A 57,671-nucleotide genomic window follows, 5' to 3' on the forward strand; every position below is an offset into this window, starting at 1 on the left:
GTCTGACCGTTCGGGTGTTCCGAGTTCGCTGGAAAAGGTCCGGGCGTATCTGTCGGCGAAAGCGTATCAGGACCTTGCTGATACCCACTGAGCGATGTCAGATCTGAACATCGTTTCCGGCGTCATCAGGGATCGGCAGGCTGGTTTCGGGTGATGTGTGTTCAGGGCTCTGCCCTGAAACCAGCAAAGGGACGCGGCTCCTTTGATCCTGTTTTGTTTAAATAAACAGGTTTTCAAAGGTCTGCGACCTTTGCCGGGTCCGGGCAGAGCCCGGAGACTGATCCGGGTTGCCGGATTGTTGGTGGTGGTCTGGTCGTATCGGTGTGCTGCGACTGGCACTGATTTATGCCGGGAATGGTGGCTTCTGAGAGGCGTGTTTTCTCAGGGCTCTGCCCTGAAACCCGCAAAGAGACGCGGTCCCTTTGATCCCGGTTTATTTAAATAAATGGTTTGCAAAGGTCTGTGACCTTTGCCGGGTCCGGGCAGAGCCCGGAATCTGAGCCGGGCGATCAGGTATCGGCGATGGTCATGTCGGCGCGTCGCCACCAGCACTGTTCCGGTGGTCTGGGGGCGGGGAGGAAGTCGAGCGGGTTGCCGCTGAATTCGACGGTGTTGGTGGGTGTTTCCTGCAGGGTGATGGTTTTGCAGCGGAGGAGGTCGCCGTCGGCAAGAAGCATGGCGTCGAGTTTGGCCTTCATCAGACAGGCCATCAGCTCGGTTGTGGGATCTCCGGGGGTGACGATGATCCGTGCGGCGCGGGCGGGTTCGTGCGTGCGGAACCAGGCGAGCAGGGGGTCGTCTTCGGCGAGTTGCAGGGCGTGGTCGAGGCGTTCGTCGACGAAGCGGTGCCAGCCGCTTTTGGCGCGCTGGAACGAGACCGGCATGTTGCTGTGGCCGTCGAGCCGGGCTGAGGCCGTGGGTTCGAGGCGGATTGTGACGAATTCGTTGTGGCCGTGGGGGAGGGCGCAGCTTTCGCTGGCGCCGTGGATCAGGCGGTGGCCCATGGAGAAGCGGCGGGTGAAGATCAGGTCAGGCATGGGTCTGATCCGGAGAGTGACCTGTCAGCGCCGCTTCGTACTGTTCCCAGCCGCTGCGGCGCAGATTGCAGGCCGGGCAGGTGCCGCAGCCATGGCCCCAGGGGTGAAGCGTGCCGCGTGTGCCGAGATAGCAGCTGTGGCTTTCGTGGTTGATGAGCGTGACCAGCTTTGTGCCGCCGAGGCTTTCGGCGAGGGCCCAGGTCTGCGCCTTGTCGATCCACATCAGCGGCGTGTGCAGGACGAAGCGCGTGTCCATGCCGAGATTGAGGGCGACCTGCATGGCTTTGATCGTGTCGTCGCGGCAGTCGGGGTAACCTGAGTAGTCGGTTTCGCAGACGCCGGTGACGATGTGGCGGAGGCCGCGCCGGTAGGCGAGGGCGGCGGCGAAGGTCAGGAAGATGAGGTTGCGGCCGGGGACGAAGGTGCTGGGCAGGCCGCTTTCGCTCATGGTGATTTCGGTTTCGCGGGTGAGGGCGGTTTCCGAAACCTTGCCGAGCGCGTCGAGGGCGATGGTGTGATCGGGGCCGAGGGCGGCTTTCCATGACGGGTCGATTTTCGTCATGCCGGTGCGCAGCGTGTCGCGGCAGGCGAGTTCGACGGCGTGGCGCTGGCCGTAATCGAAGCCGAGGGTTTCCACGCGGTCGAAGCGGTCGAGCGCCCAGGCGAGGCAGGTGGCGGAATCCTGGCCGCCGGAGAAGACGACGAGGGCGCTGTTCTGTCCGGAAGCGGGGGCGGGGCTGGGGATGGGGCTTGCGGTCATGATCAGGGGATTCCGATCAGTTTGTGGGTTTGCAGTGAGAGACGCCAGCGCGGGTGTTCGAGACAGTATTGTGTCGCGGCATCTGTATTGGCTTTCTGATCGGGGCCATCCATGGGCTGGAGCCAGAACTGCTCGAAATCGAGTGCCAGGAAATCCTGCGGGTCGAAGGCGGTCTGGGGGAAGACGAGTTTCAGTTCCTGGCCGCTTTTCTGGACGAGTGTGCTGCCGGCTTTCGGGCTGATGCAGAGCCAGTCGATGCCGGGCGGGGCGGCGATGGTGCCGTTGCTTTCGACGGCGATGGTGAAGCCCTGTTCATGGACGGCGTCGATGAGGGCGGCATCGAGCTGGAGCAGGGGTTCGCCGCCGGTGAAGACGACGAAACGTCGGTCTCTTCCGGGCGCGGGCCATGTGGCGGCGATGGCTGTGGCGAGGCTGATGGCGCTGTCGAAGCGGCCGCCGCCGGGGCCGTCGGTGCCGATGAAGTCCGTGTCGCAGAACTGGCAGGTGGCCTTGTCGCGGTCGGCTTCGCGGCCGGTCCAGAGATTGCAGCCGGCGAAGCGGCAGAACACGGCGGCGCGGCCGGTCTGGCCGCCCTCGCCCTGCAGGGTGTGGAAGAGTTCCTTCACGGAGTAGGTCATGCGCGGTGATGTCGGCCAGAGAGGCGGGGAAGGCAAGGGGGGATTAGGCGAAATCGCGGGTGGGCCGGGGTTTCTGTTCTGAAAGTTGTCCTGGGATGCGGGTCGCGGAGGGCGGGTTTTCGGGGTTTGTCCGGGTGCGCCGAAGGGATGGGGGCTTTTTGATTCGGTCTGCTGGAGACTGCTTCGAAAGTCTGATTGTGAAATTTTCTGTCAGTTATAAAGGCGGTTCTGGGGAGGGTTTTTGGGAAAGCTTTGGGGAATGCCGCCTTTTTGAAAAAAGGCGGCGCCCAAAAACTTTTGTTTTTTTTATAGGGGATTTGCGTGGGGTGTTTTTCGGGTTGAGGCGGGCAGGCGAGGGGGATGTAAAAATATAATATTATCAGTGTGTTGTGAATTTTTTCTGCGTTTTCTGAGAGAGCTTTTCTGAGGGTGTTATGCACGGTGTATTTTCGCGTGATGAAGCCTGTTTTGTTTCCTGTCCGTAAATATATGAACGTCCTGTTCTGACTGGCATGGTCGTGCTGGCGGGTGTTCAGGGTGGATTTCGGCGTGTGGAAGCGGGGCATTGCGGGGAGGAGATGATGCGTTTCCGACTGGGGCGGAGCGGTTTACCGGGGGAATGTGTTTTCTGAGCGGGTGTTTTCTGTAAATCAATGACTTATTTTAAGTATAAAGTTCAGATTTATGATATATTTATTATAATTTATGGTATATTTATATAAATAAATTTCCTGTTCCGGGTTCATGCTCTGGTTCTGTCTTGGGATAATATAAGTATTAACGTTTTATTATCTTGGGATATTTCGCGGCGGACTGTTACATCGTTTTTATCAGATGACCCTGAAACATGTTTCAGGAAATGGAGTGAAATACGATGTCCACCATGCGCGAACTGTCTGTCTCTGAACTCGATGCCGTATCCGGCGGCTGCCAGGTTTTTTCTGGCGGCTGTGCGCCTCATCCGTCATGTGCGCCGTCCACTTCGGTGTCCGGGATGATCGGGGCGTATGCGGGCTTCCTCGCGGGCATGTATAATGTTGAGGCGGATTACTTCAATCATGCGAGCTGCTCCACGATCGCCAGCGCCTGGCAGGATGTGGGAACGGATATGAAGCTCGGCTATTCCGCGACGCAGAACATGTCGGTTTCGGCGGCCACCAGTTTTCTGAAGCAGACGATTTCTGCCATTCAGGGTGCTGAGACGTTCGGCAAGTGCGGTTCTGTGGTTGCCGCCTCGACGATTGCTTTCCCGACGATCACGCCGGGTGGCTTCGGCAGCTGATCCGCGGCCTTTTTGTTTCCGGTATTCTGACATGGTTCCCCTGTTTCGGGGTTTTATGTCGGGATACCGGCTTTTTTTGTCTGGTGTTTGTATAGTTTGCTGATACCGGCGTGGTGTTTTTCGGGGCTTTACTTCGAACCCCGCAAAGGGACGCGGCCCCTTTGATCCCGGTTTGTTGAAATTAAGAAGTGAAAAGCAGGGTTCCTGCTCTGTCTCCTGTTCGTAAAATATATAAACGTCTTTATTTCAGAGGCTGCTGCAAAAGCCTTCTCGTGAAATCCCTTGTAAATTATAAAGAAGTTTTTGGTGAAGCTTTTTCCAAAAAGCTTCAGAAGACACCGCCTTTTTGAAAAAAGGCGGCACCCAAAAACTTTTATTATTTTTATCAGGAATTTATCGTGGGGTGCCTTTTGATTCTGTCTGGGACGAAAAATATAATATTATCAGTTTTTATGAAATCTTTTGAAGCATATCCTTAACAAATCGGGATCAAAGGGACCGCGTCCCTTTGCGGGTTTCAGGGCAGAGTCCTGAGAAGCAACCTCGCCTGGATGCGCAACATACATAAACGCTCTTTGTTTCGTATTATGTCATGTCGCGGTTTTTTCTGAATCAGATTGTTGATTCAGGTTTTCTCCGGATGGCCTCATGACGGTTCTGGCGCCGGAATCCTGAATTTCGGGAAACCGGCGGGTCTGCTGTGCGTCTGATGTCCATATCGTCAGGAGACGCATATGGCTGGCGCCTGGGATTACGACATCGTTGTGATTGGCAGTGGTCCTGCGGGGCGTCGTGCGGCGGTGCAGGCTGCCAAGCTGGGGCATTCCGCTCTCGTTGTGGAAAAAAGCAGCGCGGTCGGGGGCGCCTGTGTTCATACCGGCACGATTCCGTCGAAAGCATTGCGGGAAACGGTGCTCAGTCTTACCGGCTGGCGGGAGCGCGGGATTTACGGGGCTGGCTGGCGGATCAAGAAAGACATCACGGCGGCTGATCTGCGGATGCGTCTCGATCAGACGATCCGGCGCGAGGTTGACGTTCTCGATCATCAGTTCGCACGCAACGGCGTGTCGGTCGCGCACGGGGCGGCGTGGTTTGTCGATTCTCATCATATCGGGATTGTTTCAGATCCGGAGCAGCCTTTGCGTGTCGTGTCTGCCGGCTGTGTTGTCATTGCTGTAGGGACGAGGCCTTTGCGGCCGGGTGACGTGCCTTTCGATGATCGCATTATTGTTGACAGCGACAGCATTCTGACACCTGAGACGCTGCCGCGTTCTCTCACTGTGATCGGCGCGGGGGTGATTGGCATTGAATATGCCACGATCTTCGCGGCTCTGGATGTGCGCGTGACGCTGGTCGATGCGCGGGACACGATTCTCGAGTTCATCGATCGTGAGATCGTCGACGATTTTATGCATCATCTGCGTGACTGCGGGATGGATCTGCGAACGGGTGTGCGGGTCGCTTCCGTTCGCGTGGACAAGGGTCAGGCGGTGGCGGATCTGGAGGACGGACGTCATGTCTGCTCGGATATGCTGCTCTATACGGGAGGGCGGGTCGGGGCGACGGACGGGCTCGGTCTGGAGGCGTGCGGATTGCAGGCCGATGCGCGGGGGCGGCTGAAGGTCGATCCCGTGACATTGCAGACATCGGTGCCAGGGATTTACGCGGCGGGGGATGTGATCGGGTTTCCGTCTCTGGCGGCGACGTCTCTGGAGCAGGGGCGGATTGCGGCGTGTCATGCGTTTGGCTGTGCGCTGCCGGCGCCGGAGGAGGTGTTTCCGTATGGCATTTATTCCGTGCCTGAGATCTCGACGATCGGGATGAGCGAGGATCAGGTGCGCGAAAAGGAGATTCCGTATGAATGCGGGATTGCGCGGTTCCGGGAGACGTCGCGCGGGCATGTGATGGGGCTGGGCAGCGGGATGCTGAAGCTGGTTGTTTCACGGGAAACGAGGAAGCTGCTCGGGGTTCATATTGTTGGCGAGAGCGCCACGGAACTGATCCATATCGGGCAGGCTGTTCTCAATCTTGGCGGAACATTCGATTATTTTCTTAACGCCACCTTTAATTATCCGACGCTGGCGGAAGCGTATAAAATCGCGGCGCTGGATGCGTGGAACCGGCTGATGCCGCGTCAGGAGCGGGGACGGGCGCCATTGTGAGGTCGGGAGCGGGTTTGCGGGCGGGGCTCTGCCCCGCGCCCCGCAAAGGGACGCGGTCCCTTTGATCCCGGTTTGTTAAAATAAACGGGTTTGCAAAGGTCTGCGACCTTTGCCGGGTCCGGGGTGGAGCCCGGGATCTGATCCGGGTTGCCAGATATTGGTAATGGCCGTTTCGGTGTGTTGTCACCGGCATTGTTTATGTCGGGAATGCAGGTTTCAGGCTGGTCTGTTTTGTCAGGGCTCTGCCCTGAAACCCGCAAAGGGGCGCGGCCCCTTTGATCCCGGTTTGTTTAAATAAATGGGTTTGCAAAGGTCTGTGGCCTTTGCCGGGTCCGGGCAGAGCCCGGAATCTGATCCCGGTTTGGCTGACGGGACGTCAGCTTTCCTTTTTCACTGCGTCGAAGGCGTCGAGGATGCGGGTGGAATAGACCAGGGCGGCGCCGGCGTTCAGGGCGATGGCGACGCTGAGGGCTTCACCGATTTCGTCGCGGGTTGCGCCGGCTTTGGCGGCTTCGGCGGCGTGGATGGTGATGCAGCCGTCGCAGCGTGTGGTGGCGGCGACGGCGAGGGCGATCAGTTCGCGGGTTTTTGCGTCCAGGTGGTTCGTTTTTTCGCCGGCGCCGTTCAGGGCGAGGACGGAGGAGACGGTATCCGGTGAAACTTTTGCGTAGTCGCCAATGGCTTTGCCAAGATGTTCGCGGCGGGCGTTCCAGTCAGTCCAGTCGGTCACGATGCGGCACCTTTGTATTCGGATGGGTACGAACTCCCGGTTACGCGCTCCGGCAGGGACGGAACGCGTTCCGTGGAGAGGGATGGCTCTGACGTCCTGCGAATGGACGCCAGAGCTTCTTTTTTCAGAGGTAACGCCTTGCGGGTGGAAATGGACAGCGCCGGTTTATTCACCAGCGCGTGAGCTGGTTTTCACGACACGGTGTGGGTGGCCGTGCGAATCTTGCTGACGGGCGCTGGTCTCGCTATCGGCTGAGTATGAACGCCATCAATGACAACACCTCCGACCGTGTTTCCGACAAAGTCCTGGCTTCCGCGATCGTGGGGCAGGACGTTGGCCCGCTTGCGCTCTATGAGGACCGTGTATCGGAAGGGTTGCTGAGACCCGATCCCGATCAGGAGCGTGTTGCGAGGCGGCTGGACCGGCTGTGGACGGAGCTGAAGACGTATCATCCGCCGGCTGTGCCGCCGCCGGAGCCGGCGAGGAAAAAGGGGTTCCTGTCTTCTGTGGTCAGCCGGATTCCGGGGCTGCTGCACCGGGAGCAGGAGGACGCGCCGCCGCCGCGCGGGGTCTATATTGTGGGCCGTGTGGGGCGTGGCAAGACCATGCTGATGGATCTGTTCTTTTCCTGCGCGCCGCTGAAGAAGAAGCAGCGGATTCATTTTCTGTCGTTCATGCAGGAGGTGCATCAGCGGCTGCGGCAGCTGAAGATCGACAATCCGGGAATGTCGGACCCGATTCCGCCTCTGGCGCGGACGATTGCGCAGGATGCGACGCTGCTGTGTTTCGATGAGTTTCAGATCAACGACATTGCGGATGCGATGATTCTGGGGCGGCTGTTCGAGGCGCTGTTCCGGGAGCATGTGATCATTGTGGCGACGTCGAACACGGTACCGGGCGATCTGTTCCAGAACCGGCCGGGGGCGGATGCGTTCAAGCCGTTTATTGCGATCATTCACCGCAATCTCGACACGGAGACGCTGGACTCGGAGACGGATTACCGGCGCGGGCGGGAGCAGGACGACACGACCTGGATCGTGCCGGCGGACGAGACGGCGCGGCACCGGCTGGACAAGGTGGTGGCGCGTTATGGCGAGGGGCATAAGCCGGAGAAGGTGACGCTGGAATTCAGCGGGCGGAGTCTGCCTGTCGATCATGCGCAGGGTCCGGTTGCACGGTTCGACTTCACTTCTCTGTGTAGCCGGCCGCTTGGGCCTGGCGATTTTCTGGCTGTGGCGAAGCGGTTTCCGGTGATTGTGATCGATGACATTCCGTCGCTGGGTCCGGATGACGCCAATGTGGCGCGGCGGTTCATCACGCTGATCGACGCGCTGTATGACAACGGCAATCTGCTGTTTGTCTCGGCTGATGCGACGCCGGACCAGCTCTTTCCTGAAGGTGAGGGGGCGGATGCGTTCGCGCGGACGGCCTCCCGTCTGGTGGAGATGAGCAGCGAGAGCTGGCTGGCCCGCGCCCATGCTCCGGGGGGCTGCCTCTCCAGACCGTGACAGCCGGCGGTCTTGTTCCGGCTGTGCGCGGGGTCTAGCAAATTCGCCAGTGGCCCGGCGTATTCCGGGTCTGAGTCGGGTGACCGCCCGGACAACTGACGGAGGCGAGGCGGAGATGCGTTCATGTTCAGACCGGCTGTCTCTGCTGAAGGGGTCCTCCAGCGGTCCGGTCACCGGATTTTCAGTTTTGCGGACAACAGTCATGCGGGAACGGCCTGTGGACAGGCTTTCGGCGGCGCCGGAACCCATTCCCGCGGACTTGCGACAAGACATGGGAGTGTTCTGATATGGCGGGCACCGATCTCCTTACGGCGGCGCTGAGCGGCAGCAATATCGCTTACGTCGCGGATCTCTATGCACGGTGGGCGGAGGATCCCAAAAGCGTCGATCCGTCGTTCGCGACCCTGTTCGGCTCGCTGGATGACGAGGCGGCGTCGATTCTTCAGGATGCGTCCGGCGCGTCTTGGGCGCCGCGCAAATCGATCATCACGGGCGATGAGCCGGCTCCGGCCCCGGCTGGCAAGGCCGCCGGGAAGGATTCGGGTCTTGCTGCTTCCGACAGTCTGGCTGTTGCGCAGCTGATCCGGGCGTTCCGTGAATTCGGGCATCTGGAGGCGAAGACCGATCCTCTCGGGCTGAAGGTTCCGAAGCCGGCGCCGGAGCTTGATCCGGCGACCTATGGTTTCGGGTCGGCCGATCTCGATCGTCCGGTTTATATCGGCACGGTGCTGTCTCCGCTCCTTTCCGGCCGTGATACGGCGACGGTGAAGGAAATCGCGGCGGCGCTGCGGGATGTTTACTGTGGCGCGATCGGCGCGGAATATATGTATGCGCGTTCGGAAGAACAGCGCGACTGGTTCCGGTCCCGTATCGAGGGCGACAACTGGCAGGCCGGCGTTCCTGTCGAGGAAAAAAAGACGATCCTGAAGCATCTGACGGAAGCGGAAGGTTTCGAGAGCTTCTGCCAGAAGCGCTATGTCGGTGCGAAGCGCTTCGGCCTTGAGGGTGGCGAGATTTCGATTCCGGCGCTTCATGCCGTGATCGATCAGGTTGCGCAGCAGGGTGTGAAATCGGTGGCGATCGGGATGGCGCATCGTGGCCGTCTGAACACGCTGGTCAACATCGTGCGCAAGCCTTACGTCGCGATGTTCAGTGAATTCGCCGGGCAGTCGTTCAAGCCTGACGATGTCGCCGGTTCGGGCGATGTGAAATATCACCTTGGATCATCGACGGATGTCGAGATCGGCGGTCATGCCGTTCATATCTCGCTGCAGCCGAATCCCTCGCATCTTGAGGCGGTCGATCCGGTTATCTGCGGCAAGGTGCGGGCGGCGCAGGACGATGACGGCGACACGGAAACGCGCCTGTCGCACATGGCGATTCAGATCCATGGCGATGCGGCCTTTGCCGGTCAGGGCGTGGTTTACGAAACGCTGTCGATGTCGCAGCTGAGAGGCTATCGCACGGGCGGTTCGATCCATATCATCGTCAACAATCAGATCGGTTTCACGACCAATCCTGTTGACGGGCATTCCGGCATCTATGGGTCCGACATGGCGAAAGCCATCGAGGCGCCGGTGCTGCATGTGAATGGCGACGATGCCGACGCCGTGGTTTATGCGTCCCGTCTTGCGGCCGATTACCGGCAGAAATTCGCCAGCGACATCATTCTCGACATCATCTGCTATCGTCGGCATGGCCATAATGAGCTGGATGAGCCGGTGTTCACGCAGCCGATCATGTACCATGCCATTGCGAACCATGCGACGCCGCATACGGTCTACGCCGATCGTCTTGTGAAAGAGGGTGTGGTTTCCGAAGACGATGTGAAATCGCAATGGGATGCCTTCGAGGCGAAGCTGGACGAGGATTTCAAGGCGGCTCAGGCCTACAAGGTGAACAAGGCTGACTGGCTTGAGGGGAACTGGTCGGGGCTGGAGGCGCCGAAGGCCGGGGATCAGCCGCAGCCGAAGACCGGTCTGTCTGCCGATGTGCTGAAGAAGATCGGCAAGGCAATCACGACCGTTCCGGAAGGGTTCGATCTCAACACGAAGATCGTCCGTCAGCTCAAGGCCAAGACGAAGGCGATGGAGACGGGCGAAGGCATCGACTGGGCGACCGGCGAGGCGCTGGGTCTGGGTTCGCTGCTGCTTGAGAAGCATCGGGTCCGGTTCTCGGGTGAGGATGTGCAGCGCGGCACATTCAGTCAGCGTCATGCGGTCGTTTTCGATCAGGCGACGCAGGCGCCTTATACGCTGCTGAATCACATCGAGGCGGATCAGGCGAAAGCCGAGTTCTGGAATTCGCATCTTTCCGAGTTTGGTGTGCTGGGCTTTGAGTATGGCTACACCATGCACAATCCGAACACTCTGGTTGTGTGGGAAGCGCAGTTCGGTGACTTTGCGAACGGCGCGCAGGTGATCATCGATCAGTTCGTTTCGTCCGGTGAGACGAAATGGCTGCGGATGTCCGGTCTGGTGATGCTGCTGCCGCATGGTTACGAGGGCCAGGGACCGGAGCATTCCTCGGCGCGTCTGGAGCGGTATCTGCAGCTCTGTGCTGAAGACAACATGTTTGTCTGCAACATCACGACGCCGGCGAACTACTTCCATGCGCTGCGTCGTCAGCTGAAACTGTCCTATCGCAAGCCGCTGATCCTGATGGAGCCGAAATCGCTGCTGCGTCACAAGCTGGCGGTGTCCGAGCTGAAGGATTTCGAGGGCAGAACGACGTTCCTGCCGGTGATCGGTGAGATCGATCCGATTGATGCGGGCAAGGTGGATCGGGTCGTGATCTGCTCTGGCAAGGTCTATTACGATCTGCTGCAGGAGCGTCGCGATCAGAAGTCTGACACGACGGCGATCATCCGTCTGGAGCAGTTCTATCCGTTCCCTGATGCGGAGCTTGCGGCTGAGCTGAAGAAGTATCCGGCGGCGAAAAACATTATCTGGTGTCAGGAAGAGACACGGAATGGTGGTGGCTGGAACTTTGTCGATCGTCTGATCGAGGGATCGCTGGAGAAGGCGGGTCACAAGGTCGGGCGTCCGGTTTATGTCGGCCGTGCGGCGGCGGCCAGTCCGGCGACGGGTCTGGCGAAGACTCATGCGGCCGAGCAGGTCGCTCTTGTGAAGGAAGCGCTGGGCCTGAGCTGAGGCTCTTCTGAAAAAACCGGGTGGCCGCAGGGTTACCCGGTTTTTCTTTGTGCGCTGTTTATGCCTGCCCTGTGCGGAGCGGGATACGTCTCGCAGACGTGATGGCAGGTCTCTGGCGAGTGAATTCCGAACGCCGCAGACTGGCGGCATAACGCGATGACGGTACGTCGCAGGTCTGGTGGATCTGTTAAGGCGTGGATTCGAAAAGGGAAGTGGGAAGCGAGATGTCAGTCGAGATCAAGGTGCCGACGCTGGGCGAGAGTGTCACCACGGCGACAGTTGCGAAGTGGCTGAAGAAAGCAGGCGAGGCGGTGACGGCTGACGAGCCCGTGGCCGAGCTGGAGACCGACAAGGTGACGGTTGAGGTTCCTGCTCCGCAGGCCGGTGTTCTGGAAAACCTTGTCGCCAAGGAAGGTGATGAGGTTGAGGTTGGCGCGCTGCTGGCCACGCTGGACCCGAACGGCAAGGCTTCGGCGAAGCCTGCGGCTGCTCCTGCGAAAGAGGCGCCTAAGGCTGAGGCGCCGAAGGCGGCTCCGGCTCCTGTGGCGAAGGCCGCGCCGGCTCCGGTGAAATCCGCTCCGGTGGATGCTTCGGCGGCGCTTCCGGCGGCACGGAAGATGATGGCGGAAAAGGGTGTTTCCGCGGATCAGGTCGGGACGGGCACGGGCAAGGACGGCCGGATCACGAAGGGCGATGTGCTGGCGTTCCTGTCGCAGCCTTCTGTTGCGGCGCCGGCTTCGACGAAGCCGCCGCGTCAGGACGATCCGCGTGAAGAGCGTGTGAAGATGACGCGTCTGCGTCGCACGATCGCGCGTCGTCTGAAGGATGCGCAGAACACGGCGGCGATGCTGACGACGTTCAATGAAATCGACATGACGGCCGCCAAGCAGATGCGCGTCGAGTTTCAGGATCTGTTCGTCAAGAAATACGGTGTGAAGCTGGGCTTCATGTCGATCTTCTCGAAGGCGGTGATCGCGGCTCTGGCTGAGTTCCCGGCGATCAACGCGGAGATCGACGGCGAGGACGTGATCTATCGTCACTTCGTCAATCTGGGCATCGCGGTCGGTGGTCCGAACGGGCTGGTCGTGCCGGTTCTGCGTGACGCCGAAAACATGAGCCATGCCGAGATCGAGAAGAAGATCGCGGGCTTCGGCAAGGCGGCGCGCGAGGGTACGCTGAAGATCGACGATCTGGCCGGCGGCACGTTCTCGATCACCAATGGCGGCATCTATGGCTCGATGCTTTCCACGCCGATCCTGAATGCGCCGCAGTCCGGTATTCTCGGCATGCACAACATTGTCGATCGTCCGGTCGCGGTGAACGGCAAGGTTGAGATCCGGCCGATCATGTATGTCGCGCTGTCCTACGATCACCGGATTGTGGACGGGAAGGAGGCGGTCAGCTTCCTGGTCAGCGTGAAGAAATATGTTGAGGATCCGCGCAGCCTGCTGCTCGGCCTCTGAGAGTGCGGAGCCTCCCCGCGGGTTTTCCGCGGGGAGGTTTTCTGATTTTTGCAGTGACCGCATAAGGTGCTGCGGCTCCGGGATGCCGGGGCACGAACCGGGCGGGCGGCGCGGGGATGCGCGGCATCACAGACGCCGGCCGGCTTCAATCGGGACGGGGAAATATGGCTATCGAAATCAAGGTTCCGACACTGGGCGAAAGTGTGACATCGGCCACCGTGGGCAAGTGGCTGAAGCAGCCGGGCGATGCGGTTGCTGTGGACGATCCCATTGTGGAGCTTGAAACCGATAAGGTGAGCGTCGAGGTTCCGGCTCCGGCGGCCGGGGTTCTGGAAAGCCATGTCGTGAAGGAAGGCGACGAGGTTGAGGTCGGCGCTGTTCTGGCGATGCTGGATGCGGGTGCGAAGGGCGGCAAGTCTGCTGCGAAGCCGGCTCCGGCGGCTGAGAAGAAGGCTGAGGCTCCGGCGAAGGCGGCCGCGCCTGCTGCCGCGGCGAAACCTGCGGCTGAAGCGCCGCCGTCCGAGACCGATTATGACATCGTGGTCATTGGCGCCGGTCCGGGCGGTTATATCTGTGCGATCCGTGCGGCGCAGCTTGGTTTCAAGGTGGCCTGTGTCGAGAAGCGCGCGACGCTGGGCGGCACCTGCCTGAATGTCGGCTGTATTCCGTCCAAGGCGCTGCTGCATTCTTCCGAGAATTTCCATGCGGCTGAGCATGAGTTTGCGGTGCATGGCGTTGATATTGCCAGCGTGAAGCTGAATCTGGCGCAGATGCAGAAGCGCAAGGCCGGGATTGTCGAGGCCAACGTCAAGGGCGTTGAGTATCTGTTCAAGAAGAACGGCATCACCTGGCTGAAGGGTGAGGGCAAGGTTCAGGGCACGGGTCGTCTGACGGTTGCCGGCAAGCCTGTGACGGCCAAGCACATCGTGATTGCTTCGGGCAGTGACAGTGCGGGCCTGAAGGGTGTCGATGTCGATGAGAAGGTGATTGTCACCTCGACGGGCGCGCTGGAGCTTTCGGCTGTGCCGAAGCGCATGGTCGTGATCGGCGGCGGTGTGATCGGGCTTGAGCTGGGCAGTGTCTGGCATCGTCTGGGCGCGGAAGTGACGGTGATCGAGTTCCTCGACCGTCTGGTGCCGGGTACCGATAACGAGGTTGAGGCGGCGTTCCGTAAGATCCTGATCAAGCAGGGTCTGCAGATGAAGCTGGGTCACAAGGTCACGAAGGCCGAGAAGACCGGCAAGGGCGTGGTGCTGACAGTTGAGCCATCCAAAGGCGGCGCGGCCGAGACGGTTGAGGCTGATGTTGTGCTGCTGGCGATCGGTCGCACGGCTGCCAGCGAGGGGCTTGGACTGGCTGAAGCCGGGATTGCGCTTGATAACCGTGGCCGGATTGAGGTGGACGAGCATTACGCCACCAATGTTCCGGGCATTTATGCGATCGGTGATGTCATCAAGGGGCCGATGCTGGCGCATAAGGCCGAGGAAGAGGGCGTTGCGGTTGCGGAACTGCTGGCCGGTCAGGCCGGGCATGTGAACTACGACGCGATTCCGGGTGTGGTTTACACCTGGCCGGAACTGGCGACGGTTGGCTTCACGGAAGAGCAGCTCAAGGAGAAGGGTGTTTCCTACAAGGTCGGGAAGTTCCCGTTCATGGCCAACGGGCGTGCCCGTGCGATGGGCATGACGGACGGCTTTGTGAAGGTGATCGCCGATGCGGCGACCGACCGGGTACTGGGTGTTCACATTCTTGGTCCAGGCGCTGGCGAGCTGATTGCCGAGTGCACCATGGCGATCGAGTTCGGTGCGTCGTCCGAGGATATCGGTCGTGTCTGCCATGCGCATCCGACGCTGAGCGAAGCGGTGAAGGAAGCGGCGCTGGGCGTGAACGGGATGTCGCTGAATATCTGAGTGAGTGGTGCGGGCGTCTCCGGGCGCCCGCCGGTTCTGGAGAGCGCGCTGCCGGGGTGTCCTGGTGGCGCGTTTTTTTTGGGGAGGTTTGAGCAGGGCTCTGCCCTGCACCCGGAAGGGGTCGCGGACCCCTTCACCCTTTTTGATTTAATAAATCGGGATCAAAGGGACTGCGTCCCTTTGCGGGGTCCGGGGCAGAGCCCTGGAGGAAACTGTTGCCCTGCTTTTCCGATGGGATGCCTGCATCCGCCGGCTTCGGACCGCGTTCGGAATAACACGCAGCAGGATTCCTTAACGGGTTGTAGGGTAAGGGTGAGACCGTGCGGGCATGTCCATTTTGCGGAAAACCCTGTAACCCGTGGAACAGGTGACCATGCCGGAGAGGAACGGGGCAGAGTATGAAAGTGCTGTGGGCGGGCGTTGCGGCAACTGTACTGGCGTCTGCGGTCTGTATTCAGCCGGCATTCTGTCAGAAAGGAGCGCCTGTTCCGTCTGCACCGCCTCTGCCGGATAATCCGGCGACGAATTCTGAGGCGATGACTGAGCAACCAGCGCAGCCCGAGGCTCCGCCGGTTGTCATTCCGCCTCTGCCTTCGCTTGACGATGCCGCCGCGCGGGCCGAGGCGGATCGTCTCGGGCTGGCTTTGCAGCGGGAGGTGCCGCATCTGATTCCGCTGACACAGGCGCAGCGTCTGCACTGGGTGCGGATGGCGCGTGAGATGATCGCGGCGTCGGATTTTCAGATTACGCGGGCGCAGGTTCTTGTGGTGGTGGACCGGAATCCGGCGGTGCAGAAACTGGCGCTGATTCTGGCGCTGCCGGATTCTGCGGACTGGCATGTGATCGGCAGCGTGAAGGTTTCGACCGGCACGCGCGGGCGGAAATATTACTATGTGACGCCGACGGGTGTGTTTCCGAACACGACGGACCGGCTGGGGTATCGGGCGGAAGGCACGAAGAACGAGCATGGGATTCGCGGGATTGGCGCGAAGGGGATGCGGGTCTGGGATTTTGGCTGGCACAATGCGGTCAAGGGCTGGCTGACCGGTGGTGAGACCGGGGACATTCGTCTGGAGATGCATGCGACGGACCCGGATTTTCTGGAGAGCCGTCTGGGGCGTCCGGCGTCTGAGGGCTGTGTGAGGATTCCGGCGGCGTTCAATGTCTTTCTGGATCATCACGGGCTGCTCGATGTCGAGTATGAGCAGGCGGCGAGCTACGATGAGCGGTTTAAGGCGCTGTTGCCGAAGGGGAGGGTGCCGTCGCCCATTGCGGGGGAAGCGCTGATCGTTGTCGATTCCGGGCAGAACATGGTGCCGGTGCGTGAATCGGCGAAGGCAAACGGGCCGTTGTGGCAGGCGCGGCGATCGGATCTGTGAAACCTGACGCACCTCCGTATACTGAGTTCTGGTACCGGGGTCTTGACCTGTAACCCGGTCGGCCCAACTCTTCAGGCACACCAGTTAGGAACACCATTATGAGCGAAAATACGGTTGCGGTCAGCGACACCACATTCGAGACCGACGTGCTGAAGGCTTCTGGCCCGGTTCTCGTGGATTTCTGGGCGGAATGGTGCGGCCCGTGCAAGATGATCGCTCCGGCGCTTGATGAGATCGGCGCGGAGTTCAAAGGCAAGCTTACTGTTGCCAAGGTCAATATTGACGAGAACCCCCAGACTCCGACGAATTTCGGTGTTCGTGGGATTCCGACGCTGATTCTCTTTAAGGACGGCAAGCCGGTGGAGACCAAGGTCGGCGCGATGCCGAAAAGTCAGCTCAAGGCATGGGTTCAGGGGCTGGTCTGAACGGGACCGGCCGGCGCACAGCCGGTAACGGGGTGAAGGAGATGTTCTCCGCTTCTCTGTTCCGGTTGTGTTTTTGCTCCGGTCAGCGTAATACGCGTCTATGATTTCTGCCCGCGTCCTTTCTGATTCGATGTCGCGTTTCCGCGCATCGGTGACGCGTGCCCGTCATCTGCCTCTTCTTTCTCAGCTTCCCCTTCGACTTATCCGCCCCTGAGCGAGCAGACCGATGTGATGTCGGCACGTTCAGGGGATCAGTGACAGAGCGTATTTCGTGCCGGTTGCGGCCGGAATCAGGGAGCGGACTGTCGATGTCCGCGCAGACAGAGATTTTGAGGCTTTTATGACGACCTTCGATCATCCTTCCTTTGGCCGCGTCACCGATGACCGGGTGTTCATCTTTGACACAACCCTGCGTGACGGCGAGCAGTCCCCTGGCTTTTCGATGAATCTCGAAGAGAAACTGCGTATGGCGGAAGCGCTCGCGGATCTCGGGGTGGATGTGATCGAGGCGGGATTTCCGGTTGCCTCGAAAGGGGATTTCGAATCGGTTGCGGAGATCGCGCGGGTCGTTCGGGGCGCTGTTGTCTGTGCGCTGGCCCGTTCGGGCGGGAAGAACGATATCACGGCTGCCGGCCAGGCTATCGCTCACGCCGAGCGGGGCCGGATTCATAATTTTATCTCCACCTCTCCGCTGCATATGAAATACAAGCTGCGGATGGAGCCGGAGACTGTTCTCGAGATCGTCACGACCGGCAACAAGGCCGCCCGTAATCTGACGGATGATGTGGAGTGGTCTGCTGAGGACGGTTCCCGCACGGAGCCGGATTTTCTGTGTCGCTGCGTTGAGGCCGCGATCAGGGCGGGTGCGACGACGATCAATATCCCTGACACTGTCGGCTATGCCACGCCTGAGGATATGGAACGGATCTTCGCCATGCTGAAGAGCCGGGTGCCTGGCGCCGACAGCGTGATCTTCTCGGCTCATAATCATAACGATCTGGGGCTTGGTGTGGCGAACACGCTGGCTTCGTTGCGTGGCGGCGCCCGTCAGATTGAGTGTACCATCAACGGCATTGGCGAGCGCGCCGGGAATGCCGCTCTGGAAGAGATCGTTATGGCGCTGCGTACCCGCCATGACCAATATCCGTTCACGAACCGGATCCAGACGGAAAAGCTGCTGAAGCTGTCACGGATGCTGTCCACGACCACGGGTTTTGACGTGCAGCCGAACAAGGCCATTGTGGGACGCAATGCCTTTGCTCATGAGAGCGGCATTCATCAGGACGGTGTTCTGAAAAACGCGGCGACTTATGAAATCATGACGCCGGAGAGCGTGGGCTGGTCGAAATCTTCGCTGGTTCTGGGCAAGCATTCCGGGCGTGCGGCGTTCCGGGACAAGCTGATGGCGCTGGGCTACACGCTGGGCGATAACCAGCTGAACGATGCCTTCGCGCGGTTCAAGGATCTCGCCGATCGGAAAAAGGTGGTTTACGACGACGATATCGTCGCTCTGGTTGACGATGAGGTTCGTGATCATCAGCGAATCCGGTTCCTGTCGCTGGATGTCAGCGCCGGTTCCCGTCGTCCGGCCGAAGCCACGCTCGAACTGGAAATCGACGGCGAACTGGTTGAGGCGACCGCGACGGGCAATGGTCCGGTTGATGCGGCTTTCAATGCGGTTCGCAGTGCTTATCCGCATACGGCCCGTCTGGCGCTGTATTCCGTCGGTGCGGTGACGGAGGGGACTGATGCGCAGGCGCGGACGACTGTCCGGCTTGAAGAAGAGGGCAAGATGGTTGACGGTCAGGGCGCGGATGCCGATACGGTTGTCTCGGCGGTCCGTGCCTATGTTCATGCGCTGAACAAGCTGCTGGTCAAGCGTGCCCGGACGGAGCCGGAAGCGCTGCCGGCCTAAACGGTGTGCCGACGGCTCCCGGAGTATCGATGAAGCCGGTGTCCGGGGCCGTCAGAGGGATACGCCGTCTTCGTCTGTATCGTTCCTGTCAGTGTCAGCGGGTTTTGACGGAACTGAGACCGAGCCGACACCTGAAATATGTTTGTCGAGTGTGAGGGGGGATCGGGTCAGCTTCACTGATCCGACGCCATCGATCGAAATTCTGGCGTGATCTGTCGGGCCTGCTTTCACAGATCCTGCGCCGGAAATGCTGATGTCGGCATCTTTCATGGCCATGTCGGAAAGATTTACGCTGCTGGCGCCGTCGGAGGACAGAATGACCCGGTCGGCCTTTCCGTTGCCGATGATGCTTGCGGCGCCGTCGACTGAAAGTTTCAGTTCAGGTAATGCGATATTGTTCAGTCGGACCGAGGCGGCGGAGGTGATGGCCAGATCGCTGACCGCCGGGGCTGTGATTCTCAGTGTGATGCCGTCATGATGATGGAAGCCCCGGTACCAGTGGTGTTCCGGACCCCGGATGACATTATCCGACAGTGTGACGTCGCTGATCAGATCCTGAGGACCTTCCAGTCTGATCGTGGCTTCCGGTGCCTGTGTGTAAATGACCTGTGCATTGCAGGCAACTTCGAGTCTCTTCGATCCGGTCCAGGGGATGTCCCGTTGTGTCCGGGGGCCATGGTGATTGTCTGATGCGACAAAGTCGATCATGGAAACCGGGCCGAGCGCGTGCAGGACGGAGAAGCATCCCATTGAGAGAACAGCGCTGCCTGCGGCGACGATAACAAGTCTGCGAATCATCATGGGTCAGACTCCTGTCGATATGGCTGCGGCCGGAGAAATCAGTCGGAAATGCGCGCGGGTATAACGTGAAAGAAGATCGGTCAGTCCGATGACGAACAGAATGCAGAAGGCGCCCGCCGATATGCCGGCGCTGAAAAGCCCTGTGGCGAACAGGACATTCTGCAGCCATGTCCCGTCTGATACCGGAATCATATTCAGGATGGCGAATGGCAGCAGGATCAGCCCGGCAAGGCTGACACAGACGGCTGCCACGGTCAGGCCCAGCAGGACAGCAAAGATGGCGATCAGGAGCGGGAGAACGATAAACAGATCGAGTGCGGCGAGCCCCAGGAGACCGACGATGGCGCCGAGCGCCGCTGCCATGCTGCGTTCGTCTTCCCAGCGCCGGATGCCGGCTTCCGCCCGCAGTTCACGGGCGAGCCGCGTCGGGTCGCCGAGGTTTCGTGCGATGTCGCCATCGCTGCGGCCCGCCCGTCTTCCTTCTTCAAAATGGCCTTCATAGTCGGAAAGAATATCCTGCGCGGCATCCTGGGGCATGCCGCGCAGGCCTCTGGCGAGCCGGCGCATGAAATCGTCTTTTTCGTTCATGATTTTCCATCCTGACCGGCTTCCAGCACGGTGTTCACAGCACGGGTAAATTCTGTCCAGGCGGTTTTCTGCCGCAGGAGATTCTGCCGTCCCTGTTCGGTCAGGCGGTAGTACTTTCTGGGGGGGCCAGACGGGGATTCCACGAGGTATGTGGAAACCAGCTGTTCTTTCTGCATACGTCGCATCAGCGGGTAGATCGTGCCCTCTCCCATATCGATCGCTTCTGCCAGACGGCTTGCGATTTCATATCCATAAGCGTCGGCACGTTCGAGAAGTGCGAGAACGCACAGCTCCAGAACGCCCTTTCTGAACTGAACGAGATTTGGCTCCACGGAACGGGGATCTCCCTGCATATGGTTCATGACAGGAACCTTGCAGTGACAGGTAGCATGTTGTGCATGGTTCATGGCAAGGATTTTTTTGGGACCACCGGAAAATTATACGGGCAGTGTTTCCTGGCGATGAGATGTCGGGAGTATTTCCCTGAGCCGATGTGGCCGGGGCGATGTCATCGTGTTTATGAGGATATCTGACGGAGATCTGTGATCTTTCCTGAGAAAGACTATGGATTTCTTTTTACGTTGACCTGCGGTTGCGGGCGGTGTCGGGACGGTTCAGCACGCTGTTCCGGCCCCTGAAGCCGGCGGAGGCTGGCGGTCTTCGGAAGCCCGTTGCAATGAGCAGATCGGAGTGCCGGGTTCGGGCGAAGTCCGCCCGTGTTTCTGTGTTTTGCAGACAGGGACAGGTCGGGGCGTTGTTCTGCACCGGAAGGGGGTGCCACGCGATGGCGCATGACGGCCCCCTTTTTTTAGCAGACCAGGATCAAAGGGACTGCGTCCCTTTGTGTGGTTCGGGGCAAAGCCCTGAAAGGAATGGTTCAGGCGAGGCAGGCGGTGCGGAATGCTTCAAAAGCACGCGCCCGATGACTGATTCTGTTTTTTTCCTCATCGCTCATTTCGGCAAAGGTTCGTGTTTCGCCGGATGGAATGAAAATCGGGTCATAGCCGTGGCCTTCCCTGCCGCGTGGTTCCGGTGAGATACTGCCGTCAATCCGTCCCTCGAAGCAGCGCGAGGTTCCGTCCGGGAAGGCGAGACAGAGCACGCAGATAAACCATGCATCCCGTTCGTCTTCGCCGATTCCTTCTTCGATTCTTTGCATGGCAGCGGGGAAATTCTTGTCCGGTCCGGCCCAGCGGGCGGAATAGATCCCGGGGGCGCCCCCCAGTGCTGAAACGCACAGGCCGGAATCATCCGAAAGAGCAGGGAGATTTGCCGCCTTTGCTGCCGCCAGAGCCTTCAGTTCCGCATTTCCGGCAAATGTCGTTGCTGTTTCGTCGGGTTCCGGCAGTCCCAGTTCTCCGGCGGAAACCACGGTGATGCCGTAGCCGTCCAGCAGGCGGGAAAATTCAGCGAGTTTGCCTTTGTTGTGGCTGGCGAGGACGAGGCGGCTGCCACGGGGGAGTGGGAAACGGGTGTTCATCGTGATTCTTGCCTCGCTGATAGGTGCGTTCTGTGGTGCGGAGAACTGTTCTGTTTTCTGTTTCGCCGGATCGGATAACGGGTCGTGTAAAGAATTCAGTAACTGAAAATGGTTTTCCTTTGGTGCCGTAAGGTCCGTCGCTGGCGGTCAGCAGGGAATTTGTATCGGTAATGGCTGAACTGTCTACACCACGGGCGGGAATCAGGAGCGGGTCTGCTGCTGGATTTCCTGTGTGCGGATGAAGGCGTTACTGATGCTGATGAGGCATATGGCGCGGATGCGTGCGGCCTGATGTAAGCCGTTCGGAGGTGCCCGCCACCTGGCTTTACCCCTTGTCAGGCCCGGTGGTCGTCCCCAAAGTCATACAGTCAGAAACTGAGTCTGCGGGAGGATACGACGATATCCGGTAGTCATGACAAGCCGTTCAGGGAGTCTGGCCTTCTGCCGGGTCCGGGAGCGCTGGCGGGGAATCTGAATTCGCGTTCGGCGACGATTCTGCGGGAGCTTGTAGAGCATTACCTGGAGACCGGGGGGCCTGTGGGCAGCCGTACTCTGGCGCATCGTCTGCCGATGGGGCTGTCCCCGGCGACTGTCCGGAACATTATGGCTGATCTGACCGAGGCCGGCTTTCTGTTTTCGCCTCATACCTCGGCCGGACGTCTGCCGACGGAAAAGGGTCTGCGCCTGTTCGTTGATGGTATGCTCCAGTTCGGCAGCCTCACGGAGAGCGAGCGCGAGTCCATAGCGACGTCGCTTGAGGCGCGCGGGCGATCGCTGGAAGATACGCTGGCGGAAGCCTCGACCATGCTGTCCGGTCTTTCACAGGCTGCGAGTCTCGTTTTTGCGCCGAAGGCTGACGGGACGGTCAGGCATATTGAATTTGTGGCGCTTGGCGGCAACCGGGCGCTTGTCATTCTGGTCGGTTCGGACGGGCAGGTGGAAAACCGGGTGATTGAAACGCCTGCCGGTATGCCGCCCTCGACGCTCAGTGAGGCCGCGAATTATCTGAACGCCCGGCTGGCCGGTCGTACGCTTGCGGAACTCCGGACGCAGGTGGATCAGGAGATGGCGGCGGATCAGACGGCGCTGGATCAGCTTGCCACCGCTGTTGTCGCCAGCGGACTGGCGACCTGGAGTGACGAGGGGCGCGGTGGGGGCACGCTGATTATTCGCGGGCAGGGCCATCTCCTGACCGACGTCACTGAGATTGAACGGCTCTCGACAATTCAGATGCTGTTCGAGCGCCTGGAAAAACAGGACGCGATGCTGCGTCTGCTCGAACTTGCCGAAGATTCCGATGGTGTGCGGATTTTCATCGGCGCGGAGAGCGGGTTGTTCGGTGTTTCGGGCATGTCCATGGTGGTTGCGCCGGCGCGGAATGAGTCCAACCGTATTGTTGGTGCGATCGGCGTTATTGGACCGACGCGGATCAATTATGGACGTATTATTCCGGTTATCGACTATACGGCGCGCATTATTGGACAGATTCTTGGATAAAAGGATCTGTGTGGCGTCTCTGTGGGTATTCGCAGACGTGACTGCATGACGGTGTTCCTGGTGTTCGGTTCCGTGGAATGAGATGATCGTGAAAAACAGCCTGTCATCAGAACGGTGCGATCGCGTTAAGTAATTGCTGGCCGTAACGCGGTGTCTGCAGAATTGTCAGCTGGCCACGACCACCGTAGGAAATACGCGCTTCGGCCATCCTGTCATGGGTGACGGTGTTATCGGCTGTGATGTCCTGAGGACGGACCACGCCGGTTACCAGCAGCTCACGCAGTTCACTGTTTACCCGGACTTCCTGTCTTGCGACGAGAACGAAGTTTCCGTTTGGAAGGACCTGTGTGATGGTTCCGGCAACCCGGATGGTTACGGTTTCACTGCGGCCGATCCGGCCTGCGGCCGTGTTGGAGCTGTCACTGGATGTCGACAGCGCGCTTGAACTCGTCAGACGCGAAATTGTCTTTCCGTGAAAGCCAAAAATATTTGGTATTCCCATCGCTTCGCTGCCGGAACCGCTGGCGCTTGTGTTATCAACCATCGTGGCGTTATCGGTGATGTCCACGATTACCGTGACCAGGTCGCCGACCTGTGACGCCCGCTGATCCTTGAAGAATGCCCGGCTGCCGGGGCGCCACAGACTGGCGGCCTCGGCCGGCGGCGGCTGGAGCGGCGGCATCGGCATTGTTACCGGTCGATAGCTGGTGTCGCGTGTCGGGTCCTGTGTGCGTGTCAGAGTGGGAGGATGGCCGATTTCAGTCAGACTTCCAAAGCCGTTGCAGCCTGATAAAAAAAGAGCACTCACAATAATAAAAGATTTTTTCATCAGTTGTTTAATGCCTGGGGACGGAAATTTCAGATATTTTTCTGGGTTCTTACTCCCGCGACACGCAGAACGTGCTGGTCCGCAGGCATCGGCGTGCTGCCGGGCAGAACCTCCACACGGGTCCGGTCGACGATCTGGCCAACCACGATCATGTGTGATGCCGGATTGAGAACGTGAATTCTTTCGCCGAGAGCGCCAGAATCAACGGCGATGCCGGTTGCGGTCAGGTGAAGTCCTGTCGATGAGACATCGAGAATGACGGGTGCGCCTTTTTCGACCAGATCGATGTGAATGATCTGTTCGGAGGTCAGGGGGTTGCCCGCGGAGACGGCGTGGCGCGCGGCCTGGCCGATGACAGCGTCCGGGTCGGTCAGCACATGGGCTGGCAGGGTGCGGGAATCCTTGCTCTCCACGTCAATGTCGGCGCGGTTTATGACCTGTCCGGGCGAGAGGTCATGCAGCGCCGTCACGGCGTCGACATGGGTGCTGACCGTGCCGTCCGCGCGAAAGGAGGTCGATGTCCCTCCGTCAGCCGGGATGGTGAAATATGCGGAGAAGCGGCCGTGCGATGCGTCATACACGAGACTGGCCAGTTCCGGCGTTATGCCCTGTTCCTCGGCTATGGCAGGGCCGGAGAAATTCGGGACGTCGATTGTAACGTTATCGGCGGCGCCACGTTTTTTCAGTTCGGTGGTGATGAGCGGCATGATTTCGTCGCGGGTAATGGTCCGCGTTGCCCGTGTGAGCGTCATGCGCGCGGTTTCGGACGCGTCGGGCCAGTCCACCCCGAACTGGGTGGCAATGGCTTCCAGCTGCGGACCTTCGATGATCTGACTCTGGCCCACAGCCGGAGCCGGGCCGATATCGCAGTCCTGGCCCGGGGCCAGATCGGCGAAAAGATCGGAAAGGCGCACCTGAGCGCGATGAACGATGGCGGCCCGGCGCAGTGTCGCGGCGGCTGAGGGCAGAGATGCGACAGAAAGGCCGAGGGCCACAGCCGCCAGAATCAGGCGCGCCTTCAGGATCATTTCAGTCCTGTCAGAGTCTGCAACATCTCGTCGGACGCGGTGATGACCTTACTGTTCATCTCATAGGCCCGCTGGGCGGTAATGAGATTGGTGATTTCCGTGACGACGTTGACGTTGGACTCCTCGACATATCCCTGACGGACGCTGCCGAAGCCGACGCTCTGACCGGTACCGGTGATGGCGTTGCCGGAGGACTGGGTTTCGGTGAACAGGTTCTGACCCATGGCGGCCAGACCGTTCTCGTTCTGGAAGGTGGCCATCTGAAGCTGGCCGACGACGGTGGAGGTGGTCTGGCCGGAAATGGTGACCTGGACCTGGCCGGTCTGATCGATGGTGATCGTCTGGGCGTTGTTCGGGACGGTGATGCCGGGGCTGACCGGGTAGCCGTCCGCGGTGACGATCTGGCCGGTGTCGGAGAGGGAGAATGTGCCGTCCCGCGTGTAGGCGTATTCGCCGGACGGGAGGGTGACCTGGAAGTAGCCTGAGCCTTCGATGGCGAGATCGAGGCTGTTGCTGGTCTGCTCCAGCGTGCCCTGTTCGTTGATCCGGTAGATGCCGGCGGTGCGCACGCCGAGACCGACCTGGGCGCCGGCGGGGACGAGGGTACCGCTGTCGGAACTCATGGTGCCGGCGCGGCGGATGTCCTGATACATCAGGTCCTGAAATTCCGGCACGCGGCGTTTGAAGCCCGTCGTGGTCATATTCGCGATGTTGTTCGAAATGACCTCAACATTCGTCTGCTGGGCCTGCATGCCGGTGCCGGCGATGTCGAGAGAACGCATCATAGGAGTGAATTTCCGTCTGTGTCGGTTCAGGACTGAGTCTGGATGATCTTGTCGATGGCATTCTGGCGACGGGTCGCCTCGCTTTCGACGAGATTGGAGACGACTTCGAAATCGCGCTGGAGCTGGATCAGATTTGTCGTCTCCGTCATGGAGTTGACGTTGCTGCCTTCGAGCATGCCCTGCCGCAGTTCCTTGTTGTCGAGCTGACGTGTCTGGGTGGTGGGCCGGAAGATCTGATTGCCCTCGCCGACGAGGGTGTAGGGATTATCGACGGTGACGAGGCCGATCTCGGCGGCCACGCCGTTCTCGGTCGAGAGCGTGCCGTCGGAGGCGAGGCTGATGGTCCGGTCCTGCGGGCGGAGCTGGACCGGCTGGCCGGTGCGGTCGAGCAGGACGTTGCCGGCGTCGTCCGTGATCCGGCCGTCCGCGAGGCGCTGGAAGCGGCCGTTGCGCGTGAGGCGCACGCCCTGGGCGGTCATCACGGAGAAGAAGCCTTCGCCGGTGATGGCGATGTCGAGCGGGTTGCCGGTCTGCTGGAGGGTGCCCTGGCCGAAATCCCGGTAGGTGGCGCGGTCCTGGTTGAAGGCCTCATCGGCTTCGCCGGTGGCCTGGCTGCCTTTCTGTTTGACGAGATAGTCCGAAAACAGGACGTGGCTGGCCTTGTAGCCGGGGGTGTCTGCGTTAGAGAGGTTGTTGGCCAGAACGCTCATCGCACGCATCTGGGTATCCATGCGTGACAGCGCGATATAGGTCGTATTGTCCATTCGGCGGGCGCTCCCTTCAGGGCGAGACTGCCGTTCAAAGATTGATAAAGGGTTGCTTTGTGCTGTCCGGGCCGGGGAACTCAGGAAAGGTTTCGGCTTCTTGCGTATTCTTCACTGCATTCTGACCCATGAATTCGCCGGTACGGAGCGTCATCTGAGCGAACTGGCCCGGATACAGGCCGGGGCGCATGAGGTGACGGTGCTGGTGGCGCGGGATACGCGCGACTCGCTGACCGGGGGGGATCTGGTGCCGCATCTCGATCCGGCGGTGCGGGTGGTTCGCGCGGGGCGGGCGGGGTATCTGGCGGCGCTGGCCGGGCTCGTGTGGCGCTGGCGGCCGGATGTGATTCACTCGCATGTCGGGGCGGCGAGTTTCCGGGCGGGGCTGCTCAACCGGGTGCGGCGGGTGCTGCCGGGCGGGGGCGGGCCGCCGGTGGTGGCGACGCTGCATCGGGGGTTTTCGCAGCGGGCTTATGGCGGGCATGACGGGCTGATCTGCATTGCGAACTGGCAGCTTAAGGGGATTCCGGCGGGGTTTCGCGGGCCGGTGGAGGTGATTGCCAACTGGACGCAGAAGGCGGCGCCGGCTGAGGGAGCCGGGGCGCGGCTGCGGGCGGAGCTGGGGCTCGGGGCCGGGACGTTCCTGATCGGGGCGGCGGGGCGGATGATTCCGGAAAAGGGGTTCGACGTGCTGCTGGAAGCGTTCAGTCGGGCAGGGCTGGCGGATACGGCGCTGGTGCTGTTCGGGGACGGGCCGGAGCGCGGGGCATTGCAGGCGCGGGCGGGAGAGGGCGTGTTCTTTCCGGGGTTCCGGACATCCCTGCCGGTGGATCTGGCGGGGCTGGATGCGTTTGTTCTGCCCTCACGCAGGGAGCCGTTCGGGCTGGTGCTGCTGGAGGCGATGGCGGCGGGGCTGCCGGTTCTGGCGACGGAGGCCGGGGGCGTGCCGGATATTCTCGGGGCTTATCCTGACTGCATGGTGCCGCCGGACGATGCGGAGGCGATGGCGGCGGGGCTGCGTCGTCTGCGCGGGGTCTCGCGCCGGGGGTGGGATCTGTCGGCGTTTGATCCGGCGGGGCAGGCTGAGCGGATCGAGGCGTTTTACCGGCGGTGTGCGGTGTGGAAGGCGGAGCGGCGGTGACGGGAGTTTCCGGTCTGTCGGGTGGTTGCTGGGGGCTGAGTTTTCCAGAAGGGTGGGGGGTGTTTTGCGGGTCTATCACGGATTGTTTCGGATTGGTGATCCGGTGTGGTCTGGCGGGGGCCGGGGTATGGGGTGATCGGGGCTGAGGTAAGGCTGGCTGCGGGGTGGCATGGGACGGGCTCCTGGGGTGATGGTCGGTTAGTGAGCCTGTCTCTGTCGGAGGTGGTGGAGGTTTATTTTTTCCGGGGTGGGTTGACCGGGGCTGGGACAGAGGGCGGATTCCAGAAGGTTCTGGACAGTTTTGGTTCGGGTGTGGAATGGGTTTTGAGCGGGGAATATCGGATTGGTTTTGTATCTAACAGATCAGTTATTCGTCTTTTTGCAAACAAGTAGGCTAGGTTCCATCAGGCTGGCGACAAAATGGTCAATGCGGAACTCTCCCGACTCTTTGCGTTTGTGGAGTAATGGGAGCATAATAAATACAGAGATTGTTCTTGTAAGATAGCATAGACATTTTGCCGAGTGTCGGGACTTCGTTATTTGTATTGAGGCCACGTGTGAAGCACAAATCGATTGATCTCGAATCTGAAGTGAAGCGGGCAACATTACCAGAGGGCTTACAAGGCTTTCTTTTTCCTCTTTTCGAGGCTGTATCCAATTCTTTTCATTCCATGGAGGAGCGATGGGGCGAGGAAGTTGAGGAAAAGGGACGCATTGAGATCGAATTCGCTGTCGACGGACAGGAAATATTGATCGCCGATAATGGTGTTGGCTTCGACGAGAAAAACTTGGGGGCATTTCTCACTCCCCTCACCGGTAATAAATACGAGCGCGGAGGTAAGGGCTTCGGAAGATTTATAGCGTTCAAAATCTTTAGGGAAGTCTTCTACTCTTCTCAGCAGATCGGTTTGGACGGCGGCTTATCCGGTGGCTCTTTCAGGTATGATCCGTTCGCGATTGACGACAACCTTATCGCAATATCCCCGAACATAGGGCCTGGCGCCCATCGTTTCGATACAGGTTTGACTGTGCTCCTAAGGTCGCCGCAGTTAGAATCCACCAGTTTCTTTAATTTAGAGAAAAATTTCTCTTCCAAAGAAGATATACAGGAAGAATTATCTTCCGAACTATTAAGCCATTTTCTAATTGAATTCATACAAAGAAAAGTACCAAAAAATTTTTTTTTTGGTAATTCAGGGAGTGTCACATAATCTCTACAACTATTTCAGAAAGTCGCTGTCAATCGCAGGCTCTAAATTCGAGAATCTTGAAATTGGGCATGTTGATAGACAGTTTGATTTTAGCTACTTTAAGATCAGTGAAGCGCAAGCGAAGAAACATAGGCTTTATTTTTACGCAAACAATCGAGCCGCCAGTGATCTTGAAAATATATCTTCCGGGGTAAACAACAAGCCATTTTCCGAAATGGGAGAAGATGGTACTCGTCGGTATTTCTATCTCGTCGCAGTTTCAAGTGACTTCTTTATATCCTCCCAATCTCGGGATAGAATTACAAATCTGAATACGAAAATAGAATATGCTGGCAAGAGAAAACCCATTAAAGATCATTTGATTTCTTTAGCAAAGCAGCACATTTTAGAAATAGAGAGCGTCTATACAACCGAACAAAGAACCAGGATGGTCGCGGAAGTCGAGCATCTTATAGCAATCGATCCTCTCTTGCGGCGCGGTTTAGGCAATATGTCTGCAGTGGATTTTGTGCAGAAGCGCTCGATCACAGAAACGAGGGAGCAGCTCGCGCAAGACCTGTTTGTCGAGAGATTCCGCCAGAAATTTGACTTCACAAAATTGGATCACAATGCGACCGTCAACGAACTTGTTGAACTTGTCAAAACGAAAATCCCTGAAGACGCGAAAGAGGCTTTGGCGGTTTACGTGGCTTATAGAAACCATGTAATTCGGATTTTTCGTGAGTTACTGAACAAGCAAGAAGACGGCTTGGCAACGGAAGACAAGGTACATCAGCTAATCTATCCGCGCTACAAAGACAGTGAGGAAATTGATTACAGCTCACATAATCTTTGGTTATTGGATGATGATCTTGCTTACGCCCGCTATATTTCCAGCGATCGTACCCCGGATGGAAGCCACAGAGCCAAAGGGCAGTATGCTCACGATCTTCTTATAAACAATGAAGATGAACTGATGGTCGTAGAGATGAAGCGACCTCAGAAGACCGGATATTCTGCTGACAGTGATAGTGTCACAAATGATCCTGTAGACCAATTGAAAAAACAGATTTCTGATATTCGTAAGAAGGGTAAAATCAAAACCTCAAGTGGGCGAGAGATCACTATCCCTCCTGACACGATGGTACGAGGATATGTTCTGGCCGATTGGAATGATAGCCTGCAAAGTTATCTTGAGATGGAAGATTTCATGATTACCAACTACGGTGGTCAGATGGCGTATCGGTATTACAAAACATTGAACCTCATTGAAGTTGTTGCGTTCGACCGGTTGGTTGATAGGGCTAGCAATCGAAATGAAGCTTTTGTTCAGATGCTTGAGGGGCGTTCAACTTTCGATCGAAAGCCAAAAGGTACACTTTTCAACATAAGTGAAGCAACGAACAAAAGGCAGCGTTAAACTTTGAGTAATAAGCTATTCAAGAGTTCAATCGTATCATAGCAGCATACTACTCATCCCTAGTAAATGGAAATTGTTGTGATTAGTATTACTAAAAAACCAACATCTATCTTTAAGCAGCGTATTAAAAGAATTAAAATTATATCAAATATTGGAGATGAGATTGACCGTAATAAAAATCCTCAATTATATGATGAGAAAATCTTGCTTCTAAATGGACTTTATTTGGTAAATATTGTTGCTTTTTGGCAGGTTTTCATAGAGAATATGGTTACATACGGATGTAATTTAATAAAAAAAAGCATAACCACAAAACCAGAAGAACTATTATATGAAATTGTTTGTAATAAAGCGAATTATGTTTTGAAAAAATTTAATACTCCTGATAGGGATAGAATAAACAAAGTATTTTATGATTGTTTTGGAATAGAAAAAATTACGGAATGCTGGAGAAATGGTAATGGGAATTTTATGAAGGAGTATAATGTCTTAAATGAAATAATTAATGAACGACATTATTACGTTCATACTGGTAAATTTAAAAAAATAAATCTATCTTTTGAAGATAGATTTAAAGATTCTGATGATATATTTGTTTTGGCGGTATTATTGGAATCAGCTATCATTGACAATTTACGTGAATACAAAATCAATTAATTTTATCATAAAACTCGTGGTGCAGGAGGCTGCGCCTCCTGCCGGGGCCGGGCAGAGCCCGGATGATGCCTGTCTGAAACGGGAAGATTCACGCCGGATGGTCGATGGAGTCTGGTGGTTCGCTGAACCAGACGGGGCCTGTGTCTGTCATGTGGAAGCAGTCTTCCAGGCGGACGCCGAATTCGCCGGGGATGTAAAGACCGGGTTCATCTGAAAAACACATGCCGGGCTCAAGCTTTGTCATCTCACCGTGAACGAGGTTGACGGGTTCGTGGCCGTCCAGGCCGATGCCGTGGCCGGTGCGGTGGGACAGGCCGGGGAGTCTGTATCCGGGTCCGTAGCCGAGGCTTTCGTAATATTGTCTGACTGCGTCATCCACGCTTCCGGCGGGGGCTCCGTTTTTTGCTGCGGCGAAGGCGACGCGCTGACCCTGGCGGACTTGATTCCAGACCTGTCTCTGGCGGTCGGTTGCTTTACCGGGAACGAATGTTCGCGAAACGTCGGACTGGTATCCTTCCACGGTGCAGCCGCAGTCCATCAGGACGATGTCATTTTCCCGCACCACCTGCGGGGCGCGTGAGCCGTGCGGGTAGGCGGCGGCTTCTCCTGTCAGGATCAGGGTAAATTCCGGAGTGCCGCCGAGAGCGATGGTGGCGGCGTCCATCATTTCGCCGACCTGTTTGGGAGTCATTCCTGGTTTTACGCGCGGGATGACGTAACGATACGAGGCGATGGTGATGTCGGTGGCGCGTTTCATCAGCGCGATCTCGGCGGCGGATTTATGCATCCGGCAGCCCCGGACGACGGGCGCTCCGGACAGGACCGATACTGACGGGAGGGCTTTTTTCAGTCCGTCCACGATGAAATAACGGACTGTTTCCTCGATGGCCACCGGTCCGGAGGCGGCGCCGCGATCCCGGAGCGCGCCGGCTATGAGCGCCATCGGGTTTTCGTCTTCGTTCCATGTCCGGATTTCTGCCGGAATGCTCAGCGTCTGACGGATTGACGGGGCTTCGAAAAACGGTGTGACGATGACGACATCGCCTTCGAGCGGAATGACGGCTGCCGTCACGCGTTCGCTGCGCCACCACTGGATGCCGGTAAAGTAAATCAGTGAAGATCCGGGTTCCACGATCAGAGCCCGGATGCTGTGCGCGCGCATCAGGCGTCTGGCCTGTTCGATCCGTGCTTCCCGCTCGGCGGCTGTGATGGGGGCTGCTTTTCCTGGCACGGGGGCGGGGAGCGTGTCCGCGGACGCGATGGCGGGCAGGGTGAGCACTGTGGCGCCGGCCACCATGCCGTTCAGCAGTGTCCGGCGTTGCACGGATGTCATTGGTTCTGTCCTGTCCTGGTCGGTGTTCGGGCAGGAGTCTGCGGCATCTGGCGGATGAGGACAATATGTTCCGGGATGGGAATGAGGCCGGGTTTTGGCGACTGTTTCAAAAGCCTGGAATGGACAAAACATTTTATAATAAACTGATAATATTATGTTTTTTCGTCTCGCTTATCTGCTCGCCTCAGCCAGCTTCAGAAGGCATTCCGCGATAGCTCTTTAAAAAAAATAAAAGTTTTTGGGTGCCGCCTTTTTTCAAAAAGGCGGCGTCTTCCGAAGCTTTTTGAAAAAAGCTTCACCAAAAATTTCTTTGTTATTCAGAGACTGTTTCACAGGAAGGCTTTTGACGCAGTCTTTAGGAAGAGATGCTTCCGGCGTTCCGGTCCATGAGCATGGAGGTGACGGCGGATTTGAAGGGGGGGAGGGCGTCGGCGAGGCGGAGGCCGAGGGAGCGGAGGGCGCGGAAGGGGGCGGCGTCGCGGGTGTAGAGGGTTGCGATGCTGTTGGTGGCGGCGAACATGGGGGCGGTTGCGGCGCGGTGCTGGTGTTCGTAGCGGCGGAGAACGGCGGGGGCTGCGAAATCCTGGCCCTGGGAGAAGGCTTTTCCGACTTCGGTGGCGAGGGTTTCGGCGCCGCGGAGGCCGAGGTTGAAGCCGTGGGCGGTGATGGGGTGCATGCCGACAGCAGCGTCGCCGATGAGGGCGAGGCGGCGGGCGGTGAAGTGGTGGGCGTAGACGGCTTTGAGCGGGTAGGCGTGACGGGTGCTGACGAGGCGCATGGCGCCCATGCGGTTGCCGGTGCGCTGCATGATTTCGGCGTTGAAGGCGTCCTGGGGGGCGTGCATCAGGCGATTGATGTCTTCGGCCGGGAGGGTGAGGACGAGGGAGGATGCGCCGCCGTTGACGGGGAGGAGGGCGATGGTCTGGCCTTCGTCGAACCATTGCAGGGCGACGTTGTGGTGCGGGGCTTCGTGGGCCATGCGGCAGACCATCATCATCCGTCTGAAATCGTGGATGACGGCGCCGATGCCGGCGCGGCGGCGGGTGGGGGAGAAGCGGCCGTCGGCGCCGATGGCGAGGCGGGCGCGGGTTTTGCCGGCTGAGTGGTGAATAACGGTGGTGTCGCCGTCCTGGCGCATGGTGCTGACGGCGATGCTCGGGGCCAGCGTGATGCCGGGGCGGGTTGTGGCTTCGGCGTGGAGGGCGCGGCGGATCATGTTGTTGGCGACGAGCCAGCCGAGGGGGCCGTCGGTCGGGCTGCTTGCGTTTTCGGCGTCGAAGATGAGGGGGTGGCTGGCGCGGCCGGTTTCGATGCGGGCTTCGCGGAGGGGGCAGATGATGCTTTCGGGGATGTGTTTCCAGGCGCCGATGCGTTCGAGCAGGGTGCGGGCGTGCCAGGTGAGGGCGATTTCGCGGCCGTCGAAGGCGGGTTCGGCCCACTGCTGTTCGTTCGCGCGTTCGAGGACGGTGACGGAGAGCCCGGCGTCAGCGAGGCAGAGGGCGGCGGCGAGGCCGACGGGGCCTCCGCCGATGATGGCGACGTCGTGTTCGGGCATGTTCGTCATGGTGGCGGGGTTATAGCAGAGGCGGGCGGCTTTGGCCTGGGGAAAAGCGCGGGGGGCTTATGTTGTGGGTGTGGGGATTTCCGGGCGCTGTCCGGACCCGGGAGGGAGCGCGGCTCCCTGCGCCCTGATTTGTTTTTAAATAAATACGGTGTCGGGGAGTTTGCGACTTCTGGTGGATTTCAGGGTGGAGGCCTGAGGTTCTGCCTGTGCGGTGTGGGGTTTCCGGGCTCTGCCCGGACCCGGCAGGGAGCGCGGCTCTCTGCGCCCCGGTTTGTTTTTAATAAAATGGTGTCCGGAGGTCTGCGACCTCTGGCGGGTTTCAGGGCAGAGCCCTGAGGTCAGTCTTTGTCAGCTTCGAAGGTCACAGGTTCGCCGTTCCATTCGGCGATGTAGGGGGTGACGGGGCGGCGTTTGGCTTCGTGGTCTTCGTGTTTCGGGGTTCCGACGAAGAAGAAGCCGGCGAGGGCGTGAGGGGCGGGGAAGCCGAGTTCGGCGGCGAAGACGGGGTCGTAGGTGATTTCGCCGGAGACCCAGACGGCGCCGTAGCCTGCGGCGTGGATGGCGTTGAGCAGGTTCATGCCGGCGGCGCCGACGGCGAGTTCCTGTTCGATGAGGGGGATTTTGTTGTCCGGACGGAGGTGCATGCCGAGGACGATGGTGAGCGGCATGGTGGACATGCGGTGGTGGCGTTTTTCGATTTTCTTTTCGGGAACTTCGGGGTCGATGCGTTTCATGCTGGCGACGACGCGGTCGGCGAGTTTGGCGCGGGCATCGCCGTGGATGAGGGCGAGGCGCCAGGGGCGGAGTTTGCCGTGGTCTGGGGCGCGCATGACGGCGGAGAGGATGGTTTCCAGTTCCTCGCCTTTGGGCGCGGGGCCGGTGAGGTCGTCGGTGGAGGAACGGGAGAGGAGGCTGTCGAGAGCGATTCGTTCGTGCTTTTTCATTGGACGGGGCTCCTTTGGCGTCATGGGGGGCGGAGCATGGCCCGATTGTGGAGGAAAGGCCAGGGGGCGTGAGGAATGGCTGGGGAGAGTGTTCAGGGCGCTGCCCTGAGACCCGGAAGGGGTCGCGGACCCCTTCACCCCTTTATGTTTAACAGATCGGGATCAAAGGGACTGCGTCCCTTTGTAGTGCTCGGGGCAAAGCCCTGAAAGAAACTGTTCCACGTGTATTTCTGAGTGGGAGAGTGTTCAGGGCGCTGCCCTGCACCCGGAAGGGGTCGCGGACCCCTTCACCCCTTTATGTTTAACAAACCGGGATCAAAGGGACTGCGTCCCTTTGTGGGGCTCGGGGCAAAGCCCCGAAAGAAACTGCTCCACGTGTATTTGCGAGTGGAAGAATGTTCAGGGCTCTGCCCTGCACCCGAAAGGGGTCACGGACCCCTTCACCCCTTTATGTTTAACAGATCGGGATCAAAGGGACTGCGTCCCTTTGTGGGGTTCGGGGCAAAGCCCTGAAAGAAACTGTTCCGCGTGTATTTGCGAGTATACAAACGCTTTTCCGGTGTCTCAGGGAAAGCCGGGCATTCGCAGAACGGCCTTGATGGTTTGGCCGGCTTCCATATCCGCGACGGCCTGGTTGATCTGATCGAAGTTGTAAAATGTAATGAGTCTGTCGAACGGGAAACGGTTCTGTTTCCAGAGTTCGATCAGGCGGGGCAGGAAAATGTCGGGAACGCAGGCGCCCTGGCTGACGCCCTGGATGGATTTGTTGCGGGCCATCAGGTCGTTGGCGTCGAGTTCGAGCTGCGCTTCTGGCGGAGAGACTGCCACGACGGCGCTTTTTCCGCCCGGACGCAGCGCGTCGACCATCTGACGGATGATCTCCACCCGTCCGGTGGTGTCCATTGCGGTATCCACGCCGCTGCCAGTGATTTTGCGCACTGTGGTGACGACATCCTCGTCCGTCATGCTGACGGTGTGCGTGGCGCCGAGTTCGCGGGCCAGTGCGAGATGGGCGGGTTTGCGGTCGATTGCGATGATGGTCGTGGCGCCGGCGAGGCTGGCGCCCATGATTCCGCTGAGCCCTACGGAGCCGCAGCCGAAACTGGCAAAACTGCCGCCTGGACCGGGACTGATCGCGTTCAGAACTGTTCCGCTTCCTGTCGAGATCCCGCAGCCGAGCGGACCGGCGAGTTCCAGCGGGATGTCTGCCGGGATTTTCACGATATTGCGTTCCGTGGCGATCGCGTGGGTGGCGTAGGAGGACTGGGCGAAAAAGCGGTCGGAGAGGGTTGTTTCCTGGCTTCCGCTCAGGGCGTGCGTGCCGTCCGGGCGATGGCCGCTGAAATTGAGTGCGCGAAAATGCACGCATTCGGCGGGGCGGCCGCTCTGACAGGAGCCGCAGCGGCCGCAGGACGCGAAGGTCAGAATGACGTGGTCGCCGGGGGCGACCTTGCGGACGTTGCTGCCTGTTTCTTCAACGATCCCGGCGCCTTCATGACCGAGCACGACCGGAAGCGGGGTTTTCAGCATGCGGCTGCGGACGGCCAGATCGGTGTGGCACATGCCGACGGCGGCGATCCGCACCCGCACCTCGTCATCGCGGGGCGGGGCGAGCGTCAGATCTTCCATCAGGAACGGGCCGTCGGCTTTCCGGATGACAGCGGCGCAGACAGGGCATGACGGGAGGGTGCTGTTCTGGCCGGGCTGCATGACGGTGCTTCTCCTTCATGATCCTGTGGCGGGATTTTCCGAGAGGCTGTTTCGGGAGAAATTTTTGTGAAGCTGCTTTTGAATTATAGAGAAGTTTTTGGTGCCGTCTTTTTTAGAAAGCTTCAGAGGACGCCGCCTTTTTGAAAAAAGGCGGCACCCAAAAACTTTTATCTGGTTTTGTCAGAGGTTTATCGTGAAATGCTCTCTGACTGTCCGCGTGGCTTTGTTTTAACCGGACAAAACACTTTCTGGATATTGGTATAGTGTCACGTGACACTTTTCTTCTCCGCTGCGTTCCGGATCAGTCTGTGGGCCAGCCTGGAACTGTTCGCAGAAACGCTTTCAGTCCGGCTTCCCAGACTTCCGTGTGCATCATGGTCATGTGCCCGTAAAGCTGCGCCGGATCGCGGATCATCAGTTCATGAACGTTTGTCTGAGGCGGGAGATGCAGGAGTTCGGGCGGGTTCAGCATATCGTCGGCGAAATTGACCGAGAGAAAGGGGGCGGTGATCCGGTCCGATCCGGGGCGGGGGTCGTAATCGTCGGAGCTCTGAAACTGGCGCAGGATATCGCAGGCGTTCAGCGCGCGCGCCTGTTTCTCGATTGCTGTGTTCTCGAACGGGGCGGCGTCTTTCCGGTCCGGGATGGCGGACTGGAGGCGCTGTGCGTCGCTGGTCATCAGCGCGAACAGCGGCGAGGCTGTGTACAGCCACAGGCGGGGCGGGTGCGCCGGGTCCGGATGGCCGTCGTGCCAGTCCGGATCATGCGTGATCGCTTCCATGATCATCTGTCGCCAGAGCATGTTGCGTCCGCTGACGGCGGCGGGGGAAGAGGAGACGGCGACCAGGGCGTCGCTGTCCGTGGGGTAACGTTCGGCCCATTGCCAGACCTGCATCCCGCCCATGGATGTGCCGAGAACGAGTTTTTCGTGCACGATTCCGATCCGGGCCAGCATGTCCCGGTCCAGGGCGAGCCGGTCGAGATAGCCGTAATGCGGGAAGGCGTCGCACTGGCCGTCCGAGGGTCTGGAGGACTCGCCGGCGCCCAGGCCGTCCGGGGCTACGATATAGAAATATCGGGTGTCGAGCGGTTTGCCTGGCGCGAAAAGACCGGCCAGGCCGGTGGGCGACAGCGGTTCGTGCGCGGTGCCGACTGTTCCGTGCAGGATCAGCACGGCGTTGGTGATCTGTCCGGTTCTGTCCCGCTGCGGTGTGCCGGTTGTCAGATAATGCAGTCTGACGGGCGCGAGGGTTTCTCCGTCTTCCAGCCGGTAATGATCGAGCGTTACGGTGCCGTCCTTTACCGGCGGCATGTCCAGGGCCAGGGCGGGAGCGGACAGGATGCCGCTTATCAGGACGGCCAGATGTTTCAGTTTCATTGCTTTCTCCCGTTGCTGGAGATTCCCTGTTTCTGACGATGCAGTGCGTTTCGACAAAGGGCATTTCGGCGCAGGGCATTTCGACACAGGGCCGGGACAGGCGGTATAGTGAGTCTACCTGTCGCGGATGAACCGGAGGTCTGAAACCATGGTGTCAAATACAGGAACGAATGTCGACAACACTCTCGGAAATCGTGTTGCAGTCGTAACGGGAGGGTCGCGCGGGATTGGCCGGGCTGTGGCGCTGGCCCTGGCGCGCGAGGGCGTGCATGTGGCGGTGAATTATCATGCTAACGAGGCGGCGGCGCGGGAGGTGTGCGAGGCGATTGAGGTCCTCGGGTCACGGGCTGTTGCGTTTCGTGCCGATGTCGGGGAGGCGGAGCAGGTTTCCGCTCTGGTGAGCAAAGCGGCTGATGCGCTCGGAGAGGTTGCGATTCTGGTCAACAATGCCGGGATTTCCCGTCAGGTGCCGCTGGATCGGATTACGGTTCAGGACTGGGAAGATCTGCTGCGGACCAATCTGACATCGGCGTTTCTGATGACACAGGCGGTTCTTCCGGCGATGCGCCGGGCGCAGTGGGGGCGGATCATCAACATGTCATCCATTGCCGCGCAGACCGGCGGCGTGATCGGTCCGCATTATGCCGCTTCCAAGGCGGGGATGCTGGGGCTGACGCATTCCTATGCGAAGCTGCTGTCGCATGAAGGCATTACGGTGAATGCGATCGCGCCGGCTCTGATCGAAAGCGATATGATCGCGCATAATCCGTCCATCCGGCCTGACATGATCCCGATCGGGAGGTTTGGCACGGTGGAGGAGGTTGCGGATCTGACGGTTGCGACGATCCGGAACGGGTATGTCACAGGACAGACGATAAACCTCAATGGCGGATGGTATATGAGCTGAGCGGGACGGAGGGTCTGTGTGGTTCAGGGTGGCTGTGTGTGAGGTCGGGGGGCGTGAAAAGACTTGACATCGATCCGGAAAAGTAACCTATAGGTTACACGTTGAGGGCGGAGATATCCCATGGAGATGTCGGGTCGTAAGTCCGGTCGCGCTGAAGGTTTTTTCCGGAGATTTTCCGGAACCGCGATCAGGATCGGGGTGATGGTGGCTGCCGGATATTACAGGCCTTTCGCGTTTCTGTTCGGGTTTCGTGACTATGAAAGAAATCATGGCGGCTGGCCTGAATATGCGATCTGTGCCGGTGTTTTTCTTGTGACATCAGTTGTCTGGTCTCTGACGTTCGGGAAATCGGGTTTCCGGGCGGAGATGCGGGAAACGCGGAAAAATCTTCTCGATGGACAGATCAGGCCGGTTTCTTTTTCCGCCAGAATGACATTTTTACTCGGCTCGTTACTGATTCCGATCATTGCGCTGATTGATAGTGGCCGTGCGGGCGCACATCATGACGGTTTTCTTCCTTTAGCCACAGGTCTTTTTTCTCTGTTCGTTCTTGTGGAAATGAGCCGTCTCATGTTTCCGGGCGAGAACATGCTTTATAATCCGGATGACGAACTGCAGTCTTTTCTGCAGTTTCGTTCGATGAAAACGGCTTATGTGACGTCTGTGATTGTGCTTTTTGTCCTGTTCGTCATTGCGGTTCTGATGCCCTCTTTACTCCTGTTTGCCTGTCCGGTCGGGCTGACGGTGACGCTGATTGTGCCGGCTGTTACGTATTACCGGCTGGATCTTCAGGCCGATCTTCCCCGGTGAAAGTCCGGAACCGCCTCAGGGAGATCCGACAGTCCCGGAGCCTGACTCAGGCTGAGCTCGCCAGTCGGATCGGCGTGTCCCGCAAGACGATCAACACGGTGGAGAACGGGGTGTTTACCCCTTCTGTGGCGCTGGCTCTGGCGCTTGCCCGTGATCTGGGAATACTGGTGGAAGACCTGTTCCAGCTTACGGATCAGGAAAATGAAAGAGCAGATCGGTCTGTCGGCGAATGACGGTTTTCATGAACGTCATCATTGACTGATGGGATATGCAGCTTTCCTGTGGGGGAGGCTGGTCTGTTGTGTGAAATGATCTGGTTCTGTCACTCAGTCATAAAAAGATAAAAGTTTTTGGGTGCCGCCTTTTTTCAAAAAGGCGGCGTCTCTGAAGCTTTTTGAAAAAGCTTCACCAAAAACTTTTTTATGATTTATCGGGCTCTAAAGAGTGTGGTGCGCTGAGGATCAGGCGTCTTCCGGGAGTTGTGTGTCGCCTCTGGGGAGGGTGAGGGCGGTGAGGAGGGTGATGAGGGCGCAGGCGGAGACGTACCAGGCGAAGTAGTTTTCGTGTCCCATCTGGCGGAACCAGAGGGCGATGTATTCGGCGGTGCCGCCGAAGAGGGAGACGGTGATGGCGTAGGGGAGGGCGACGCCGAGAGCTCTGATTCTTGTCGGGAAAAGCTCGGCTTTTACGACGGCGTTGATGGAGGTGTAGCCGGAGGCCATCATCAGGGCGAGGGTGATGAGGGCGAAGGCGCCCCAGGCGGAGCGGGTCTGGGAGAGGACGCTCATGAGGGGGACGGTGCCGAGGGCGCCGACGAGGCCGAAGGCGATGAGGAGGGGTCTGCGGCCGATGCGGTCGGAGAGGGCGCCGAAGAGGGGCTGGGCGATGCAGAAGACGACGAGGGAGGCGGCGGAGATGAGGGTGGCTTGTTCCTTGTCAAAACCGAGGGAGTTGGCGAGGAATTTCTGCATATAGATGGTGTAGGTGTAGAAGGCGACGGTGCCGCCGCTGGTGAGTCCGACGACGGTGAGGACGGCGCGGCGGTGGCGCAGCATGACGTGCAGTCCGCCTTCCTGGTGTTCTCTGGCGACTTTTTTGAAAGAGCTGCTTGCTTCCATGTTGCGGCGGAGCCAGAAAATGAGGACCGCGCCGACGGCGCCGAGGAGGAAGGGGATGCGCCAGCCCCAGGCGGTGATCTGTGCTGATGTGAGAAGGACATATTGCATGAGCAGGAGCACGGCCATGGCGGCGAGCTGGCCCATGACGAGGGTGACGTAGAGGAAGCCGGACCAGAATCCTCTGTTCTCTGGTCGGGAGACTTCGGCGATGTAGGTGGCGGAGGCGCCGTATTCGCCGCCGAGGCTGAGGCCCTGGACGAGGCGGGCGAGGACGAGGACGACGGGGGCGGCGAGGCCGATTGTTTCGTATCCGGGGCAGGCGGCGATGGCGAGGGAGCCGGCGCACATGGCGCCGACGGAGAGGGTGAGGGCTTTTTTGCGGCCGTAACGGTCGGCGACGAGGCCCATGAGCCAGCCGCCGACGGGGCGCATGAGGAAGCCGACGGCGAAGACGGCGGCGGACTGGAGCAGTTCGGCCGTGGGGTCGCTGCGGGGGAAGAAGCTGTGGGCGAAGTAGAGCGCGAAGGCGGAGTAGACGTACCAGTCGAAATATTCGAGCAGGTTACCGGCCGATCCTGCGAAAATTCCGCGTATGCGCTCGAAGTCTGTCAGGTCGGCCGGGGTTTTCTGTGTCATGAAGTCCGTGGTGGAAAAGGGGTCAGAATGTCAGTTCGAGGTTGCTCTGGATGTAGGCGCCGGAGGCGGCTCCGGCCTGAATAAGGGCTTTTCCGGCAAAGATATACTCGCCGTCGATGCTGAGTGTGACGTGGCGTGTGGCGCGCCAGGTGAAGCTGGCCTGCGGGATGGTTCCGACATAGCCGCCATGGGGGCGGAATGTATAGGCGGCGGTGGGGTTCTGGTAGATGGCGTCATAGACGCTGTTGCGCCACATGACGGGGACTTTGAGCAGCAGGGTGGTGTTTTTCGTCGGGGCGACGGTGGCGATGGGGCCGACGTCGATCAGGTTCTGGTTGCCGAAATAGGTGCTGATATCGAGATAGTAGGCGCTGGGCACGAAGGGGGTCAGGAAGCTGCCCCAGGAGCTGGTCTGGCTTTTGCGGTAATCGCCGCCTGAGATGTCGTCGGCCTGGATGCCGATGGCGGGGCGTCCCCAGAGCTTCGCCAGGCGGTAGGAGACCTGGGCGTTGAACGAGTAGGCGCTGACGGGGCGGGACGGGCCGTCCTTGGCGGCGTTGAAGGAGCCGCCCTGCCACATGCCGCCGAGGGAGAATTCGATCGGGCCGGCGTTACCCCAGACGCGGACGCCTGGTGTGTCGCGGTGGGTGGAGCCGGCGATGGTGCCTTTCGCGGAGGCGATGGGGGCGCTGGCCAGGAGGTATCCGTAATAGAAGGTGTCGACGAAGACCTGACTTTTCACGCCCATGAATCTGAAGGACGGGACGGCGTAGGAGGTGTAGGCGCCGAACCAGCGGGTGCGGTAGCCGACCTGATCGTGGAAAGGGACGTTGTGGATGTCCCAGTTCGTCATGGTGAGATCGAACACGTCGACGCGGAAATTCTTCCAGAACGAGTATCCGCGGATGCCGTTCCAGGAGTACGGGATTGTGGGATAGACGCTGCCGGCGGTGATGTAGGGCGGGGCGTCGAGGAAGGTCATGCGGCCGACCATGGCACCCATGGTGGCGTTCAGGAGATGGCCGCGCACCTCGACGAAGGCCTGCTGGGCGTCGAGTTTGCTGCGCCAGCGGCCGTTATTGTAGCCGAAATAGTTCATGCCGCCGGCCTGGCCGCTCATCAGTTCGCCGTAGAATCTGACGTGTTCGCCGAGATGCAGGTCCGCGCCGGCGTTCCAGCGCAGGTTGGAGCGATAGGACGGGCTTTTGCTGATGGTGCCCATGAAGGGTTTTTCGTCATAGAAGCCGTGATGGCGGAAGTTGCCGCTCAGGGTCAGGTAGATGTCGCCGGCTTCGTTGAGCGGGATGTATTTGAGCGGGTCCATGAAATCGATGCGGTTTTTCTTGTCGCGCAGGCTCGACCAGTCCTCGGCCCAGCGGGAGACGGCGTAATAGCCGACGGTTCCGAAGCCGGAGGCGGCGCCGGTGTTGGCGTTGAACACGCCCCAGGGGCCCTGGTGGATCAGGGCGGAGGGCTGGGGGCCGAGGGCGAGGGACTGTGGCTGACCGTAGGCTTCCGGGCGGGACTCGAGCGGCGGCAGGAGTCGGTTGTTCCAGAATGTGCCGGACGGGGTGGTCCTGATGATTGAGGTGGGCGACACGGTCTGTGTGTTTGCCGGCTGTGTGTTTGCCGGGGGCGTGGCGGGTTCGGGATGCGCCTTGTTCCGGTGAATATCGGGGATCTGCGGATGGCTGTTGATCTGGGCGTTGGGGGCCGTCTCGGCGGCCTGGGCCGGGAGGGGGGCGAGCAGAGGGAAGCAGGCGACGGCGAAGCCGCCGAAGACGGTTGATGAGATCAGGCAGGCCGGCAGCCGGCCCTGACGGCGGACTCCGGGGGCGGAGAAGGCGGATGAAGTATTCATGGCAGGCATCATTCTTTCTTATTTTTTGTTGCTGCCCGTCATCGATCTATGCGATTGACGTATATCAGACACCAGAATCTTTGCATAAGTCGTCACGCTTCGTCACGTAGCGAAATCGTGTACGGAGCGGAGTTTGCGGCGCGTGTTGTTTTGGCAACATTGTCGTTCCACTTGTGGCGTGTGGTATTATTACGGCCGGATAACGTATCGGGGTGGAAGAAGATGCTTCCGCCGCTGAAAAATAATGCTTTGTCATTGGTTGTTTTCTTCCGGGGGCTGTTTTCCCCGGGGTTCTGCTTTCTCAGGGCGCTGCCCTGAAACCCGCGAAGGGGCGTGGCCCCTTCGATCCCTGTTTATTTAAAACAGATCAGGGTGCAGGGAGCCGCGCTCCCTGCCGGGGTTCGGGGCGGAGCCCCGTGATACTGCAATTCTGTCTGTTTCGCGGGTCGGGGTTTTGTCAGGGCTCTGCCCTGAAACCCGCAAAGGGACGTGGTCCCTTTGATCCCGGTTTGTCTGATAAAATGGGTTCGGGAGGTGGGGGCGCGTGGCTCAGTGGAAGCTGTGGCTGACGGGCTTCGAGGTGGTGTCTTCCTCGGCGAGCGGGTCGCCGATTTGCGGGGGAGGGAGGCGTCCGGCGAGGGCGTCGTTCAGGCGGGTCATGTCGAGCTGGCCTTCCCAGCGGGCGACGACGATGGTGGCGACGGCGTTGCCGATGATGTTGGTCAGGGAACGGCATTCGGACATGAATTTGTCCACGCCGAGGATGATGGCCATGCCGGAGACGGGGATGCTCGGGACGACGGAGAGGGTGGCGGCGAGGGTGACGAAGCCGGCGCCTGTGACGCCGGCGGCGCCTTTGGAGCTGACCATGGCGACGAGCAGCAGGGCGGTCTGTTCTCCGAGGCTCAGATGCACGTTGGTGGCCTGGGCGACGAAGAGGGCGGCGATGGTCATGTAGATATTGGTGCCGTCGAGGTTGAACGAGTAGCCCATGGGCACGACGAGGCCGACGATGGGGCGGTCGCAGCCGGCGTTTTCCAGCTTGGACATGAGGGTTGGCAGGGCGGATTCCGAGGAGCTGGTGCCGAGGACGATCAGCAGTTCCTCGCGCAGGTAGCGCAGGAGTTTGAAAATGGAGAAGCCCATCGCGCGGGTGACGAGACCAAGGATGACGGTGATGAAGAGGATGGAGGTGAGGTAGAAGGTTGCGACGAGCCAGATCAGGCTGATGACGGAGCCGATGCCGAAGCGGCCGATGGTGAAGGCCATGGCGCCGAATGCGCCGACGGGGGCGGCGAGCATGACGATGCGGACGACGCCGAAGACGAGTTCGGTGAGCTGCCGGAAGAAGGTGAGGATGGGTTCGCCGCGTTTGCCCATCTGCGAGAGGCTGATGCCGAAGACGATGGCGACGAACAGGACCTGGAGGATTTCGCCGGAGGTGAAGGCGCTGGCGGTTGTGGTCGGGATGATCTGCAGCAGGAAGTCGGAGAAGGTGTGGTCTTTCGCCTTTTCGACGTAGGTGCTGACGGAGGCGGCGTCGAGCGAGTGGACGTCGATGTTCATGCCGCCGCCGGGGCGGACGACGTTGGCGACGATCATGCCGACGATGAGCGCGAGGGTGGAGAAGAACAGGAAGTAGGCCATGGCCTTGCCGCCGATGCGGCCGGCCTTGCCGAGATTGCCCATGCCGGCGATGCCGGTGGAGACGGTGAGGAAGATGACCGGGGCGATCACCATTTTGACGAGCTTGATGAAGCCGTCGCCGAGGGGGCGCATGGCGGCGCCGAGACCGGGGGCGAAGTGGCCGATCAGGATGCCGAGGGTGACGGCGACGACGACCTGGAAATAGAGGCTTTTCCAGAGTTTCCGCTTTGCGGGAGGGGCCGTGATGGTGCCGTGCATGACTTTAATTACCGGTATGCGCCTGATGGCGTCTTATTGTTCCTGACCGGGCGGGGTCCGCTTTTCGCCTGTATGGTCGATAGCATCCTGTCCGGCGGATGCCAATTCATGGGCGTAACGAGCACACTTTTCTGTGATAAATCAGGGGGTTGGGGTGAGTTTGTCAGGGCTCTGCCCTGAGGCCCGCGAAGAGGCGCGGTCCCTTCAGTCCCGGATTGTTTCAATAAAATGAGGTGCAGGAGGCCGCGCCTCCTGCCGGGGGACGGGGCAGCGCCCCGTGATCCTGCTCGCTGTGAGGGCTGGCTTTCTCAGGGCTCTGTTCTGAAACCCGCAAAAGGACGCGGTCCCTTTGATCCCGGTTTGATTAAAGTGAATGGGGTGGAGGGGTCTGCGCCCTGAACTGTGCGGGCTCTGTAATAAAGCCGGGAAATGTCGGAAGATGCTTTTGTGATGACATCCGATTTCTCCGGTCTGCCGGTTCTTCTGATTTTTATGGCTGCGGCGCTGCTTGCGGTCCTGGGGATTGTGGCTTTGCTGCGCAGTCGTTCCTCTGCGGGCGGGGGTGTCGGGGATTCCGATCTGCTGGCACGGCTGTATGTGATGGTGGAGCGGGAGGTGAGTCTGCGTCATGCGGAGGCGGAGCAGCAGCGGCAGCGACTGACAGAGACGGAGCGGGCGCTGGTGGCGCGGGTTGAGCAGATGCGGGCGGAGCTGGGGGAGCGGCTGGGGCATCTGGCGGGCGGGATCGGGAAGGAGCAGGCGGAGGCGCGGGCGGCGCAGTCTGAGGCGTTGCGAACGATGGCGGAGGCGAGCGCGCAGCAGCTTGCGGCGATCCGGGGGGCGGTGACGGAGCAGCTTCATGCGGCGGTTGAGAAGCAGATGCAGACGTCTTTTCAGCGGGTGCTGGAGCAGTTTTCCGCGATGCAGAAGGCGATGGGTGAGGTCTCTGCGATGACGGCGCAGATCGGGGATCTGAAGCGGCTTTTCGGCAATGTGAAGACGCGGGGCGGCTGGGGCGAGGCGCAGTTGCGGACCATTCTGGACGATGTGCTGCCGCCGGGGGCGTATGAGACGAACCGGCGGCTGGGCCAGGGGCGGGAGGTTGTTGAGTTTGCGGTGAGGATGCCGGTGCGGAGCACGACGCCGCCGGTTCTGGCGATCGACAGCAAGTTTCCGACGGAGGCGTATGAGCGGCTGCTGGAGGCTGTTGCGCAGAACGATCGGGACGGGGAGCGCAATGCGCGCCGGGCGCTGGACAATGCGTTGCGGTTCGAGGCGCGGAAGATTGCGTCGAAATATATTGTGCCGCCGGAGACGGTGGAGTTTGCGGTTCTGTATCTGCCGACGGACGGGCTTTATGCGGAGATTGCGCGCAGTCCGGGGTTGATCGACGAGATCGGGCGGACGTGCCGGGTGCTGATCATGGGGCCGTCGCTGATGCCGGCGCTGCTGCGGACGATTCATCTTGGCTATGTGACGCTGTCGCTGGAGGAGCGGACGGACACGATTGCGCGTCTGCTGGGGGCGACGCGGCAGGAGATGCTGAAAATGGATGGCGTGCTGGAGAAGCTTTCGCGCAATGCGCTGGCGATGTCGTCCTCCATCGAGGATGCGCGGCGGCGGACGCGGGTGGTGGCGCGGCAGCTGCGGGAGCTGGATTCCGGTGAGGCGGATGCGCTGGCTGACAGTGAGGAGGCCGGGGGGTGATGTTCTCAGGGCTCTGCCCTGAGACCCGCAAAGGGACGCGGTCCCTTTGATCCCGGTTTGTTTAGATAAAATGAGGTGCAGGAGGCCGCGCCTCCTGCCGGGGGACGGGGCAGCGCCCCGTGATCCTGCTCGCTGTGAGGGCTGGCTTTGTCGGGGCTCTGCCCTGAAACCCGCAAAGGGGCGCGGCCCCTTTGATCCCGGTTTGTTTAGATAAAATGAGGTGCAGGAGGCCGCGCCTCCTGCCGGGGGACGGGGCAGCGCCCCGTGATCCTGCTCGCTGTGAGGGTTGGCTTTGTCAGGGCTCTGCCCTGAGACCCGCAAAGGGACACGGTCCCTTTGATCCCGGTTTGTTTAGATAAAATGAGGTGCAGGAGGCCGCGCCTCCTGCCGGGGGACGGGGCAGCGCCCCGTGATCCTGCTCGCTGTGAGGGCTGTCTTTGTCAGGGCTCTGCCCTGAAACCCGCAAAGGGACGCGGTTCCTTTGATCCCGATTTGTCTGAATAAAATGAGGTGCAGGAGGCTGCGCCTCCTGCCGGGGGACGGGGCAGAGCCCCGTGAAAGGGTTTCAGAATCCCGTTTGCAGGGAGACGTAGGCGCCGGTCTGGTTACGGAAGGTGGCGATGGTGCCGAGCGAGACGTAGGCGGCGGTGATATTGAGGTGTTTGTTGACGAAGTAGCTGGCGTAGACGTCGAACCAGTTGCCTTCGGGGGTGAAGTTCTGGTTGCGGGGTTTGGTGCGGTACTCGACGCCGACGACGAGGCCGGGGATGAAGGAGGGCAGGTAGCCGAGGGAGCCTTCGAACTGCGGGTGGTAGCTGTTGTCGCGGTCGCCGCCGAAGCCGAGGATGCCCCACTGGTTGCCTTTGGTCAGGCGCATGGTGGTGCTGACGAGCAGGCCGATCGACGGGTAGAGTTTGGTGGCGGCGAAATAGATGTCGACGCCGTCTGAGGCTTTTGAGCCGACGGCGTGGATGACCTTGTTGTCGCCGTCGTGCTTATACATGACGCCCATGGCGAATTGCGGGATGAGCGTTTTGTCGGCGACATGACCGTAGAGGCGGACTTTGACACCGCCTGTGTCGAGATCGAAATGATAGCCTTTGCCGATGCCGAGCAGGGCGCCGGTTTTGCCGGTCATGAAGAAATTGTGTGAGTAGGACAGTTCGATCCGGTCGTAGAAGCCGATGAGGCCGCCGACATTGTTATCTTCGTAGTTGGTGACGTTCACGTAGCTGTAATGGAAGGCCATGCCGAGGCCTTTTTTACTGCCGTAGCCGCCGATGGTGGCCCAGCTGGCGATACCGCCGCCACTGGAGCCTTCGAGCGAGCTGAGGCCGCTGGTGCCGAGGGTGCGCTGGCCGTCGAAGATGGACGGGAGGATGTCGTCAGAGGAGGCGCTTTCTGCCGGGGCGCTGGCCGGAGAGGCGCTGACAGAAGACGGGCTGGCGGCAGAGGGAGTGGTGGCGGAGGGGCTGGCGAGAGACACGTGACTGGTCTCCGCGGCGAAGCTGCTGCTGCCGAGGAAGGCGCCGCAGAGCGCGGCGAGGCCGGCGGCGGAGCGGATGGCTGCCGGGCGGAAGGCTGGCGGCGTGGGAAGGGGGAATGACGAGGGGGGTGTGGCCGGGCGTGTTGTTCGTAAGTGTCCTGTCTTCCGGGGTGCGGGCACCGGAGGGGCGGATTTTACGACAGGAACCGTCACTTTTACTCAGCCTTTCATTCGTTGCAGTGCTGTCCGCAACGTATTCTTAAAACATCGGCGTCAGATCACGGGGATCAGGCCATATCCCGGAGACTATAGAGAGGCTTTTCGGGCCTGTCTCTCTCGTTACACTGAGATATCTTATTCTGTTTTCCGTCTGTTGCAGAAATACACTGAAAAAATGAGATGCCGTGCGACCGTGAAGACATGCCGTCCGGCGATATGGAGGGGACCGGTGTTCGTCTCCCGCTGGTGTGAGTCCGGATAATACATGAGATTGCGACAGGCAGGATCACGATGTGGTCAGGGAAGTGTGTGATCCGGACAGGAAACGTTCCGCTTCGGCGGCGAGGAGGCGGGCGGGGGAGGTGAGCACGCGGGTGCGGGACATGGCGAGGGCGAGCATGGCGGGGCTGGCCTGGGCTTCCACGAGGGGGACGAAGCTGAGGGCGCCCTGGGCGATGTCATCGAGGACGTCCACGCCGAGCAGGATGCTGATTCCGGTGCCGCCTGCGACGAGGGAGCGGATCATCTGGATACTGTCCGTTTCCGCCACGGGGGCGATCCGGGTCAGGCCGGCGGACAATAGCGGATCGAGGCGTTTGCGCAGGGCCAGGGGATGGGTGGGCATGATGAAGGGGTAGTCGTGGCACTGTCCGAGGCGGATGGTGGTGCGTCTCGCCAGCGGGTGGTCCGGCGGGCAGACGACGCCGAGCGGGGAGGTGGTGTAGCTCTGCACCAGCAGGTCGCGCAGGGCCGGCGGGTCGAGGAGGAGGCCGAATTCGACTTCGCGTTCGACGATGGCGCCGGGGATGGCGTGGTTGTCCATGACGCGTGTGTCGACGACGATGCCGGACCAGCGTTCGCGGAATCGTCCGATCAGGTCGGGGATGCCGCCGCGGGCGAGGGCGTCGACGATGGCGATGCTGATATGGCCTCTTTTCAGGCCCTGGAGGTCGTCGAAGCCGGCGCGGGTTTCGGCCCAGTCGCGTTCCCATTTGCGTCCGGTGGCGAAGAGCAGCTCGCCGGCGGCGGTCATGCGCAGGCCGGAGGGGTGGCGCTCGAACAGGGGGACGCCGAGTTCCGCTTCCGCGTGGAGGATCTGCCGGTCGACGGCGGAGGCGGCGATGCCGAGGGCTTCGGAGGCGCGGCGGATGGAACCGTGCCGGGCGACGGCCATGAAGTATTTCATCACGCGCGACTGGACGGTCATCGGACTCTCCGGGTGCTCTCTTTTTGCGAACGATAAAGACGAACTTAAGCGATATGCAGGCACGCTGCCACGGGGGCAGGATGGTGGCCGATCCCCTTCCGGTATGTGAGAGACCCCTGCCATGAGTCAGTCTGTGAGTGAGTCATCATCTCTTCCCCAGTGTGCGGCGCAGAGTGCGGCGACGGCGGATCTGCCGCCGAACAGCACGTTCGAGCCGCATGACCGGGCCATTCTGGCGCGTTTCTGGTATCCGGTCGCGCTGGTGCGGGAGATCGGGAAAGAGCCTGTTGCCGCCATGCTTCTTGATGAGCCGCTGGTGGTGTATCGCGCGGGGGAGGAGATTGTCGTGGCGCGCGACATCTGCCCGCATCGTGGGGTGCCGCTCACTCTCGGGACCGGGGATGGCGAGACGATTGCCTGTGCCTATCATGGGTTCCGGTTCGGTCATGCGGGGCGCTGTGTGAAGATTCCGGCGCATCCGGATAATGGCATTCCCAGAAAGATGAATTTGCGGACGTGGCCGTCTCTGGAGCGGTACGGTCTGGTCTGGGTGTGTCTGGCGCCGGAGAACGGGCGCTGGCCGGAGGATCGCGAGGCGATTCTGGCCGGGGCGGATATTCCGGACATGCCGCACTGGGATGAGGCCGGTTTTCAGCAGATTGTCTGTCCTTCCATTGATATTCGCGGATTTGCGGGGCGGCAGATGGAAGGGTTTCTGGATGTCGCGCATTTCGCCTTTGTGCATACGGAGACGTTCGCGGACCCGGAAAATCCGGTGGTGCCGTCTTATATGCCGGTGCTGACGGAGAAGGGGTTTGAGGTGGAGTATCGCAGCATGGTCGGGAATTATCCGATCGGGGCGCAGGACCGGGGGAAGCCCGGTTTTGAGTGGCTGCGTCATTTCCGCACGCATCTGCCGTTTACGGCGACGCTGGAGATTCATTTCCCTGAGGACGGGCGGCTGGTGATCATGAATGCGGCGTCGCCGGTTTCGGCGCGGATGACGCGGATGTTTGCGCCGATCTGCCGGAATTTCGACACGGATCAGCCGGTGCAGGCGGTTTATGATTTCAACCTTCGGGTGTTTGAGGAAGACAAGGCGATTGTGGAGAGTCAGAAGCCTGAATGTCTGCCGCTCGATCCGTCGCTGGAGGCGCATGTGCCGGCGGACCGGAGCTCCATTGCCTACCGGCGGGGGCTGCGGGGGCTGGGACTGAGCCGGTTCTTTATTTCGTAAGGGGCATGGTTTTTCGGAGGCTGGCGGACGGAGTGCTGCTCTTTTGCTTAACGGAGGGGGACTGTGTCCCTTTGTGAGGTTTGGGGGAAAGCTCCGAAAGACTGTTGCCGTGTTCGCAAAGGATGCATACGCCATGAAGACAGCGTCAGACGATTATGCCATTCCCGGATATGGAATTTGTGGCTGGCGTGCGATCTGCATCGTTGTCACGTTCATTATGCGGGCGCTGCTTTTCTGACTTTTATTGACGGAATTCAGGGTAAAATGCCTTGTGACTGTCGCATCCCTGTGGGCAGTCGTCCCTTTTTATGCAGCGGAGTCGCTGCGTGATGAGTCCTGAGTACGTGCTGCCGGGGCAGCCCGGAAGTCAGCCTGTGCTGTCAGGCGGGCGGAGCGTCGTGCCTCTCCGGTGGATGAACCGGGTGCGGGGCGTTTCATGTGACCCGACTCCTCCGGGGCTTTTTTCACTGCAGGTCGTTGCTGATCACACAGACAATGCTGCTGATGAGCCGGAAGTCATTGATGCGGCGCAGTCGTGGTGCGTGAAGGCCGGAAGCACAGAGATCATATCGCGAAAGGGCTGAATTCAGGGATCACCTCAGATCCCCGTTCATCGCTTTTTCCTCTCAGAAACAACGAACTGTAGTCTGGGAATCGGGAAGCATCCGTATTGCCCCGATATTATTCGATCGGATTGGGATGCTCTGCGGTCAGGGTGGTCGGAATATGCAGTTTTTCGCTGCGCAGCTTCCAGGCTGATCGCAGCTGTTCCAGACGCGTCACCGCATGCGTGGTAATAAAACGGGGAGCCATGAACAGCCAGTGGTGCCGGCTGAGCAATTCGTAGGACACCAGTGACATTACCAGTGCGAAAAGGGCGACCAGAAGCGGAAATGACCGATCTGACAGGGGGGAGGAGAAGGCTGTCAGAGCTGGAAAACGGTGAAGGACGTCTATTGCTGCGTGAATCCAGAAATCGTGCATTACGAGAATAGGCAGGGCAGCCCGGCCCAGGACGGATGCTACCTTAAATGCCGTTTTTGGACGATAAGCTGTGCGCCAGAACTCTGTCAGGGCGCCAAAGGCGAGGCATCCGAGCGCGACGTAAATTGGCGGGAAATAAGCTACTCCCACAAGAGCCGCAAGTAACAGCAGGCCGATATAGCTGCTGAGGCACAGAAAAAAGACAATGCCAGCCTGACGGGAGAGGACTTTTATAATCTCTTTGCGGTAAAGAAGTCCGATAAAGAAAAAGCTCATGTTGCAGAAGATCTTATCCACAATATCCTTATGCAGGATCATTGGGAGGAACCCCAGTGCTATAACCAGAGCGATCTGCGCCCGGCGATCCATGCGTGCGGTTAAAGCAGCAAAGAAAAGCATGAACGCCAGTCCGTAAGGAAACCATAATGGTCCTCTCGGAAAACAGAATGAGTGCAATGATCCCCACAGATCCATCGACACTGATACATTTGCTTTGGCAACAAAACCAGAGAGAATGACGCTGATTACAAACCAGAGAAGGTAAATGTAAATGTAGTTTACAGATGCTTTCAAAAGAAGAACGCGATTGTCAGAAATTCTGGAAATTGAAAGCCCTGCGCAAAGAAGAAATATTGGAACGGCGGCGTACTGAAATATTCCTACGCCCCATGCGAAAGGCATATCGCGCAGAAGCCATCCGCTTATCCCTGCATTTGCATGATGAATAACCACTAAAGAGATGGCAATTCCACGGACGGCAGCTAACACAGACTGTGGTTTCATATTTTATAAAAACCAGTCTCAGGGAGAGGGTTAGATTTTATTGGGAAATTAACTATTTATTTATATGTTATGTAGCGAATAAAAGATTGTCAATCCAGATTTTGAGTCAGTGCTGTCTTGCTGCGGCCAGAAAATGGTGGTTGCTGTGAAGCGGGCGGCTATCGGCGCAGCGATCGCAGTGCGCGGCGATTCCTGAATTTTCCGGAAAGTTCTCAACTCTGCACTTTTGCCTGCAGAGTTTCCTGTCCCAGGGTGGGCACTTCTTTCTGGTTTTTTGTTAACGGAGAGCGGGCCGTGATGCCTCCCCTGACGAGGACTTCACGAAAACGGTCATTGTCATATTTCTTGTCGGCGACCGGACGGTGTGCATGCGGCTTCCTGTCAGAAGCCTGGAGATGGAACGCTCTATACTGTTACTGGCAGGGTGGGTATTTGAGTTCAGACTGTTTCATTCTGGTTTAGTAAATATTTATTACATAGAAAATTGTATTTAATGACATAATAAATGATAATATGTCATTTTAGTATTTCACAGTTTCTTTCGATGGCGAGGAGTGTGGGGAATAACTATTATGTTTTGTGGAAAATGTTCAGATGTGTTCAGTGTGTGATCCGTTATCGGTATAGCGTAGCGTGCGATTCTACCTGAGAAAATGTGAACTGAAGCAGGCGATCCGATTATTGAATGTTCACTGTTCAGTATAACAGGACAGAATACTTATGTTCGGGATAAGGTCGGAGGCGAGTGTGTTTGCAGAGGTATAAGCGTCTTTATTTAACCAAAGGGACCGCGTCCTTTTGTGGGGTTCGGGTAAAGCCCTGAAAAGCCGCTGCGGCTGTATCTGCAAGGTATACAAACCCCATAAAAAAGGCCCGGACCATTGCTGGTCCGGGCCTTTTTGTTCTTCCTGCCAGGGGGCAGGAAGAAGGGGCACAGGTTCAGAAGCCTGCGGAGACCTGCAGCCAGAAGGAGCGGCCGGCATAGAAGTCTCCGTAGAGGGAGGCCATGCTGTTATCTGCCGTGCTGACGATGTAGGGCGGTCTTTTGTTGTTGATGTTGTTGATGCCGCCTGTGAAGCTCCAGCGGTTCAGATCGTAGCCGAACGAGAGATCGTTCTTGACCATTGCCGGTGTCTTATAGCGCTGGGCGCCGTCGGCCACCAGGAAGTTGGTGCTGTTGTTCCAGCGCATGCCGCCGATGAAGGTCATCATGTAGGTTGCGTGGAAGTTTCCGTGACGCCAGGTGATGCTTGCGTAATCACGCACGCGGGGCACGCCGGCCGGAGGCAGGGAGCCGTAGCCGGCGTTATACTGCAGGCCGCCGGTATAGTTGGTCCAGGCGCCCCCTGCGGTGTTCTGCTGCTTGTAGTTCAGGATCTGCTGATAGTTGTTGCTGAGGATGAAGCGGTCCATCGGCGTGACGCGGATGGCGTAATCGACATCCCAGTCGATACCGCTCTGATTCAGACCGCCCTGGTTGGTGTAGAACGATGTGATGTAATCGATCTGGTTCGATCCCTGGAAGCGCTGGATCGAATTGCAGTAGCTGGTGTTCTGGCCGGTATAGCACTGGTCGGCGATATACTGGGTCGGAACGGCGGAGATCAGGTTGGCGATGGTGTAGTGCCAGTAGGTGACCGAGGTGTGCAGGCCTGGAATCCAGCGGGGCGTGATGTCGGTGCCGACGGTCCATGTGCGGCCGGTTTCAGGACGCAGTTTCGGGTTGCCGCCTGTCAGGGTCGGGATCTGGCCCGAGTTCACGTCCGTGAAGGTGGCTGTGTTGATGCCGGCGCGGCCGCAGCTTGCCGTGACGGCGGCGGAATAGGCGCCGTAGGAGGCGGCCTGGGCGCAGGGATCGGTAGCGGCAGGGTAGCCGAGCTGCTGACCGCCGTACAGTTCATAGACGTTTGGCTGGCGGTAGGAGGTGCCGAGTGTGGCGTGGAAGCGGATGTCGCGGGTCGGGGACCAGTTGATGGAGCCCTTCCAGTTCTTTGCGCTGCCGAACGTGTCATAGGCGGAGTAACGGCCCTGGCCGTCGATGGTCAGGTCGCGGGCGAGGAAGGCGTTGCGCAGCAGGGTCAGCTTGCCTTCGAGATAGCCTTCCGTGACGTCGAAGCCGCCGCCGGTATAGGTGGCGGTGTTCGTCAGGCTCTCACCGGCCGCGATGAGCGGATCGGGATTGTAGCTGAGCTGTTCGCCGCGGTGTTCCATGCCGAGCGCCACGGCGAAATCGCCGCCGTTCTTCCAGGGCATTTTTACGACGTGGTCGTTGTTGATGCGGACGTTCAGGTCACGCATCTGGTAGTGATAATGGCTGTGTGACGTGTAGTTCGCGTACTGCGCGGCAGCGCTGGACAGCGGCGCGAACGGGTTGGACAGCACGCAGCCTTTCGCAGCGTTACAGATGGAAGGATTATAGGCGAGAGCGCTGTTGGTGTCGGTCGGGTCGAGCTGCTGGAGGCCGTATTCCTGCAGCAGGTTTCCGTAATTGCCGACGCCCGACATCTGCTCGGTCATCATGTTCGAGCCGTAGGTGTAGGAAGCGTCATACATCCAGCCATGCGTGATTTCGCCGCGCATGCCGCCGATGCCTGTGACGGTGTCGGACGAATCTTCGGTGCGGCGTGGTCCGAATTCGTTCATCCGCTTGTACATCTGGATGTCTTCGCCCGTTGTGTTGTACGGGTCATCGGTCGGGATGATGATGGCGGCGGGCATGTCCGAGGGGGGTACCGCGCCGGAGACGGGCTCGGCGGCCATCTGCGCCATCGACGTGCGGTGACTGTAGAGCACGTTGGCGTAGGGGATGAAGTGTTCGTTGATCTCGTAATGCAGATCACCGCTCAGGGTGGAGTTCTGCAGATAGTTCGAGAGCATCTGGTCCTGGCCGTAATTGTAACGGTATTTGTTGTTCCAGGCTGTCAGGGCGCCGCTCTGCGTGCCGGTATATTCATTGCCGCTGTCCACGCCGATATAATGTCCGGACGTTGCGATGAAGGAGCCGTAGGTCGGCGTGCCGGAGGTGGGGTTGTTCTGCGCCACGGGGGAGGCCCATGAGCGGTCTTTCTGCATGATCCCGCCCTGGGTCATGTAGGAACCGAAGATCGTGATGTTGCCTTTGTCGTGATCGAAGTTCCAGCCTTTATGGGCCGAGAGCTTGCCGGTCAGCGCGTCGCCCTGTCCGGTGATGCCGCCATAGGCGGTGACGTTGCCGTCCGTGACGTTATGCTTGAGCTTGATGTTGATGACGCCGGAGACTGCGTCGGCGCCGTAGAGTTCCGAGCCGCCGTCTTTCAGCATTTCGATGCTGGAGACCATGTCGGTCGGGATGGTGTTGAAATCGACGCAGTTATTGTTGCCGTTCATCGTCGTGCGCTTGCCGTCGATCAGCACGAGCACGCGGTTCTGGCCCATGTTGCGGAAATCGATACAGGACGAGCCGCCGGAACCGTTGGTCTGGTTGTTGGTCGTTCCGCTCGATCCGATGGAGGGCATGCGCTGGAGGAAGTCGCCCAGGGTGGCGACGCCTGTCTGCTGGATCTGGGTGGCGGTGATGGTCTGAACGGGGTTCGGGCTGGTGTTGCGCGCGGTGCGCAGCATCGAGCCTGTGACGACGACTTCCTCGTTGCCGCCGGTCTGGTAATGCCGGAGGAGGGCCGAATTGTCGCGGCGCGCGGCGAGGCTGCCGGCGGAGGCGCCCGTGCCTGAGGTGCCCGCGCTTACGGGCGCCGTTGTGGCGGCTGTGGCTGCGGTGGCTGTGCTGTGTGCTGCTGCATGAGCTTTATGCTTCGTGCCTGTATGGCGCGACGGCTGCGTGGCGGACGTGGTGCTGGTTGCGGCGCTGGCGGAGCCTGACGACAGGAGGAGAGGAGCGGCGCTGAAAAACGTTGCTGTCAGAAGGACGGTACGTGATTTCAGTGTGCGGCTTCCCGGTCGCGTCCTGCCGGTGTGCAGACGAGAAAAGACCATACGAAGAGATCCCAGATCGTTGTTCAGGATGAAGGTCGACGCGATGTCGCAATGATTACGCTGTGACACAATCAAGCCGGATTTCGCAACGTGATGTGCGTGTTGTGAAGCTTATTTGAAACAAACGTTGCAATTTTATCACAAATGTAACGACGCCAGAAGATTTATATTATGAATTCCTGAAGTATATAACCTATATTATAAAAATATAATAATTATTATAGAAGTATATATTTAATAAATAGGAATTATTTTGTTATAAAGCGGAACTTATTTTATGTCGATATGTATTTTATTTATTTTGTCGCAATGGATTTTTGTTTTGTGTTCGGCGGAAGTTCTTCCGGTAATTGTAACGGTATGTGGCGGCTCCGGGATGGCCGGGCCGTTACCGGAACCGGTTTTGTGCTTTCGGACGGGCTGAGTGTAATAATTTAGCAACAGCTGTGCGTCTGCGTGAGGTGGGTCTGTAAACTGGTGGTGAGCGGAAAAATACTAAGTTGTTTTAAACAGTGTTCCGGAAACGTCTGACGGGCGTGGCGTCGGAGATCTTGTGGTAAATTCAACACAGCTGTTCGTAAAATGCATGCGCATGAAGTGTTTCAGTTCGATTTCAGATCGACACTTTCCGAGATTGTTATTTAAAAAAGTGCAACATAAAATTCATGTCGGGTAGAGAAATTCATGACCGATCGACGTTTTGGAAAGCGTCTTCTGCTTTCGTTTTCGGTTCTGAGCGTTCCTGTGCTGATTCAGTCTGTCGTTCTGACACAGGAAGCCGGTGCGCAGACTGTTGCTGATACGACTGGCAGGACTGCGGTAAAAACAGCGTCTAAGGCGAAAGCCAGATCTGTTGCGACGACGCGGTCCGCCACGACAGCGCAGAAGACAGCACAGAACAGCGCCGCCACGGGGGCGACGGCTGTGCCTGCGACGACGGTGCCGGCGACGGCGCGTGTATCGAACGCCGCGACGGTCAGGAGCGCCGGCCGGGTTGCCGCCGCGCCGCGGCAGGACAGCCCGGAGAACATCGTCGTTACGGGATCGTTCCTCCGCAGCAACCGGCTGACGAGCCCGAATCCGGTTCAGATCATCACGGCGAAGGATATTCAGAAAACATCGGCGCAGAATCTGGGTGATTATCTTGCCCGTATTCCGTCGATCGGGTCGTCCGGAACGCCGAACAGCCAGACGAATGGCGGTGGCGGCGTCAGCTGTACGGATCTTCGCAACATGGGTCAGGAGCGCGTTCTGATCCTGATCGACGGCAAGCGGACGGCGGTGAATGCCGGAACGGACTGCGTCGATCTGAACACCATTCCGGTTCAGCAGATCGACAGCGTTGAAATTCTGAAAGACGGCGGTTCCGAGC

General features: G+C 59.3%; 46 protein-coding genes (2 of these 46 only partly in view). 22 read left to right on the forward strand and 24 right to left on the reverse strand.

Annotation, left to right across the window (positions count from 1 at the left end; genetic code table 11):
- Positions 1-91, forward strand: the final stretch of a protein-coding gene (locus GOB93_RS04815) for a phosphodiester glycosidase family protein (RefSeq protein WP_173582354.1). Its footprint begins 908 nt before the window's first position; the window shows 91 of its 999 coding nt (coding positions 909-999); its start codon lies off the left edge, out of view; the stop codon is at positions 89-91.
- 418 nt (positions 92-509) lie between these two features.
- Here GOB93_RS04815 and GOB93_RS04820 read toward each other — a convergent pair whose 3' ends face one another.
- Genes GOB93_RS04820 through queE form a run of 3 tightly spaced genes read right to left on the reverse strand, consistent with a single transcriptional unit; the run spans position 510 to position 2,435 of the window.
- Entirely contained in the window at positions 510-1,037 is a 528-nt protein-coding gene (locus GOB93_RS04820) for a 6-pyruvoyl trahydropterin synthase family protein (RefSeq protein WP_173582355.1), read from the reverse strand.
- Entirely contained in the window at positions 1,030-1,797 is a 768-nt protein-coding gene (gene queC / locus GOB93_RS04825) for a 7-cyano-7-deazaguanine synthase QueC (RefSeq protein WP_173582356.1), read from the reverse strand. Before queC ends, GOB93_RS04820 begins: the two co-directional genes overlap by 8 nt.
- Before the next feature lie 2 nt (positions 1,798-1,799).
- On the reverse strand, positions 1,800-2,435 hold the full coding sequence (gene queE, locus GOB93_RS04830) for a 7-carboxy-7-deazaguanine synthase (protein WP_173582357.1): 636 nt from the start codon (positions 2,433-2,435) through the stop codon (positions 1,800-1,802).
- Positions 2,436-3,309: 874 nt separating this feature from the next.
- On the opposite strand from queE, the gene GOB93_RS04835 reads away from it, so the two are divergent.
- Together GOB93_RS04835 and sthA are read left to right on the forward strand one after the other, a co-directional pair.
- Positions 3,310-3,717, forward strand: coding sequence for a hypothetical protein (locus GOB93_RS04835; protein WP_173582358.1), 408 nt, complete (start codon positions 3,310-3,312; stop codon positions 3,715-3,717).
- A 734-nt stretch (positions 3,718-4,451) separates the two neighbouring features.
- Positions 4,452-5,879 carry a Si-specific NAD(P)(+) transhydrogenase gene (sthA, locus tag GOB93_RS04840; RefSeq protein WP_173582359.1) on the forward strand — a complete coding sequence of 476 codons (1,428 nt, stop codon included), beginning with the start codon at positions 4,452-4,454 and terminating at the stop codon, positions 5,877-5,879.
- A gap of 376 nt (positions 5,880-6,255) precedes the next feature.
- On the opposite strand, the gene GOB93_RS04845 is transcribed toward sthA, so the two are convergent.
- Positions 6,256-6,609, reverse strand: coding sequence for a carboxymuconolactone decarboxylase family protein (locus GOB93_RS04845; RefSeq protein ID WP_173582360.1), 354 nt, complete (start codon positions 6,607-6,609; stop codon positions 6,256-6,258).
- Between the two features lie 257 nt (positions 6,610-6,866).
- On the opposite strand from GOB93_RS04845, the gene zapE reads away from it, so the two are divergent.
- From zapE to GOB93_RS04880, 7 genes are all read left to right on the forward strand, one after another.
- Positions 6,867-8,117 carry a cell division protein ZapE gene (gene zapE / locus GOB93_RS04850; RefSeq protein ID WP_173582405.1) on the forward strand — a complete coding sequence of 417 codons (1,251 nt, stop codon included), beginning with the start codon at positions 6,867-6,869 and terminating at the stop codon, positions 8,115-8,117.
- Between the two features lie 287 nt (positions 8,118-8,404).
- A complete protein-coding gene (locus GOB93_RS04855; RefSeq protein WP_173582361.1) occupies positions 8,405-11,269 on the forward strand; it encodes a 2-oxoglutarate dehydrogenase E1 component in 2,865 nt (954 codons plus the stop codon).
- Positions 11,270-11,493: 224 nt separating this feature from the next.
- Positions 11,494-12,732: a 2-oxoglutarate dehydrogenase complex dihydrolipoyllysine-residue succinyltransferase gene (gene odhB / locus GOB93_RS04860; RefSeq protein WP_173582362.1), complete on the forward strand. Its 1,239-nt coding sequence runs from the start codon at positions 11,494-11,496 to the stop codon at positions 12,730-12,732.
- A 164-nt stretch (positions 12,733-12,896) separates the two neighbouring features.
- Complete coding sequence (gene lpdA, locus GOB93_RS04865; protein WP_173582363.1) at positions 12,897-14,642, forward strand: dihydrolipoyl dehydrogenase; 1,746 nt, start codon at positions 12,897-12,899, stop codon at positions 14,640-14,642.
- 398 nt (positions 14,643-15,040) lie between these two features.
- Positions 15,041-16,021 carry a L,D-transpeptidase gene (locus tag GOB93_RS04870; protein WP_242010539.1) on the forward strand — a complete coding sequence of 327 codons (981 nt, stop codon included), beginning with the start codon at positions 15,041-15,043 and terminating at the stop codon, positions 16,019-16,021.
- Between the two features lie 98 nt (positions 16,022-16,119).
- A complete protein-coding gene (gene trxA / locus GOB93_RS04875; protein WP_173582364.1) occupies positions 16,120-16,446 on the forward strand; it encodes a thioredoxin TrxA in 327 nt (108 codons plus the stop codon).
- 340 nt (positions 16,447-16,786) lie between these two features.
- Positions 16,787-18,361, forward strand: coding sequence for a 2-isopropylmalate synthase (locus GOB93_RS04880; RefSeq protein ID WP_173582365.1), 1,575 nt, complete (start codon positions 16,787-16,789; stop codon positions 18,359-18,361).
- A 51-nt stretch (positions 18,362-18,412) separates the two neighbouring features.
- Here the strand turns inward: GOB93_RS04880 and GOB93_RS04885 are convergent, their stop codons facing one another.
- The 4 genes from GOB93_RS04885 to rdgB form a co-directional block, all read right to left on the reverse strand.
- Entirely contained in the window at positions 18,413-19,162 is a 750-nt protein-coding gene (locus GOB93_RS04885; protein WP_173582366.1) for a GIN domain-containing protein, read from the reverse strand.
- 3 nt (positions 19,163-19,165) lie between these two features.
- Positions 19,166-19,750, reverse strand: a complete 585-nt coding sequence (locus GOB93_RS04890) for a DUF1700 domain-containing protein (protein WP_173582367.1) — start codon at positions 19,748-19,750, stop codon at positions 19,166-19,168.
- A complete protein-coding gene (locus tag GOB93_RS04895) occupies positions 19,747-20,082 on the reverse strand; it encodes a PadR family transcriptional regulator (protein WP_338422295.1) in 336 nt (111 codons plus the stop codon). Before GOB93_RS04895 ends, GOB93_RS04890 begins: the two co-directional genes overlap by 4 nt.
- A 545-nt stretch (positions 20,083-20,627) precedes the next feature.
- The gene (rdgB, locus tag GOB93_RS04900; protein ID WP_173582368.1) at positions 20,628-21,230 is read right to left on the reverse strand and encodes an RdgB/HAM1 family non-canonical purine NTP pyrophosphatase; all 603 of its coding nucleotides are present in this window, start codon (positions 21,228-21,230) and stop codon (positions 20,628-20,630) included.
- A 441-nt stretch (positions 21,231-21,671) separates the two neighbouring features.
- Between rdgB and hrcA the strand changes: the two genes are divergently transcribed.
- On the forward strand, positions 21,672-22,727 hold the full coding sequence (gene hrcA, locus GOB93_RS04905) for a heat-inducible transcriptional repressor HrcA (protein WP_242010547.1): 1,056 nt from the start codon (positions 21,672-21,674) through the stop codon (positions 22,725-22,727).
- Positions 22,728-22,833: 106 nt separating this feature from the next.
- Here the strand turns inward: hrcA and flgH are convergent, their stop codons facing one another.
- Genes flgH through flgF form a run of 4 tightly spaced genes read right to left on the reverse strand, consistent with a single transcriptional unit; the run spans position 22,834 to position 26,133 of the window.
- Positions 22,834-23,556, reverse strand: coding sequence for a flagellar basal body L-ring protein FlgH (gene flgH, locus GOB93_RS04910; protein WP_173582369.1), 723 nt, complete (start codon positions 23,554-23,556; stop codon positions 22,834-22,836).
- Positions 23,557-23,585: 29 nt separating this feature from the next.
- Complete coding sequence (flgA, locus tag GOB93_RS04915; RefSeq protein ID WP_173582370.1) at positions 23,586-24,584, reverse strand: flagellar basal body P-ring formation chaperone FlgA; 999 nt, start codon at positions 24,582-24,584, stop codon at positions 23,586-23,588.
- The gene (flgG, locus tag GOB93_RS04920) at positions 24,581-25,366 is read right to left on the reverse strand and encodes a flagellar basal-body rod protein FlgG (protein ID WP_173582408.1); all 786 of its coding nucleotides are present in this window, start codon (positions 25,364-25,366) and stop codon (positions 24,581-24,583) included. Before flgG ends, flgA begins: the two co-directional genes overlap by 4 nt.
- 29 nt (positions 25,367-25,395) lie before the next feature.
- Positions 25,396-26,133, reverse strand: coding sequence for a flagellar basal-body rod protein FlgF (flgF, locus tag GOB93_RS04925; protein WP_173582371.1), 738 nt, complete (start codon positions 26,131-26,133; stop codon positions 25,396-25,398).
- Between the two features lie 100 nt (positions 26,134-26,233).
- Between flgF and GOB93_RS04930 the strand changes: the two genes are divergently transcribed.
- From GOB93_RS04930 to GOB93_RS04940, 4 genes are all read left to right on the forward strand, one after another.
- On the forward strand, positions 26,234-27,274 hold the full coding sequence (locus GOB93_RS04930) for a glycosyltransferase (protein WP_173582372.1): 1,041 nt from the start codon (positions 26,234-26,236) through the stop codon (positions 27,272-27,274).
- Positions 27,275-27,831: 557 nt separating this feature from the next.
- Entirely contained in the window at positions 27,832-28,485 is a 654-nt protein-coding gene (locus tag GOB93_RS21150; RefSeq protein ID WP_198912667.1) for a HAMP domain-containing histidine kinase, read from the forward strand.
- Positions 28,475-29,884 (forward strand): hypothetical protein, encoded by a 1,410-nt coding sequence (locus GOB93_RS04935; protein ID WP_198912668.1) that lies wholly within the window; start codon positions 28,475-28,477, stop codon positions 29,882-29,884. The genes GOB93_RS21150 and GOB93_RS04935 overlap by 11 nt, the downstream gene beginning before the upstream one ends.
- A 78-nt stretch (positions 29,885-29,962) precedes the next feature.
- The gene (locus GOB93_RS04940; protein ID WP_173582373.1) at positions 29,963-30,541 is read left to right on the forward strand and encodes a HEPN domain-containing protein; all 579 of its coding nucleotides are present in this window, start codon (positions 29,963-29,965) and stop codon (positions 30,539-30,541) included.
- A gap of 88 nt (positions 30,542-30,629) precedes the next feature.
- Here the strand turns inward: GOB93_RS04940 and GOB93_RS04945 are convergent, their stop codons facing one another.
- The 5 genes from GOB93_RS04945 to GOB93_RS04965 all read right to left on the reverse strand — a co-directional run bounded on the left by GOB93_RS04945 (position 30,630) and on the right by GOB93_RS04965 (position 37,470).
- Entirely contained in the window at positions 30,630-31,874 is a 1,245-nt protein-coding gene (locus GOB93_RS04945; RefSeq protein ID WP_198912669.1) for a M24 family metallopeptidase, read from the reverse strand.
- Between the two features lie 355 nt (positions 31,875-32,229).
- The gene (gene ubiM, locus GOB93_RS04950; protein ID WP_408742356.1) at positions 32,230-33,429 is read right to left on the reverse strand and encodes a 5-demethoxyubiquinol-8 5-hydroxylase UbiM; all 1,200 of its coding nucleotides are present in this window, start codon (positions 33,427-33,429) and stop codon (positions 32,230-32,232) included.
- Positions 33,430-33,776: 347 nt separating this feature from the next.
- Entirely contained in the window at positions 33,777-34,382 is a 606-nt protein-coding gene (locus GOB93_RS04955; protein ID WP_173582375.1) for a nitroreductase family protein, read from the reverse strand.
- Positions 34,383-34,946: 564 nt separating this feature from the next.
- Positions 34,947-36,092 (reverse strand): NAD(P)-dependent alcohol dehydrogenase, encoded by a 1,146-nt coding sequence (locus tag GOB93_RS04960; RefSeq protein WP_173582376.1) that lies wholly within the window; start codon positions 36,090-36,092, stop codon positions 34,947-34,949.
- A gap of 301 nt (positions 36,093-36,393) precedes the next feature.
- Entirely contained in the window at positions 36,394-37,470 is a 1,077-nt protein-coding gene (locus GOB93_RS04965) for an alpha/beta fold hydrolase (RefSeq protein WP_173582377.1), read from the reverse strand.
- Positions 37,471-37,618: 148 nt separating this feature from the next.
- On the opposite strand from GOB93_RS04965, the gene GOB93_RS04970 reads away from it, so the two are divergent.
- From GOB93_RS04970 to GOB93_RS21950, 3 genes are all read left to right on the forward strand, one after another.
- Positions 37,619-38,377 (forward strand): 3-oxoacyl-ACP reductase family protein, encoded by a 759-nt coding sequence (locus GOB93_RS04970; RefSeq protein ID WP_173582378.1) that lies wholly within the window; start codon positions 37,619-37,621, stop codon positions 38,375-38,377.
- Between the two features lie 120 nt (positions 38,378-38,497).
- The gene (locus GOB93_RS04975) at positions 38,498-39,187 is read left to right on the forward strand and encodes a hypothetical protein (RefSeq protein WP_173582379.1); all 690 of its coding nucleotides are present in this window, start codon (positions 38,498-38,500) and stop codon (positions 39,185-39,187) included.
- Complete coding sequence (locus GOB93_RS21950; RefSeq protein ID WP_173582380.1) at positions 39,184-39,420, forward strand: helix-turn-helix domain-containing protein; 237 nt, start codon at positions 39,184-39,186, stop codon at positions 39,418-39,420. The genes GOB93_RS04975 and GOB93_RS21950 overlap by 4 nt, the downstream gene beginning before the upstream one ends.
- A 228-nt stretch (positions 39,421-39,648) precedes the next feature.
- On the opposite strand, the gene GOB93_RS04985 is transcribed toward GOB93_RS21950, so the two are convergent.
- The 3 genes from GOB93_RS04985 to GOB93_RS04995 all read right to left on the reverse strand — a co-directional run bounded on the left by GOB93_RS04985 (position 39,649) and on the right by GOB93_RS04995 (position 44,707).
- Positions 39,649-40,941, reverse strand: coding sequence for an MFS transporter (locus GOB93_RS04985; RefSeq protein WP_408742357.1), 1,293 nt, complete (start codon positions 40,939-40,941; stop codon positions 39,649-39,651).
- A 22-nt stretch (positions 40,942-40,963) separates the two neighbouring features.
- Positions 40,964-42,802: an alginate export family protein gene (locus GOB93_RS04990; protein ID WP_242010541.1), complete on the reverse strand. Its 1,839-nt coding sequence runs from the start codon at positions 42,800-42,802 to the stop codon at positions 40,964-40,966.
- A gap of 549 nt (positions 42,803-43,351) precedes the next feature.
- On the reverse strand, positions 43,352-44,707 hold the full coding sequence (locus tag GOB93_RS04995) for a dicarboxylate/amino acid:cation symporter (RefSeq protein ID WP_173582382.1): 1,356 nt from the start codon (positions 44,705-44,707) through the stop codon (positions 43,352-43,354).
- Between the two features lie 450 nt (positions 44,708-45,157).
- Between GOB93_RS04995 and GOB93_RS05000 the strand changes: the two genes are divergently transcribed.
- Positions 45,158-46,414 carry a DNA recombination protein RmuC gene (locus tag GOB93_RS05000; RefSeq protein ID WP_173582411.1) on the forward strand — a complete coding sequence of 419 codons (1,257 nt, stop codon included), beginning with the start codon at positions 45,158-45,160 and terminating at the stop codon, positions 46,412-46,414.
- Between the two features lie 565 nt (positions 46,415-46,979).
- Here the strand turns inward: GOB93_RS05000 and GOB93_RS05005 are convergent.
- Both GOB93_RS05005 and GOB93_RS05010 read right to left on the reverse strand, forming a co-directional pair.
- The gene (locus GOB93_RS05005; protein ID WP_173582383.1) at positions 46,980-47,900 is read right to left on the reverse strand and encodes a DUF3034 family protein; all 921 of its coding nucleotides are present in this window, start codon (positions 47,898-47,900) and stop codon (positions 46,980-46,982) included.
- 505 nt (positions 47,901-48,405) lie between these two features.
- On the reverse strand, positions 48,406-49,326 hold the full coding sequence (locus tag GOB93_RS05010; RefSeq protein ID WP_173582384.1) for a LysR family transcriptional regulator: 921 nt from the start codon (positions 49,324-49,326) through the stop codon (positions 48,406-48,408).
- A gap of 133 nt (positions 49,327-49,459) precedes the next feature.
- Between GOB93_RS05010 and GOB93_RS05015 the strand changes: the two genes are divergently transcribed.
- Both GOB93_RS05015 and GOB93_RS05020 read left to right on the forward strand, forming a co-directional pair.
- Positions 49,460-50,563 carry a Rieske 2Fe-2S domain-containing protein gene (locus tag GOB93_RS05015; protein ID WP_408742358.1) on the forward strand — a complete coding sequence of 368 codons (1,104 nt, stop codon included), beginning with the start codon at positions 49,460-49,462 and terminating at the stop codon, positions 50,561-50,563.
- A 329-nt stretch (positions 50,564-50,892) separates the two neighbouring features.
- Complete coding sequence (locus GOB93_RS05020) at positions 50,893-51,147, forward strand: hypothetical protein (RefSeq protein WP_173582386.1); 255 nt, start codon at positions 50,893-50,895, stop codon at positions 51,145-51,147.
- Between the two features lie 97 nt (positions 51,148-51,244).
- Here the strand turns inward: GOB93_RS05020 and GOB93_RS05025 are convergent, their stop codons facing one another.
- Positions 51,245-52,315 carry an acyltransferase family protein gene (locus tag GOB93_RS05025; RefSeq protein ID WP_173582387.1) on the reverse strand — a complete coding sequence of 357 codons (1,071 nt, stop codon included), beginning with the start codon at positions 52,313-52,315 and terminating at the stop codon, positions 51,245-51,247.
- 954 nt (positions 52,316-53,269) lie between these two features.
- Positions 53,270-56,299 (reverse strand): TonB-dependent receptor plug domain-containing protein, encoded by a 3,030-nt coding sequence (locus GOB93_RS05030; RefSeq protein ID WP_173582412.1) that lies wholly within the window; start codon positions 56,297-56,299, stop codon positions 53,270-53,272.
- A gap of 684 nt (positions 56,300-56,983) precedes the next feature.
- On the opposite strand from GOB93_RS05030, the gene GOB93_RS05035 reads away from it, so the two are divergent.
- A protein-coding gene (locus tag GOB93_RS05035) for a TonB-dependent receptor domain-containing protein (RefSeq protein ID WP_173582388.1) crosses the window boundary here: on the forward strand, positions 56,984-57,671 show its start. 2,342 nt of this gene lie beyond the right edge of the window; the window shows 688 of its 3,030 coding nt (coding positions 1-688); the start codon lies at positions 56,984-56,986; the stop codon falls past the right edge of the window.

This window comes from Acetobacter musti, from assembly GCF_011516835.1.
GTDB lineage: Bacteria > Pseudomonadota > Alphaproteobacteria > Acetobacterales > Acetobacteraceae > Acetobacter > Acetobacter musti.

Coding starts and splice junctions, on each gene's coding strand:
- queE (WP_173582357.1), bottom strand. CDS start 2,435: ATGACCTACTCCGTGAAGGAACTCTTCCACACCCTGCAGGGCGAGGGC.
- flgA (WP_173582370.1), bottom strand. CDS start 24,584: ATGATCCTGAAGGCGCGCCTGATTCTGGCGGCTGTGGCCCTCGGCCTT.
- GOB93_RS04960 (WP_173582376.1), bottom strand. CDS start 36,092: ATGCAGCCCGGCCAGAACAGCACCCTCCCGTCATGCCCTGTCTGCGCC.
- GOB93_RS04975 (WP_173582379.1), top strand. CDS start 38,498: ATGGAGATGTCGGGTCGTAAGTCCGGTCGCGCTGAAGGTTTTTTCCGG.
- flgH (WP_173582369.1), bottom strand. CDS start 23,556: ATGAAAAAATCTTTTATTATTGTGAGTGCTCTTTTTTTATCAGGCTGC.
- ubiM (WP_408742356.1), bottom strand. CDS start 33,429: ATGCCCGAACACGACGTCGCCATCATCGGCGGAGGCCCCGTCGGCCTC.
- trxA (WP_173582364.1), top strand. CDS start 16,120: ATGAGCGAAAATACGGTTGCGGTCAGCGACACCACATTCGAGACCGAC.
- GOB93_RS04945 (WP_198912669.1), bottom strand. CDS start 31,874: ATGACATCCGTGCAACGCCGGACACTGCTGAACGGCATGGTGGCCGGC.
- GOB93_RS04820 (WP_173582355.1), bottom strand. CDS start 1,037: ATGCCTGACCTGATCTTCACCCGCCGCTTCTCCATGGGCCACCGCCTG.
- rdgB (WP_173582368.1), bottom strand. CDS start 21,230: ATGAACACCCGTTTCCCACTCCCCCGTGGCAGCCGCCTCGTCCTCGCC.
- GOB93_RS04965 (WP_173582377.1), bottom strand. CDS start 37,470: ATGAAACTGAAACATCTGGCCGTCCTGATAAGCGGCATCCTGTCCGCT.
- GOB93_RS04870 (WP_242010539.1), top strand. CDS start 15,041: ATGAAAGTGCTGTGGGCGGGCGTTGCGGCAACTGTACTGGCGTCTGCG.
- sthA (WP_173582359.1), top strand. CDS start 4,452: ATGGCTGGCGCCTGGGATTACGACATCGTTGTGATTGGCAGTGGTCCT.
- GOB93_RS04985 (WP_408742357.1), bottom strand. CDS start 40,941: ATGACACAGAAAACCCCGGCCGACCTGACAGACTTCGAGCGCATACGC.
- GOB93_RS04995 (WP_173582382.1), bottom strand. CDS start 44,707: ATGCACGGCACCATCACGGCCCCTCCCGCAAAGCGGAAACTCTGGAAA.
- flgG (WP_173582408.1), bottom strand. CDS start 25,366: ATGCGTTCTCTCGACATCGCCGGCACCGGCATGCAGGCCCAGCAGACG.
- GOB93_RS05030 (WP_173582412.1), bottom strand. CDS start 56,299: ATGGTCTTTTCTCGTCTGCACACCGGCAGGACGCGACCGGGAAGCCGC.
- odhB (WP_173582362.1), top strand. CDS start 11,494: ATGTCAGTCGAGATCAAGGTGCCGACGCTGGGCGAGAGTGTCACCACG.
- GOB93_RS05020 (WP_173582386.1), top strand. CDS start 50,893: ATGAGTCCTGAGTACGTGCTGCCGGGGCAGCCCGGAAGTCAGCCTGTG.
- lpdA (WP_173582363.1), top strand. CDS start 12,897: ATGGCTATCGAAATCAAGGTTCCGACACTGGGCGAAAGTGTGACATCG.
- GOB93_RS04970 (WP_173582378.1), top strand. CDS start 37,619: ATGGTGTCAAATACAGGAACGAATGTCGACAACACTCTCGGAAATCGT.
- GOB93_RS04880 (WP_173582365.1), top strand. CDS start 16,787: ATGACGACCTTCGATCATCCTTCCTTTGGCCGCGTCACCGATGACCGG.
- GOB93_RS04990 (WP_242010541.1), bottom strand. CDS start 42,802: ATGAATACTTCATCCGCCTTCTCCGCCCCCGGAGTCCGCCGTCAGGGC.
- flgF (WP_173582371.1), bottom strand. CDS start 26,133: ATGGACAATACGACCTATATCGCGCTGTCACGCATGGATACCCAGATG.
- GOB93_RS04855 (WP_173582361.1), top strand. CDS start 8,405: ATGGCGGGCACCGATCTCCTTACGGCGGCGCTGAGCGGCAGCAATATC.
- GOB93_RS05010 (WP_173582384.1), bottom strand. CDS start 49,326: ATGACCGTCCAGTCGCGCGTGATGAAATACTTCATGGCCGTCGCCCGG.
- queC (WP_173582356.1), bottom strand. CDS start 1,797: ATGACCGCAAGCCCCATCCCCAGCCCCGCCCCCGCTTCCGGACAGAAC.
- GOB93_RS04955 (WP_173582375.1), bottom strand. CDS start 34,382: ATGAAAAAGCACGAACGAATCGCTCTCGACAGCCTCCTCTCCCGTTCC.
- GOB93_RS04890 (WP_173582367.1), bottom strand. CDS start 19,750: ATGAACGAAAAAGACGATTTCATGCGCCGGCTCGCCAGAGGCCTGCGC.
- GOB93_RS04835 (WP_173582358.1), top strand. CDS start 3,310: ATGTCCACCATGCGCGAACTGTCTGTCTCTGAACTCGATGCCGTATCC.
- zapE (WP_173582405.1), top strand. CDS start 6,867: ATGAACGCCATCAATGACAACACCTCCGACCGTGTTTCCGACAAAGTC.
- GOB93_RS04885 (WP_173582366.1), bottom strand. CDS start 19,162: ATGATGATTCGCAGACTTGTTATCGTCGCCGCAGGCAGCGCTGTTCTC.
- GOB93_RS05000 (WP_173582411.1), top strand. CDS start 45,158: ATGACATCCGATTTCTCCGGTCTGCCGGTTCTTCTGATTTTTATGGCT.